This is a genomic window from Streptomyces sp. NPDC040545 (genome assembly GCF_055595065.1).
The window spans coordinates 288033-345312 of sequence record NZ_JBVIWA010000006.1 but is presented as its reverse complement, the minus strand read 5'-3'; the positions used below and the strand labels follow the sequence as shown (position 1 = coordinate 345312).

The 57280-nt window shown below is 71.8% G+C and carries 46 protein-coding genes and 5 pseudogenes; 25 read left to right on the top strand and 26 right to left on the bottom strand.

Annotated features, from left to right (window positions below; translation table 11 throughout):
* The first annotated feature begins 99 nt into the window (after positions 1–99).
* Positions 100–528 (top strand): MarR family winged helix-turn-helix transcriptional regulator, encoded by a 429-nt coding sequence (locus ACZ573_RS15705; RefSeq protein WP_471303965.1) that lies wholly within the window; start codon positions 100–102, stop codon positions 526–528.
* Between the two features lie 94 nt (positions 529–622).
* On the opposite strand, the gene thpR is transcribed toward ACZ573_RS15705, so the two are convergent.
* The 8 genes from thpR to ACZ573_RS15665 all read right to left on the bottom strand — a co-directional run bounded on the left by thpR (position 623) and on the right by ACZ573_RS15665 (position 8720).
* Positions 623–1207 (bottom strand): RNA 2',3'-cyclic phosphodiesterase, encoded by a 585-nt coding sequence (gene thpR / locus ACZ573_RS15700; protein WP_471303963.1) that lies wholly within the window; start codon positions 1205–1207, stop codon positions 623–625.
* A gap of 64 nt (positions 1208–1271) precedes the next feature.
* Complete coding sequence (locus tag ACZ573_RS15695) at positions 1272–2570, bottom strand: vWA domain-containing protein (protein ID WP_471303961.1); 1299 nt, start codon at positions 2568–2570, stop codon at positions 1272–1274.
* On the bottom strand, positions 2567–3832 hold the full coding sequence (locus tag ACZ573_RS15690; RefSeq protein ID WP_471303958.1) for an AAA family ATPase: 1266 nt from the start codon (positions 3830–3832) through the stop codon (positions 2567–2569). The genes ACZ573_RS15695 and ACZ573_RS15690 overlap by 4 nt, the downstream gene beginning before the upstream one ends.
* Before the next feature lie 109 nt (positions 3833–3941).
* The gene (locus tag ACZ573_RS15685; protein WP_471303955.1) at positions 3942–5387 is read right to left on the bottom strand and encodes a hypothetical protein; all 1446 of its coding nucleotides are present in this window, start codon (positions 5385–5387) and stop codon (positions 3942–3944) included.
* A gap of 76 nt (positions 5388–5463) precedes the next feature.
* Positions 5464–6825, bottom strand: a complete 1362-nt coding sequence (locus ACZ573_RS15680; RefSeq protein WP_471304120.1) for an MFS transporter — start codon at positions 6823–6825, stop codon at positions 5464–5466.
* 321 nt (positions 6826–7146) lie between these two features.
* A complete protein-coding gene (locus ACZ573_RS15675) occupies positions 7147–7551 on the bottom strand; it encodes an ArsR/SmtB family transcription factor (protein WP_471303952.1) in 405 nt (134 codons plus the stop codon).
* 95 nt (positions 7552–7646) lie between these two features.
* Entirely contained in the window at positions 7647–8483 is an 837-nt protein-coding gene (locus tag ACZ573_RS15670; RefSeq protein ID WP_471303950.1) for a CbtA family protein, read from the bottom strand.
* Positions 8484–8495: 12 nt separating this feature from the next.
* Positions 8496–8720 carry a CbtB domain-containing protein gene (locus ACZ573_RS15665; protein WP_471303948.1) on the bottom strand — a complete coding sequence of 75 codons (225 nt, stop codon included), beginning with the start codon at positions 8718–8720 and terminating at the stop codon, positions 8496–8498.
* 366 nt (positions 8721–9086) lie between these two features.
* Here ACZ573_RS15665 and ACZ573_RS15660 point away from each other — a divergent pair, with 366 nt between their 5' ends.
* Positions 9087–10310 (top strand): MFS transporter, encoded by a 1224-nt coding sequence (locus ACZ573_RS15660; protein WP_471303946.1) that lies wholly within the window; start codon positions 9087–9089, stop codon positions 10308–10310.
* 54 nt (positions 10311–10364) lie between these two features.
* Complete coding sequence (locus ACZ573_RS15655; RefSeq protein ID WP_471303943.1) at positions 10365–11000, top strand: alpha-ketoglutarate-dependent dioxygenase AlkB; 636 nt, start codon at positions 10365–10367, stop codon at positions 10998–11000.
* Between the two features lie 44 nt (positions 11001–11044).
* Here ACZ573_RS15655 and ACZ573_RS15650 read toward each other — a convergent pair whose 3' ends face one another.
* Both ACZ573_RS15650 and ACZ573_RS15645 read right to left on the bottom strand, forming a co-directional pair.
* Positions 11045–11341: a YkvA family protein gene (locus ACZ573_RS15650; RefSeq protein WP_373042386.1), complete on the bottom strand. Its 297-nt coding sequence runs from the start codon at positions 11339–11341 to the stop codon at positions 11045–11047.
* Positions 11342–11396: 55 nt separating this feature from the next.
* A complete protein-coding gene (locus tag ACZ573_RS15645) occupies positions 11397–11861 on the bottom strand; it encodes a MarR family winged helix-turn-helix transcriptional regulator (RefSeq protein ID WP_471303940.1) in 465 nt (154 codons plus the stop codon).
* Between the two features lie 122 nt (positions 11862–11983).
* Between ACZ573_RS15645 and ACZ573_RS15640 the strand changes: the two genes are divergently transcribed.
* From ACZ573_RS15640 to ACZ573_RS15630, 3 genes are all read left to right on the top strand, one after another.
* Positions 11984–12547, top strand: a complete 564-nt coding sequence (locus ACZ573_RS15640) for a DoxX family membrane protein (RefSeq protein WP_471303937.1) — start codon at positions 11984–11986, stop codon at positions 12545–12547.
* A 167-nt stretch (positions 12548–12714) separates the two neighbouring features.
* Positions 12715–15270 carry a discoidin domain-containing protein gene (locus ACZ573_RS15635; protein ID WP_471303934.1) on the top strand — a complete coding sequence of 852 codons (2556 nt, stop codon included), beginning with the start codon at positions 12715–12717 and terminating at the stop codon, positions 15268–15270.
* Between the two features lie 70 nt (positions 15271–15340).
* Positions 15341–17125 carry a glycoside hydrolase family 15 protein gene (locus tag ACZ573_RS15630; protein ID WP_471303931.1) on the top strand — a complete coding sequence of 595 codons (1785 nt, stop codon included), beginning with the start codon at positions 15341–15343 and terminating at the stop codon, positions 17123–17125.
* Positions 17126–17138: 13 nt separating this feature from the next.
* Here ACZ573_RS15630 and ACZ573_RS15625 read toward each other — a convergent pair whose 3' ends face one another.
* A complete protein-coding gene (locus tag ACZ573_RS15625; protein ID WP_471304117.1) occupies positions 17139–19229 on the bottom strand; it encodes a PP2C family protein-serine/threonine phosphatase in 2091 nt (696 codons plus the stop codon).
* 352 nt (positions 19230–19581) lie between these two features.
* Here ACZ573_RS15625 and ACZ573_RS15620 point away from each other — a divergent pair, with 352 nt between their 5' ends.
* Positions 19582–20319, top strand: coding sequence for a class I SAM-dependent methyltransferase (locus tag ACZ573_RS15620; protein ID WP_301373105.1), 738 nt, complete (start codon positions 19582–19584; stop codon positions 20317–20319).
* A 35-nt stretch (positions 20320–20354) separates the two neighbouring features.
* On the opposite strand, the gene ACZ573_RS15615 is transcribed toward ACZ573_RS15620, so the two are convergent.
* Positions 20355–21263 carry an alpha/beta hydrolase fold domain-containing protein gene (locus tag ACZ573_RS15615; RefSeq protein ID WP_471303927.1) on the bottom strand — a complete coding sequence of 303 codons (909 nt, stop codon included), beginning with the start codon at positions 21261–21263 and terminating at the stop codon, positions 20355–20357.
* Positions 21264–21474: 211 nt separating this feature from the next.
* Here ACZ573_RS15615 and tdh point away from each other — a divergent pair, with 211 nt between their 5' ends.
* From tdh to ACZ573_RS15595, 4 genes are all read left to right on the top strand, one after another.
* On the top strand, positions 21475–22503 hold the full coding sequence (gene tdh / locus ACZ573_RS15610) for an L-threonine 3-dehydrogenase (protein ID WP_471303924.1): 1029 nt from the start codon (positions 21475–21477) through the stop codon (positions 22501–22503).
* 120 nt (positions 22504–22623) lie between these two features.
* Positions 22624–23832: a glycine C-acetyltransferase gene (locus ACZ573_RS15605; protein ID WP_471303921.1), complete on the top strand. Its 1209-nt coding sequence runs from the start codon at positions 22624–22626 to the stop codon at positions 23830–23832.
* Between the two features lie 66 nt (positions 23833–23898).
* A complete protein-coding gene (locus ACZ573_RS15600; protein ID WP_301373109.1) occupies positions 23899–24813 on the top strand; it encodes a LysR family transcriptional regulator in 915 nt (304 codons plus the stop codon).
* Positions 24814–24950: 137 nt separating this feature from the next.
* Positions 24951–26927, top strand: a complete 1977-nt coding sequence (locus ACZ573_RS15595; RefSeq protein WP_471303919.1) for a S41 family peptidase — start codon at positions 24951–24953, stop codon at positions 26925–26927.
* A 96-nt stretch (positions 26928–27023) separates the two neighbouring features.
* Here the strand turns inward: ACZ573_RS15595 and ACZ573_RS15590 are convergent, their stop codons facing one another.
* On the bottom strand, positions 27024–27803 hold the full coding sequence (locus ACZ573_RS15590) for a DeoR/GlpR family DNA-binding transcription regulator (protein WP_471303917.1): 780 nt from the start codon (positions 27801–27803) through the stop codon (positions 27024–27026).
* A 182-nt stretch (positions 27804–27985) separates the two neighbouring features.
* On the opposite strand from ACZ573_RS15590, the gene ACZ573_RS15585 reads away from it, so the two are divergent.
* Genes ACZ573_RS15585 through ACZ573_RS15575 form a run of 3 tightly spaced genes read left to right on the top strand, consistent with a single transcriptional unit; the run spans position 27986 to position 30282 of the window.
* On the top strand, positions 27986–28888 hold the full coding sequence (locus tag ACZ573_RS15585) for an SIS domain-containing protein (RefSeq protein ID WP_471303915.1): 903 nt from the start codon (positions 27986–27988) through the stop codon (positions 28886–28888).
* Positions 28885–29721 carry a class II fructose-bisphosphate aldolase gene (locus ACZ573_RS15580; protein WP_471303913.1) on the top strand — a complete coding sequence of 279 codons (837 nt, stop codon included), beginning with the start codon at positions 28885–28887 and terminating at the stop codon, positions 29719–29721. Before ACZ573_RS15585 ends, ACZ573_RS15580 begins: the two co-directional genes overlap by 4 nt.
* Positions 29722–29742: 21 nt before the next feature.
* Positions 29743–30282, top strand: a complete 540-nt coding sequence (locus ACZ573_RS15575) for a hypothetical protein (protein ID WP_471303911.1) — start codon at positions 29743–29745, stop codon at positions 30280–30282.
* A gap of 117 nt (positions 30283–30399) precedes the next feature.
* Here the strand turns inward: ACZ573_RS15575 and ACZ573_RS15570 are convergent, their stop codons facing one another.
* On the bottom strand, positions 30400–30951 hold the full coding sequence (locus ACZ573_RS15570; RefSeq protein WP_471303908.1) for a DinB family protein: 552 nt from the start codon (positions 30949–30951) through the stop codon (positions 30400–30402).
* 127 nt (positions 30952–31078) lie between these two features.
* On the opposite strand from ACZ573_RS15570, the gene ACZ573_RS15565 reads away from it, so the two are divergent.
* Positions 31079–32269, top strand: a complete 1191-nt coding sequence (locus ACZ573_RS15565; protein WP_471303906.1) for an acyl-CoA dehydrogenase family protein — start codon at positions 31079–31081, stop codon at positions 32267–32269.
* Between the two features lie 89 nt (positions 32270–32358).
* The gene (locus tag ACZ573_RS15560) at positions 32359–32928 is read left to right on the top strand and encodes a DUF6119 family protein (RefSeq protein WP_471303903.1); all 570 of its coding nucleotides are present in this window, start codon (positions 32359–32361) and stop codon (positions 32926–32928) included.
* A gap of 82 nt (positions 32929–33010) precedes the next feature.
* On the opposite strand, the gene ACZ573_RS15555 is transcribed toward ACZ573_RS15560, so the two are convergent.
* On the bottom strand, positions 33011–33556 hold the full coding sequence (locus ACZ573_RS15555) for a CBS domain-containing protein (protein WP_471303900.1): 546 nt from the start codon (positions 33554–33556) through the stop codon (positions 33011–33013).
* A complete protein-coding gene (locus ACZ573_RS15550; RefSeq protein ID WP_471303898.1) occupies positions 33553–34491 on the bottom strand; it encodes an MBL fold metallo-hydrolase in 939 nt (312 codons plus the stop codon). Before ACZ573_RS15550 ends, ACZ573_RS15555 begins: the two co-directional genes overlap by 4 nt.
* 176 nt (positions 34492–34667) lie before the next feature.
* On the opposite strand from ACZ573_RS15550, the gene ACZ573_RS15545 reads away from it, so the two are divergent.
* The 4 genes from ACZ573_RS15545 (at position 34668) to ACZ573_RS15530 (ending at position 38375) form a co-directional block, all read left to right on the top strand.
* Positions 34668–35744 carry a zinc-dependent alcohol dehydrogenase family protein gene (locus ACZ573_RS15545; protein ID WP_471303896.1) on the top strand — a complete coding sequence of 359 codons (1077 nt, stop codon included), beginning with the start codon at positions 34668–34670 and terminating at the stop codon, positions 35742–35744.
* 205 nt (positions 35745–35949) lie between these two features.
* Positions 35950–36435 carry a pyridoxamine 5'-phosphate oxidase family protein gene (locus ACZ573_RS15540; RefSeq protein ID WP_471303893.1) on the top strand — a complete coding sequence of 162 codons (486 nt, stop codon included), beginning with the start codon at positions 35950–35952 and terminating at the stop codon, positions 36433–36435.
* 148 nt (positions 36436–36583) lie between these two features.
* Entirely contained in the window at positions 36584–37102 is a 519-nt protein-coding gene (locus tag ACZ573_RS15535) for an HAD family hydrolase (protein WP_471303891.1), read from the top strand.
* An 82-nt stretch (positions 37103–37184) separates the two neighbouring features.
* Entirely contained in the window at positions 37185–38375 is a 1191-nt protein-coding gene (locus ACZ573_RS15530) for a hypothetical protein (RefSeq protein ID WP_471303888.1), read from the top strand.
* A 61-nt stretch (positions 38376–38436) separates the two neighbouring features.
* Here ACZ573_RS15530 and ACZ573_RS15525 read toward each other — a convergent pair whose 3' ends face one another.
* Entirely contained in the window at positions 38437–40797 is a 2361-nt protein-coding gene (locus tag ACZ573_RS15525; RefSeq protein ID WP_471303886.1) for a phosphoketolase family protein, read from the bottom strand.
* A 236-nt stretch (positions 40798–41033) separates the two neighbouring features.
* Here ACZ573_RS15525 and ACZ573_RS15520 point away from each other — a divergent pair, with 236 nt between their 5' ends.
* The gene (locus ACZ573_RS15520) at positions 41034–41909 is read left to right on the top strand and encodes a universal stress protein (RefSeq protein ID WP_471303884.1); all 876 of its coding nucleotides are present in this window, start codon (positions 41034–41036) and stop codon (positions 41907–41909) included.
* A 60-nt stretch (positions 41910–41969) separates the two neighbouring features.
* Here the strand turns inward: ACZ573_RS15520 and ACZ573_RS15515 are convergent, their stop codons facing one another.
* A complete protein-coding gene (locus tag ACZ573_RS15515) occupies positions 41970–42677 on the bottom strand; it encodes a response regulator (protein WP_471303882.1) in 708 nt (235 codons plus the stop codon).
* Positions 42678–42931: 254 nt separating this feature from the next.
* Here ACZ573_RS15515 and ACZ573_RS15510 point away from each other — a divergent pair, with 254 nt between their 5' ends.
* Both ACZ573_RS15510 and ACZ573_RS15505 read left to right on the top strand, forming a co-directional pair.
* The gene (locus ACZ573_RS15510) at positions 42932–43258 is read left to right on the top strand and encodes an STAS domain-containing protein (RefSeq protein ID WP_471303880.1); all 327 of its coding nucleotides are present in this window, start codon (positions 42932–42934) and stop codon (positions 43256–43258) included.
* Positions 43259–43451: 193 nt separating this feature from the next.
* On the top strand, positions 43452–43901 hold the full coding sequence (locus ACZ573_RS15505) for a pyridoxamine 5'-phosphate oxidase family protein (protein ID WP_471303877.1): 450 nt from the start codon (positions 43452–43454) through the stop codon (positions 43899–43901).
* Between the two features lie 14 nt (positions 43902–43915).
* Here ACZ573_RS15505 and ACZ573_RS15500 read toward each other — a convergent pair whose 3' ends face one another.
* Positions 43916–45628 carry a GAF domain-containing sensor histidine kinase gene (locus ACZ573_RS15500; protein WP_471304114.1) on the bottom strand — a complete coding sequence of 571 codons (1713 nt, stop codon included), beginning with the start codon at positions 45626–45628 and terminating at the stop codon, positions 43916–43918.
* A 738-nt stretch (positions 45629–46366) separates the two neighbouring features.
* Positions 46367–46610 (bottom strand): annotated as a pseudogene (locus ACZ573_RS15495) (low molecular weight phosphatase family protein); the annotation flags it as partial.
* On the opposite strand from ACZ573_RS15495, the pseudogene ACZ573_RS15490 reads away from it, so the two are divergent.
* A pseudogene (locus tag ACZ573_RS15490) lies at positions 46587–46810 on the top strand (pyridine nucleotide-disulfide oxidoreductase); the annotation flags it as partial. The pseudogenes ACZ573_RS15495 and ACZ573_RS15490 sit on opposite strands and share 24 nt — an antisense overlap.
* A 486-nt stretch (positions 46811–47296) precedes the next feature.
* On the opposite strand, the gene ACZ573_RS15485 reads toward ACZ573_RS15490, so the two are convergent.
* From ACZ573_RS15485 to ACZ573_RS15475, 3 genes and pseudogenes are all read right to left on the bottom strand, one after another.
* A complete protein-coding gene (locus tag ACZ573_RS15485; protein ID WP_471303876.1) occupies positions 47297–47932 on the bottom strand; it encodes a TetR/AcrR family transcriptional regulator in 636 nt (211 codons plus the stop codon).
* A gap of 113 nt (positions 47933–48045) precedes the next feature.
* Positions 48046–49662 carry a right-handed parallel beta-helix repeat-containing protein gene (locus ACZ573_RS15480; protein ID WP_471303873.1) on the bottom strand — a complete coding sequence of 539 codons (1617 nt, stop codon included), beginning with the start codon at positions 49660–49662 and terminating at the stop codon, positions 48046–48048.
* 1464 nt (positions 49663–51126) lie between these two features.
* Positions 51127–51918, bottom strand: a pseudogene (locus ACZ573_RS15475) (IS5 family transposase); the annotation flags it as partial.
* An 86-nt stretch (positions 51919–52004) separates the two neighbouring features.
* Here ACZ573_RS15475 and ACZ573_RS15470 point away from each other — a divergent pair.
* On the top strand, positions 52005–52424 hold the full coding sequence (locus ACZ573_RS15470) for a nuclear transport factor 2 family protein (RefSeq protein WP_471303871.1): 420 nt from the start codon (positions 52005–52007) through the stop codon (positions 52422–52424).
* A gap of 93 nt (positions 52425–52517) precedes the next feature.
* On the opposite strand, the pseudogene ACZ573_RS15465 reads toward ACZ573_RS15470, so the two are convergent.
* The 3 genes and pseudogenes from ACZ573_RS15465 to ACZ573_RS15455 form a co-directional block, all read right to left on the bottom strand.
* Positions 52518–53045: pseudogene (locus tag ACZ573_RS15465) on the bottom strand (NF041680 family putative transposase); the annotation flags it as partial.
* Positions 53046–53189: 144 nt separating this feature from the next.
* Positions 53190–53941 (bottom strand): annotated as a pseudogene (locus tag ACZ573_RS15460) (IS5 family transposase); the annotation flags it as partial.
* An 82-nt stretch (positions 53942–54023) separates the two neighbouring features.
* Positions 54024–57176 carry a tetratricopeptide repeat protein gene (locus tag ACZ573_RS15455; protein WP_471303869.1) on the bottom strand — a complete coding sequence of 1051 codons (3153 nt, stop codon included), beginning with the start codon at positions 57174–57176 and terminating at the stop codon, positions 54024–54026.
* Positions 57177–57280 lie beyond the last annotated feature (104 nt).

Sequence of the window (57280 nt, the reverse complement as noted above, 5' to 3'; positions counted from 1 at the left end):
TCCGCGTGTCCCGGGCCGGAGGTGACATCCCCCTCCCCGGCGATTGGACGCGACGTGTACGACAGGGGGAGCGGGTCGTCGAGTCCCTCCGAGCAGACCGTGCATCTCCTGACGGCGGCGGGCGAGGCCGTGGACGCGTTGATGACCGAGCGTTTGCGCGCGGGCGGGTCGAGCCCCTTGCACCGGGCGGTTCTCACGACGCTGGCCGAATGGGGGCCGCACGCCCGGGGCGATCTCGCCGCCCGGATGGACGTGCCACTGGCAGGCGTCTCGCGGGCGATCGGTGATCTCCTGGCGCAAGGCGTGGTGCAGGACATGGTCGTCACCATCGGCGGTCGCCACGAGGTGGTGACGCTCACCCCGGCCGGTACGGCGGCACTGACCGCGATGCAGGACGACATGAACGCGGTGCAGGACGTCCTGCTGGCGTCCCTCACGAAGGGTGAGCGCACCCAGCTGCACTACCTGCTCCGGCGGGTGTGCGCGACGGCCGCCCGTCTCGGCGCGGTGCGCTCGGCTTCGTCCTAGGATGTCGTGCCGGTCGGGCAGGTGTCCGTCCGCGCGATTCGGCGCCGCATCGGTGAGGACGGCACCGCGTCCATCCGCACGGCCCGTGCCGGTGTCAGCCGTCGCCCTCGAAAGGCCAGGACTGTATGTCGCGGTAGTGGATGGGGCCGGGGCCGCGGCCGGTGTTGCTCCCGACGAGGTGGAGGCGCCGGGCCTCCCACGGGCGGCCGGTGAACGCGTCGAGGCCGGTGGCGGCCTCCACCGCGCTGGTGGTGTCGTGGCGGCGGGAGCGCGCCAGCGTCAGATGCGGGCGCAGGGGCCGCCCGTGGAAGGGGATGCCGCAGTCGGTGACCGCGGCGCGCACCTCGGTGGCGAGCAGGTGCAGCCCGTCGAGGTCTCCGTCGATCCCGGTCCACAGGACCCGCTCGTCGAAGTGCCCGCCGCCGCGCAGCGCGAGCCGCAGCGGCCGCCGGGCCGCGGCGAGCTCCGCGAGCGGCGGCCGCAGCAGTGCGACGGAGGTGACCGGGAGCTCGCCGAGGAAGGCCAGGGTGATGTGCCAGTCCTCGATGCGGTTCCAGCGCATGCGCGGGTACGCGGCGTAGGCCGGCTGCAGCCGCTGCTCCAGCTCTTCCTTCGCGTCGTCGGGCGGGGCCAGCGCTATGAACACGCGGACGGTCGCTGCCGGGGTCTTTTCGTTCACGAGGTCTTCGTATCCTGTCCGGGCACGTTCCGTCATCTTCTGCCCGGCGGGGTGCGTGTGCGGGTCAGTGGGCACCGGGGGACCCGATGGTCACCACGCGGGCCCAGGCGGGCGGGGAGTCCGGTACGTAGTCGGGGTCGTCCTCGCGCCAACGGCTCCGCCGGTTCCGGGAGAAGAGGCCCACCACCGTGCGGCAGGGCGGTCGCGCGGCCGGCCAGGCCGTCTGTCCGTCCGTCAGGACCACGATCACGTCGGGCCGGGGTCCCGCGCCGAGGGCCTTGGCGAATCCCGTGCGCAGATCCGTACCCCCGCCGCCCAGCAACGGGATGCCCTCACCGCTGCACAGCGGGTGCACGATCCGGGCCGCCGCGTCGCACGGCACCACGCTGACCATGTCGCTACGGCCGCCCACGGCACGGGCGATCGCGGCGACCTCCAGCAGCGCACTGCCCAGTTCGGCGTCGCTGACCGACCCCGAGGTGTCGATGACCACGCAGACCCGGGGAGGTCTGCGCCGCAGGCTCGGGAGTACGGCGCCGGGCACCGCGGCCGAGCGCCGGGAGGGCCGGGCGTAGCTGTAGTCCTCGCCCGCGCCCGCACCGGAGGCCGCCGACCGGACCGCCGCACCCAGCAACTCCCGCCAGGGCTGCGGAGGGTGGAACGCCTCGTCCGCCCATCGCCGCCACCCCGCCGGCGTGTTTCCGGGACGGCCGGTGATCCCCTGCGCCACCCGGAACCGCACCGCGTCCTGCTCCTGCGCGCTGAGGCCGTGCGCGCCGTCCGGCCCCAGGTCCCATACGCGTTCCAGGCCGTCGGCGCCGCTGCCGCAGTCCAGCCAGACCAGCTCCTGCGTGCGCGGTCCGAGCCTGAACTGCCGCAGGTAGTCCTCCATGAGCTCGCCCGGGGGCAGCCCCAAGTACTCCGGCGTCAGCGCCCCTTCGGGACGCACCAGTCCCTCGCCGTACACGTCGTCGTTGATCTCGCAGTCCGCGGCGATGTTCATCCGCAGCCGTTCGCCCGGCCCGGTCAGTCCGCGTTCCCGGGCGACCCGGTCACCGCGCCCGTGGTGGTCGCGCAGCAGGTGGGACACCTCATGGACCCAGACCCCGGCGAGCTCCTCCACCGGTGTCCGGTCCACGAACCCGGGCGAGACGTAGCACCGCCAGTGCCGGTCGACGGCCATCGTCGGCACCTGCCGGGATTCCACCGTGTGCAGGGCGAACAGCGCCGTCGCCAGGTAGGGCCGCACCCGGGCGGCGTGCAGCCGGGCCGCGAAGAGCTTGTCGACGTCCAGTGCCCCGGCCCGCTCCGCCCCCGCCGGGTGCGCCCCCGCCCGCTCCGTCCCCGTAGCCGGTGCGCTCATCGGCCGGCCCCCACGGGGTTCCCGGTCCGGGCCGCCGCCCGCTCCTGCGACCGGTCCGCCCGCCGGGACAGGGCCACCACTCCGGCGAGCCGCTCGATCGACTCCGGTACGTCCCAGTCCTCCTGGCGCAGCGTGGCGAGGGTCGTCGCGGGGACGACCACCAGGTCGGGGGCTCCGGTCTCCAGCGCCCGGACCAGGAGGGCCCATGCCGCGTCCCAGCGGGACCTGTCCGGGCGCCTGCGGACCGCTTCCACCACGCCGTCGAGCGTGGCCTGGCGACGGTCCCCCCGCTCGGGCAGGTCGGCGCCCGCCGGGTCGGCGAGCAGCGCCTCGGGGTCCGGGAGGTCCATCCGGTCCAGGGCGGCCAGCAGCTCCAGCCCGGGACCGTCCCCCACCGTGCCCCTGACCAGCATGGAGAGGACTTCCCTGGAGGAGTCGGCCGCGTGCGCGAAGGCCAGCAGACGTACCGTCATGTCCCAGCTGCGGGGCGACGGCCACGCACCGCCCCGGCGTGTCTCGGTGCTGGGCAGCCGGTGCACGAGCGCGGGGCGGGCGGTGAGCAGCCCGCACACCGCCCGGCGGGCGTGGTCCACGGCCGCGGGCAGTCTCCCGGCGTCCAGGCGCGGCAGTGCCGCCCGGGGCCAGGTCCCGCCGAGCCCGCGGACCACGACGTCGTGGTCGTGGGTCCACTGGAGATGGACGAACCGGTTGGCCAGGGGCGGGCTCAGCTCCCAGCCGTCGGCGGCCGAGCCCCGCGGGTTGGCGGCGGCCACGATCCGTACGCCGGGCGGCAGTTGGAGCGAGCCGATCCGGCGTTCGAGCACGAGGCGGAGCAGGGCGGCCTGGACGGCAGGCGGAGCCGTGGACAGCTCGTCCAGGAACAGCAGCCCGCGCCCGGCCCGTACGAGGCGCACGGCCCAGTCCGGCGGGGCCATCGGGACACCCTGCTCGGCTGGATCGTCCCCGACGATGGGCAGGCCGGAGAAGTCGGACGGCTCGTGCACGCTGGCGATCACCGTGGTCAGGGGCAGGTCCAGGGTCTCGGCGAGCTGTGTCAGGGCCGCGGTCTTGCCGATGCCGGGCTCACCCCACAGGAGCACCGGCAGGTCGGCGGCCACGGCCAGGGTCAGGGCCGCCAGCTGGTCGTCGGGGCGCGGCTCGGTGGCGGTGTCGCGCAACAGGGCCAGCAGCCGCTCGGCGACGTCGAGTTGGTCGAGCGGGGAGGGGGGACCGGTGACTGTGAACGGGGTGTGCGAGGGCATGAGTGATCACCTGTGGGTTCGTGAGGAAGAGGAATGGCCGGTCCGGGGGACCGGGGCACCGGGGGAGCGAGGGAAAGGGGGGTGAGGAGGAGGGCGGTGGGCCCCGGCGTCAGCGGGCGTGTGCCTGGCGCGGGCGGAGCCGGTGCTTCCGTGGACGGGATGCTCCCGGGCGGGTCCGGCCGGGGGCGGGTCCGGCCAGGCCCGCCCGGAACAGGCCGTAGGTGAGCCGCCGTAGCGCGGCCGCTTCCAGTTCGTCCCGCAGGGCCCCGGCGCGCAGCAGGGCGTCGGGGCCGAGCAGCCCTTCCACCACGGCCAGCGCCCCGGCGATGTCGCCGTGGACCAGGCGTTCACGGACCCCGGTGAGGCAGTCCGGCCGACGGTGCGCGGCGTCGATGGCCCGCAGGCAGGGCAGCGGCGTGCCGGTCAGCGCGGCCAGCAGTTCCTCGCGGCGGATCTCGGCCGGGTCGTGGTCCAGTGCGGCCAGCACCCCGTCGACGAGGCCGATACGGTGCCGGGCGCCCCGGCACTCGACGAGGCGGGGCCGCCCCGCACGGTCGGCGTCCGCGGTCCCGGCCGGTCCGGCCGGTCCGGCCGACGTACGGTCCGGTGCCAGGGCCGCGGCGACCAGCGGGTGCAGCCGTCCGGCGTCGATGGATCCGCAGCGGATCAGGTCCAGGTCGGGCAGGGTCCAGACCGCCGCGTCGGGCAGGACCGGCAGCGCGGAGGCGCTGCCGTCGGCGGGCGCCGCCCCGATCCGCGCGACGGGCGGTCCCGGGCCGTCCGCGGCCAGGTCCAGCACCAGCCGGTGCCGGGCCCCCAGCCGTACGGCGACGCTGCCGGTGGTCCGGCCCTCGGCGCCGAGCAGGATCCCGGCCTCGGCCGCCCACCTGCCGACGGCGCACCGGTGCCCGTGCGGGAGCGCCGCCAGGAGCTCGGCGTCCGGTGGGGGAAGGCCCTCGGCGGGCGGCCGGTCGGCCCCGGACCGGCCCCGCAGCTCGTCGGTCCTGCGGGCGTCCCACAGGTGGCGGTGCAGGTCGAGGCGGAACCGGCGGTCCGGACGGAGCCCGCGGCGCGGGTCTCCCCAAGGGCCGTGCCCGGAGCGGGATCCGTCCCACAGGGCGAGGCTGATCCGCTGACCGCCGTCCGCCCACGCCGGCGGAGTCCTGGCCACGAGGTGTACGGGGCGCTCGGGGTCTGCGGGGTGCGCGGCGTGCGGTTCGCCGTGTGCGGCCGTGTCGTACCGGGCCAGGGAAACGGTCAGCCCGGGGCGCAGCAGTCCGTCGGGAGCGATGCGCGGCATGTGCCAGCGCAACAGGTCGGGTGCCAGGTGGCGAAGGTCGGCCCGGATCCGGGCCGCGAGGTCGTGGCCGCGCGAGCGTGCCAGGAAACGGAGATCGAGATCGACGTCGATGCCCGCGGCGGCGCAGGCCCCGGCCCAGTCCCCGGCGGAGCGGCGGGCGGTCGCAGTCTCGATCATGGACGCCGGCACGGCGTACTCACGTACGCGGAGCCAGAGGGAGAGGCGGGAATCCCCGTGCACGTTCTCGGTGGGCATCAGCGCTCACCTTGCGTGGACGGGACCCCCGATCTGTGAAGGGAGTGAGAGGTCATCGCGGTGATCATAGCGCCGCTCAGTACGATCGGCCAGGTGTTTTCCCGGGCCAGCGGTGGTGGTGCCGGTCGATGACGTAGTGGTGTCCGTGCCGCCAACCGCCCGTGGCCGGGCGGGCGTCGGCGAGGTGCGGGTGACCGGGCGGGAGGTCCGGGTGCACGTGGTCCAGCCGGTACGGGTCCCGGGCCGGCCAGATCGCCGCCGCGGCCGTGGCGGCGCCCAGCGCCACGGCGCCCAGGACCAGGACGGTCAGCGGCAGCCCCGCCCCCGCGGCGAGCCACCCGGCCAGCGGGTAGGTGAGCAGCCAGCAGCCGTGCGAGAGGGAGAAGCGGGCGGCGAACGCGGCGGGCAGGTCCGCGTCGGCGGTGGAGCGGAGGATCACCCGGCCCCCCGGAGTCAGGACGGCGGAACAGGCGGCGCCGATCGCGGCCCAGACGGCCAGGAGTGCGGGCCACGACCACGCGCGCGGGCCGGTCGCGCCGATCGCGGCCCCGGCCGCCAGGGCCACCGGGAGGGTGAAGGCGGCACGGAGCATCACCGCGCGGTCGGTGGAGCGATGCAGGAGGCGGGGCAGGAGCAGCGCGGTCAGCATGGACCCGGCGCCGCACGCACCGAGGGCGAGCGGGACGGCGCCGGCCGGGCGGCCGAGATGGCCGCGCACCAGGGAGACGGTGTCCACGAGGACGACGGCCCCGGCGGCGGCGACCGCGAGGTCGAGTGCGAGCAGGGCCCGCAGCCGGGGCGTGGCCCGGAAGAGGTGCGTGCCGAAGGCGGCCCGGGTCCGGACACCGCCGGTCCGCTCGACCGGGGCGGGTCCGGGCAGCGCCGTGGCGACGATGAGCGCGGCGGAGGCGAGGAAGCCGACGGCCGTGCCGGCGAACAGCCAGTCGTAGGAGACCAGGCTCAGCAGTGCCGTGGCCAGGACCGGACTGAACAGGCTCTCCAGGTCGTAGGCGAGCCGGGTCATCGACAGGGCCCGGGTGTAGTCGCGTTCGGCGGGCAGCATCGCGGGGACGGTGGCCTGGAAGGTGGGGGTGAAGGCCGCCGACGCCGCTTGGAGCAGGAAGATCAGGACGTGGATCTGCCAGATCTCGGTGACGAACGGAAGGGCCACGGCCGCACCGGCGCGGGTCAGGTCCATGGACGTCATCAGGACCCGGCGGGGAATCCGGTCGGCGATCGCGCCGATCACCGGGGCGATGGTGACGTAGGCGATCATCTTGATCGCGAGGGCGGTGCCGAGGACCGCCGAGGCGTGCCCGCCCGCGAGTTCGTAGGCGAGCAGGCTCAGTGCGACGGTGGCCAGGCCGGTCCCGACCAGGGCGATGACCTGGGCGGTGAACAGGCGGCGATAGCCGGGGTTGCGCAGTACGGACAGCACGGTCCCCGTCCCGGTCGGCGGATCGATGACAGCACGTCGGATTCGGTCGGATCCAGCGTAGTCAACATGTGCGCACCTGTGCACCTGTTGTGCGCCGTTCGGGGCGGCCCGGGCCCCGCCCGGCCCGATCCGGAAGACGGCGTACTTGACGCGGGCCGGGGCGCCGGTCACCTCGACGGTCGCCATGCCGGCGAGCCGGGGCGCGTACGCGGAGGGGACTATGGCCACGGCGAGGCCCGGTCCCCTGTTCGCAGGGCTGCTACGGGCGTTACCCGCCGGCCGTCCGCCGGGCCGCCCGGCCGGCTCGGGGATGCGTGGTGGTCAGTCGTGCGGCGGGAGTGAACCGAGCTGGTGGTCGGCGACGTTCAGGGCCTCGTCCACCAGCCGCCGCAGATGCCCGTGACCCAGGGCGTAGACGACCCGGCGGCCGTCCTTGCGGGTGGTGACCAGTCCGGCAAGCCGGAGCTTGGCGAGGTGCTGGCTGACGGAGGGGCGGGCGGCCCCGCACGCCTCGGTGAGGGTGGTGACATCGGCCTCGCCCCGGCCGAGGCGTTCCATGAGCGCCAGGCGGGTGCGGTCGGCGAGCAGGGCGAGTACGGACGCGGCGGCGTCCAGCCGGTCGCCCCGCTCAGGCCCACCTGGCGTGTCCGGCGCACCTGGCGCCTCCGGTGGGCCCGGCGCGATCTGCGCACCGGGTGCACCTTCCGGATGTCCGCCTGCGCTCATGCGCACATCGTAGGGCGCCGCTGCGCGCAAGTGCCCGGGCCCCGCCACCCCCACAAGGGGTCGGCGGGGCCCGGGCACAGGCGGCGCGGTCGGTATCAGCCGAGCGCGGGCGCCTCCTGCTGAGCCGGAGCCGTCACTTCCGCGCCGTCGGCGCGCGCGGCCAGGAGCCGCTGGGCGAGGACGCCGAAGACGACGGCGAACACGGCCCACAGGACGAGCTGGACGGCCAGCGAGGCGACCCGGAACTCCCACAGCAGGGCCGCGGGGAAACCGGGCTGGACGGCGTCGCTGTTGTCCGGCAGGAACACGAACGCCAGGGCGGCGGCGACGATGAAGCCGGCGCCGGCGGTCAGCGTCGCGTTCCAGTTGCCCAGGCGCGGTGCCAGTCGCCGTCCGAGGATGATCGCGCCTATGCCCAGCAGCACGCTGAGCAGGATCATCAGGAAGAACAGCGTGGTGCGCTGACCGATCGTGTCCGGGTTGCCGACCGCCGGCGGGGTGGCCGGGTACTTCAGGAACGGCACCAGGTAGACCGTGGCGAAGGCACCCGCCGCGGTGAGTGCCGCCGTGGCCCGCGGGCTGAACCCGCCGACGCGGCCGAGGGCGAACGAGAACGCGAGCGAAGCGATGCCGCCCAGCGCGACCCCGTACACCAGGACACCGGTGGCCAGGCCGAAGGTCGACTGAACCGGTCGGCTGACCAGCTCTTCCTCCTCCTCGGCGGCCTCGCCCGACGCGGCGTCACCGCCGTGCCCCGCGTGCGCGCTCGGGGCGCTCACGGCGTCCTGGGCGGCCTGGGCCTCTTCCACGGCGATGGAACCCCGTACTGGCGGCTCACCGACCACGTAGGCGACCGCGAAGGCGAACAGCCCCGCGATCAGGCCCGCGAGCATGCCGCGGACCAGCAGCCCTCTGACAGTGGAGGCGTACATGTGCGTGGCCTCTCAGTGGCAGGGGAAGCCGAGCAGATGACGACCGTCGTGCACCCACTCGTGCACGCCTTCACCGGCGAACACGGCCGTGGCGCCCTGTTCGGCGCCGACGAAGTACAGGGCGACGAGCATCAGGAGACCGACGAAGAGCGCCCAGGGCAGCACCGCGCGCACCGGCAGCGGAGCCGACAGGGCGGCGGGGGTGGATACGGCAGCGGAAGCGAGAGCCTCGGCCATGATGGAACCTCCTTGGGGAACAACGCGTCCCATACGGTGGTGCAGGACGACGGTCCTCGGGTCTGACTCGCCGAGACGCCATCGTGGAGATGCCGCCGCAGCACACAGTGGCGCGACCATGCCGGATTCACACCGGGCTTCCGTCTCGCCGTCGTCGCTATGTGGAAATGTCGCCGTGACGGTACCGTGCGCAGCGCCTGCGGCCAAGACCGTGAGTCCCTGATCACACGCCTACGCTGCGGTAATGCGCGTCCGGTGCGGCCCGCGGGATCCGAAGTGTCCATCAACTGGACCTGCAGACTGCTAGAATGACCGCGTTGGCCTTCGGTGTGCGTGCCCCCGTGCATGTGTCCGGAGGCTTTTTTCATGCCTTCACACCGGTCCACGACCAGCCCTGCCCTGCCTCCGTCCACCGCCACCACCGGCTACCGCGCCCTGCTCCGCACCAAGGAGTTCAGCGGCCTGTACATCAGCTTCACCCTCACCGTCGCCGCGAGCACTTTGTCCGGCTTCGCGCTCGGCACCCTGGTCAACCACCGGACCGGTTCCCCGTTCCTGACGGCCGTGAGCATGTACGGCGCCACGTTCGCGACGGTGCTCGGCGCGCTGACGCTGATGTCCGTCGCGGACGGGAAGCGGCCCCGCCGGACCCTCCTCCTGCTCCAACTCGTCTCGCTGGCGGGCGTCGCGGCCCAGGCGGTCCCGGGGCTGCCGCTCGCGGCCCGGTTCGCCCTGCTGCTGACGCTGGGCTTCTTCCAGTCCCTTGGCACCGGCACACGGCTCGGACTGCTCGCCGAGGTCGTGCCCAGTTCCGCCTATGCGCCCGCCCGTTCGCTGATGAACATCACCTCGGGCTGCACGGCGATCGCCGGCTACGCCGTCGGCGCCGTACTGCTGCGCCACCTGAGCCCGTACGGGGTCTTCGCCGTCGCCGCCGCCCTGACCGCGCTGGGGTCGGCCGTGGTGGCCGCCACCGTCCGGGAACACTCGATCCGGCTCACCCGCCGGCCCGGGCTGCGCCGGACCTGGACGGCGAACGCCGAGCTGTTCGCCCACCCCGGCCGCCGGACGCTGCTGCTGAACCTGTGGGTGCCCAACGGCCTGATCGTCGGCTGCGAGGCCCTCTTCCTGTCCTACGACCCCGGCCGGGCGGGCACGTTCCTCGCCGCCGCCTCGGCGGGCATGCTCCTGGGGGACCTGACCGTCGGCCGGCTGCTCACCGCCGACCGGCGACGCCGCCTCGCCTTCGCCCTGCGGCTGCTGCTCGCCGCACCCTTCCTGCTGTTCGCCGTCCACCCGCCCGTCCCGGTCGCCGCCTTGGCGGTGCTCCTCGCCGGTGTCGGGTTCGCGGCCACCCTGCCCCTCCAGGAGCAGCTCCTCGAACAGACCCCCGAGGCCGTCCGCGGCCAGGTCCAGGGAGTCGAGTCGGCCGGCCGGATGACCTGGCAGGGCATCGGCGCCGCCATCGCCGGAGGCCTGGCCCAGTACCTCCCCCCGGGCACCGCGATCGCCGCCGTCGCCGGGGCTTCCCTGGCCGTCACCCTGCTGTGCCGGCCGTCGCGCCGTACGGGACCGGAAGGGACGGACTGAGGGCCGCGGCGAGTTATTCGAGCATATGTTCGGTTGCCGGGTTAGGGTGGATTCATGCACGCAGTCCAAGGCCTTCAGGGTTCCCTCTTCGACCAGGGCGACGAGATCCGGCTCGGGCCCCTCGGCGGCATGCGCAGGACCGACCTCGGGGCGGGGGCCTGGGTCGATCACCTGCCCGGCTGGCTGAGCGGCGCCGACGCGCTCTTCGAGCGGCTGGCCGCCGACGTGCCGTGGCACGCCGAGCGGCGGCAGATGTACGAGCGGGAGGTGGACGTGCCCCGGCTGCTCGCCTTCTACGCCGCGGACGAGCCCCTGCCCCACGCCTCGCTCACGGAAGCCCGTGAGGTGCTGACCGCCCACTACGCCGCCGAGCTCGGTGAGCCCTTCACCACCGCGGGGCTGTGCCTGTACCGCGACGGCCGTGACAGCGTCGCCTGGCACGGCGACCGGACCGGCCGCTCCCGGACCGAGGACACCATGGTGGCCATCGTCTCCGTCGGCGACCCGCGCGATCTCGCCTTCCGCCCCCGCGACGGCGGCACCACCCTGCTGCGGCTGCCCCTGGGGCACGGCGACCTCGTGGTCATGGGCGGCTCCTGCCAGCGGACCATGGAGCACGCCGTACCCAAGTCGGCGCGGGCCGTCGGCCCGCGCATCAGCATCCAGTTCCGGCCCCACGGCGTCCGCTGACCGGGCGTGGACCACGTCTGACCCGCACGTCCGACCCGGACGGCTCAGGCGGCGGCGCCGGGCTCCTTCGGGGAGCGGACGGCCCCGGCCGCCGCGTGCAGCGAGCGCAGCGCCAGCAGCAGGATCCCGATGTCGTCCAGGTACACCGGGTCCGGAATCAGGTCCACGGGCGAGACGGTGTAGATCACCGCGGCCCAGAACAGGGCCTTGTCGTGCAGCGGGATCCCCGCGTCGACCAGCAGCCGCCGGGCCGCGAAGACCCGTACGAGCAGCACGGCCGCGGCGATCGCGAGCCCCACTGCGACCACCGTGCCCAGGGCGAGCCAGACCTTTCCGTCCATGGCGGCCCTATACCCCGATACCGGGCCGCGATACCTCTCGGGCGGCCGGATCCGTTCAGGCGCCCTCGCCGCGCAGCCTGCGGCCGACCTCGCCCAGCCCGTCGGCGAGCGCGTCGAGCTGGGCGGGGGTGAGGACGTCGACGAGGACCTCCCGGACCGTCGCCACGTGCCCGGGGGCGGCCGCCTCCAGCTTGGCGCTGCCGGCGTCCGTGAGGACGGCGAAGACGCCGCGCACGTCGGAGGGGCAGCTGCGGCGGCGGACCAGACCGGCCTTCTCCATCTGGGTGACTTGGTAGGTCAGCCCGCTCTTGGAGTTGATCAGCCCGTTGGCGAGCTCGGTCATCCGCAGCTCGCGCCCCGGCGCCGCGGCGAGCCGTACGAGGATCTCGTACTGGGGGTGCGAGAGTCCGGCCTCGTCCTTGAGCTGTTGGTCGAGACGGCGGTTCACCAGGGCCGATGCGGCGAGGAATCCGCTCCAGGCGCGCATCTCGCGGTCGTCCAGCCATCTCGGTTCACCCATGGCCCCAGACTACACGGGTTGTTCGGATTTGAATCAATGGTTAGGGTCGAGGCCTAGCGGTTCGAATTTGAACAACTCTCTCCTGCCTCCCCACGGGCCGCCCGACCGGAAGGACCCCCCCGATGACCAGCCCCTCCGTCACCGCGACGAAGCCGCAGGCCGCCGCACCGGCCGCACGCCCCGCCTCCTCCGCCGTCTCCACCCCGGGCCACGACACCGGCCTGCTCCTGCTGCGCCTGGTCCTCGGCCTGACCGTGGCGGCGCACGGCTCGCAGAAGCTCTTCGGCTGGTTCGGCGGCGGCGGCATCAGCGGCACCGGCCAGTTCTTCACCGCCAGCGGCTACCCCGCGGGCGATGCCATGGCGGTCCTCGCCGGCCTCACCGAGACCCTCGGCGGGCTCGGCCTCGCCCTCGGGCTGCTCACCCCGCTCGCCGGGGCCGCCATCGTCGGCACCTTGATCAACGCGATCGCGGTCCACGGCACCGGCGCCTTCTTCGCCCCGAAGGGCATCGAGTACGAGCTGCTCCTGACCGCGGGCGCCGCGGCCCTCGCCCTCACCGGCCCCGGACGGTACGCCGCCGACCGCTTCCTGCCCGTCCTGCGGAGCCACCGCCTCGCGCACGGCGCCCTCGCCGTCACCCTCGGCGTGGTCCTCGCCGCCGTCCTGCTCCTCGTACGCGACTAGAACGACTGCAGGCCGGTGGGCGCCGGGTGGGCCGCTGCGGCCCGCCCGGCGTCGGCGTATTCCGACCGGCCATACGGATTTGCGCCAACTCTGTTTGACTTCAGGTGAGTTATTGCTGTGCTCACCTATCTTCTACGGGGCACATCAGTTCGCCCCAGGAGGTCAGATTGCAGTCCAGGCGCTTCCTCGCCTTTCACCGCGCGATACGCCGTTCCCACCTGCTCATCGCTCTCGGCCTCGGCTCCCTGCTGATCGGTCTGACCCCGTGGTTCGTGGTCACGAGCACCGCAGCGGCCGGCCGCGCACCGGCACCCCGTCCCGCGCCCGCGCCCTTCGACCAGCAGACGGCGAAACAGTCGCCGCACCACGGCATCGCCCCCGCGAACGCGATGGAGCCGATGGCTCCGATCCTCGACCGGACCGGATGGACCGCCGCGGCGAGCGACGAGGAGACCAGCGGCGAGAACGGCCGCGCGGCCAACGTCCTCGACGGGAACACCGCCACCATCTGGCACAGCAAGTACGTGCCCACCCCGACCCCGCTGCCGCACGTCATCACCGTCGACATGCACCGCACGACGGTCGTCTCGGCCCTCGTCTACCGTCCCCGCACCGACGGGCCCAACGGGCGCGTCGGTGAGTACAGCATCAGCCTCAGCGCTGACGGACTGAACTGGGCGACCCCGGTCGCCACCGGCACGCTCGCGGACGACGTCAGCCCCAAGACCCTCGGATTCGCCCCCCAGGGCGCCCGGTTCGTCCGGCTCACCGCGCTCAGCGAGGCGGGCGGGCGCGGAGCCTGGTCCTCCGCCGCCGAGATCGACCTGCTGGGCGACCCCGGCACCCCGGCGGCCACCGTCGACCTGTCCCGCACCGGATGGACGGCCACGGCGAGCGACGAGGAGACCGGCGGCGAGAACGGCCGCGCGGCCAACGTCCTCGACGGGAACACCGCCACCATCTGGCACAGCAAGTACGTGCCCACCCCCACCCCGCTGCCGCACAGCATCACCATCGACATGCACCGCACCGAGGTCGTCTCCGCCCTCGTCTACAGTCCCCGCTCCACCGGGCCCAACGGGCGCGTGGGCGCGTACTCCATCGCCACCAGCACCGACGGCGTCACCTTCGGCACACCGGTGGCCTCCGGCGCCTGGCGGGACGACGACACCGTCAAGACCGCCACCTTCACCCGCGCCGCATCGGCCCGCTTCGTCCGCCTGACCGCGACCAGCGAGGCCGGCGGCCGCGGACAGTGGAGCTCCGCCGGTGAGATCCGCCTGAGCGGTCCGTCCAGCCCGGCCGTCCACGGCTCCTGGAGCCGGATCACCGGCTTCCCGCTGGTGCCGGTGGCCACCGCCGCCCTGCCCGGCGACAAGCTGCTGGCCTGGTCCGCGTACGCCGTCGACCGCTTCGGCGGCAGCAACGGCTATACGCAGACAGCGATCCTGGACCTGAAGACGGGCAAGGTCACCCAGCGCCGCATCGACAACACCGGACACGACATGTTCTGTCCCGGCATAGCCATGCTCGCCGACGGCCGGGTGCTGGTCACCGGCGGCAGCAACGCGGAGAAGGCGAGCATCTACGACCCGGCCACCGACAACTGGTCCGCCACCACGAGCATGAACATCGCCCGCGGCTACCAGGCCATGACCCTCATCTCCACCGGCGAGGCCTTCGTCCTCGGCGGATCCTGGAGCGGGTCCACGGGCACCGACAAGGCCGGAGAGGTCTGGTCCCCGGACACCCGCACCTGGCGCAGCCTGCCCGGCGTCCCGGCCGCCCCGGCGCTGACGGCCGACCCGGCCGGACCCTACCGCGCCGACAACCACATGTGGCTGCACGCCACTTCGGGCGGCAAGGTGCTGCAACTGGGCCCGAGCAAGCAGATGAACTGGATCTCCACCAGCGGGCAGGGCAGCATCACCTCCGCCGGCACCCGGGCCGACAGCCAGGACGCCATGACCGGCAACGCCGTCGCCTACGACATCGGCAAACTGCTCACCCTGGGCGGCTCGCCCGCCTACCAGGACACCCCGGCCACCCAGCGCGCCTACACCGTGGGCATCTCGGGCAGCCAGGTCCAGGCCGCCCGCACGGGTGACATGCAGCATGCCCGCGCCTTCAGCAACAGCGTGGTCCTGCCCGACGGCAAGGTGGCCGTCTTCGGCGGCCAGGGCTACCCGGTGCCCTTCAGCGACGCCACCTCCGTCCTGACCCCCGAACTGTGGGACCCGGCGACCGGCGCCTTCACCCCGCTCGCCACCATGGCCGTTCCGCGCAACTACCACAGCGTGGCCAACCTGCTGCCCGACGGACGGATCTTCTCCGGCGGCGGCGGTCTGTGCGGCGACTGTGCGACCAACCACGCCGACGGGGCGATCTTCACCCCGCCGTACCTGCTCAACGCGGACGGAACCCCGAAGCCGCGTCCCGCCATCACCGCGGGCGTGCCTCCCAGGGCGGCCCCGGGCGCCTCGCTCACGGTGAGCACCCAGGGCTCGGTGGCGTCCTTCGTCCTGATGCGGGCCGCCGCCGCGACCCACTCCACCGACAACGACCAGCGCCGGGTTCCCGTGGCGTCCACCGCGGCGGGAGGCGGCAGGTACACGGTGTCGATACCCGCCGACACCGGTGTGGTCCTGCCGGGGACCTACATGCTCTTCGCCCTCGACGCCCACGGCGTACCGAGCATCGGTCAGTTCGTCACGATCTCCTGACCGCGACCCCATGAGCGAAGTCCGGGGCCTGAGCTGATTGGCCCCGGACATTCAGGGGAATAGCGCAAAAATGACACAACCCATCGAAGACTACGCACTCATCGGCGACCTGATGACCAGCGCACTGGTCGGCCGTGACGGGTCCATCGACTGGCTGTGCCTGCCGCGCTTCGACTCGGCCGCCTGCTTCGCCAAACTCCTCGGCGAGGAGGAGAACGGCCACTGGCGCATCGCGCCCCTCGACGCCGCCGTCGGCGAGCCCTGCACCCGCCGCGCCTACGTCGACGGCTCGCTCATCCTGGAATCGTACTGGGAGACCGAAACCGGGACCGTCAAGGTCACCGACTTCATGCCCCAGCGCGAGGTCGCCCCCGACGTCATCCGCATCGTCGAGGGCATCAGCGGCACGGTCAGGATGCGCAGCACGCTGCGCCTGCGCTTCGACTACGGCCACGTCGTGCCCTGGGTGCGCCGCAGCGACGGCGACCGGGTCGCCATCGCCGGGCCCGACTCCGCCTGGTTCCGCAGCGAACCCCCGGTCCGCACCTGGGGCGAGGCGAACAGCACCTGCTCCCAGTTCCCGGTCACCGCCGGCCGGCGCGTCGCCTTCGTCCTGACCTGGCACCCCTCCCACCGGCCGCGCCCCGAGCCCTGCGACCCCTACGACGCGCTGGAGCAGAGCCTCGCCGACTGGCGGGAATGGACCGCGCAATGCCGCTACGAGGGCCCCTACCAGGAGGCGGTCACCCGCTCCCTGATCACCCTCAAGGCGCTCACCTACGCCCCGACCGGCGGCATCGCCGCCGCGGCCACCACCTCCCTCCCCGAAGAGCTCGGCGGCGTCCGCAACTGGGACTACCGCTACTGCTGGCTCCGGGACTCCACCCTCACCCTCGGCTCGCTCCTGTCCACCGGCTTCCTCGACGAGGCCCGCGCCTGGCGCGAGTGGCTGCTGCGCGCGGTCGCGGGCGACCCCGCCGACCTCCAGATCATGTACGGGATCGCCGGCGAGCGGCGGCTCCCCGAGAGCGAACTGCCCTGGCTGCGCGGCTACGCCTCCTCCGCCCCGGTCCGCGTCGGGAACGCCGCCGTCGACCAGCTCCAGCTGGACGTGTACGGGGAGGTCATCGACTCCCTCTACCTGGCCCGGTCCGCCGGCCTGCCCTCCGAACGCCACGCCTGGCGGATCCAGCTCGCGCTGCTCGACTTCCTCGAACGCAACTGGCACCGGCCCGACGAGGGCCTGTGGGAGGTCCGCGGCCCCCGCCGCCACTTCGTGCACTCCAAGGTGATGGCATGGGTCGCGGCCGACCGGGCCGTACGCACCCTGGAGAGCGACCCCTCCCTGGACGGCGACCTGGAACGCTGGCGCACGATGCGCGACGAGGTGCACCGCGACGTGTGCGCCCATGGCTACGACCCCGAGCGGGGCACCTTCACCCAGTACTACGGCTCCGCCGAACTGGACGCGGCGACCCTGCTCATCCCCAGGGTCGGATTCCTGCCGCCCGACGACCCGCGGGTCGTCGGCACGGTCGACGCCGTGCGCGCCGAACTCGGCAGCAGCGGACTGCTCCGCCGCTACAGCACCGCGGGCTCCACCGTCGACGGCCTGCCCGGGGAAGAAGGAGCCTTCCTGGCCTGCTCGTTCTGGCTGACCGACGCCCTGCACATGACGGGCCGGCGGGAGGAAGCCCGCGCCCTGTTCGAGCGGCTGCTGTCCGTCCGCAACGACGTGGGCCTGCTCGCCGAGGAGTACGACCTCCTCGCCGGACGCCAACTCGGCAACTTCCCACAGGCGTTCAGCCACGTCGGCCTGGTGAACACCGCGCTCATCCTGGCGAGCCCGGCCTGACCCGCAGGGCGCCCTACGGGTCCCCGCCGGTACGCAGGGCCAGCAGCAGGGCGATGTCGTCCGGCCGGTCCGCGGAGTTGCCCGCCTCGCTGATCAGCCGGTCGGCGGTCTCGGTCAGCGGGGACGGCCGGGCCGCCTCCAGGGCCCTGCGCAGCCGCTCCACCCCGACGTCGATGTCGAGGCCCGGCTTCTCCACCAGCCCGTCCGTGTACAGGGCGAGGACCGAGCCCGTCGTCAGCCGCAGCTCCGTGAGCGGGTACGAGGCCTCCGGGTCGATGCCCAGCACCACTCCGCCCGCCAGGTCCAGCACCTCGGTCCGGCCGTCCGGGTGGCGCAGCAGCGGCTGCGGGTGCCCGGCCCGGGCCGCGGTCACGGAGCCCGACGCCGGGTCGAGCAGCATGTAGCAGCAGCTCGCGAACTGGCCCGGATCCAGGTCGATGAGCAGCTGGTTGGTCCCGCTCACCACCTGCTCCGGGGTGCTGCCGCTGAGCGCGAACGCCCGTACCGCACTGCGTAGTTGGCCCATGGTCGCCGCGGCCGCCACACCGTGGCCCTGGACGTCCCCGATGACCAGGGCCAGCAGGCCGGCGCCCGTCTCGACGACGTCGTACCAGTCGCCGCCGACGTCCATGCCCAGGGTGCCGGGGAGGTAGCGGCCGACGGTGTCCACGTGCTCGCGCACCGGCAGCCGGTGCGGCAGCAGTGCCGACTGCAGACCGCGGGCGAGCTCCACCTCGCTGTCGTAGCGCCGGGCCCGCGCGAGCGCCTGCGCGATCAGACCGGCCAGTGCCGTGAGCACCGTACGCTCCTCCGCGCTGAAGCCGCGGGGCGAGTCGAAGCCGAGGATGCACGAGCCCACCGGCCGGCCGGAGGCGATCAGCGGCAGGAAGGCGCGGGCGCCGACATCGGCGTCCAGCGGAATGCCCGGATAGGCGGCGGCCAGGTGCTGCATCGACTCGAAGAACAGCGGCCGGCCCGAGGTCAGCGTCTCCACACCCGGCAGCCGCACATCGAGGGACACCCCGTCGAACCGGTTGAGGAAGCCCCGTGGGAAACCGGTCTCCCAGGCCAGGTGCAGATGCCGCTCGTCCAGCAGGTAGATCGCCAGCTGGCGGCCGCCGAAGGCCGGCAGCAGCTCCTCGGTGACCACCGCCGACACCTGCCGGGCCGTGACCGCCTCCGTCAGCGCGATGGCGAGGGCCACCGGCCGGTACAGCGCCGAGGCCTCGTCGGCGGACGCGTCGAGGTCCGCGTACGCGTCCACGTCGGCGACCGGGTCCGGCCGGGCCCGTGACTGGGGCGCGTAGGCCGGTTTCGCAGAGGTACCCAGCGTCAGGGTCACGCCGTCGGCCGCCGGGTACAGGTCCACCGACAGCCACTGCCCGGGCGCGCGCCGGCCGCGCCGGGCGGGGAAGTGCACCGGCTCGCCGGACATGAAGCCGGCCCGGAAGTGGTCCTCGTAGGCGTGATGCCCGAGCCATGGCAGCGCCTCCCACAGCAGCCTTCCCTGCAGACGGGGCCCGTTGAGGCCGAGCAGCTCCTCCGCCGCGGTGTTCACGTAGCCGATCCGGCCCTCCCGGTCCAGGGAGAGCACCGCCTGCGCGAGCCGGTCCACGGCCCTGCGGGCGCCCTCGGCCCCGGCCTCGGGCGGTGGCGAGGGCACGCCCACCGGGTCGCCTTCCCACAGCACGCGCGCCCCGGCCGCCGCGAGCGCGGTGAGGTCGGCGGCCAGCTGCTCCGCGGCCCGTCGCAGCCGTTCGCGGTCCGCGGTCCCGACCGGGATACCCGGGGTCGCCTCGCGCAGCACCACCAGCACGCCGAACCGTTCCGTCCCGGCGGTCACCGGCTGGTACAGCGAGCCGAAGGGGAACGGCAGCCCGGCCATCAGCTGCGGGAAGCGGCTCATCGCCGACTCCGCGTCGGGCAGGTGCACGGCCTGCCCGGTGCGGTAGGCCTCGGCGACCGGGTACGGGCGGTTCACCTGCATCCGCCACCAGGGCCGGAACAACTGCAGCGGCAGCCCGGTGAACACGGCCATCAGGAGCAGCCCGGTGGTGGGGGAGCGCAGGTAGACACCGGCCGCGTACCCACCGACGGCCTCCATCGCGTTCACGGCGGCCCGTGCGAGCACCTGGGCCGTCGCATCAGGGGCATCCGTGGGGTCAGGGGCGGCGCCGACGCTGTCCGCTCTCGCCATCACACAGCCAGGATGCGCCTTCGGCGGCGCCCGCTGCATCCTGGCTGGTCGCGGCCGTGCCCCTGCCGATAGGCCGGACCGCTTCCCTCGTCCGGGGGACGCCCGGGTGTGCGGGCCACCCCCCGGACGGCGCCGCGGGGCACGATACGCAGGCGTCCCACCCCCGGCACCGCCCGGGTGTGCGGGCCACCCCCCGGACGGCGCCGCGGGGCACGATACGCAGGCGTCCCACCCCCGGCAGGCCCCCGGAAGGCAGAGCATGCGGTTCCAGTACGACACCATCGGCGAGCGCTACGCGGAGTCCACGAGCACGGCCGCCTTCTCCGCGGCCGACACCTACACCCTGCACGGAGCCCTCGACGCCCTCGGCGGGGTACGCGGGCTCGACGCCCTCGACCTGGCCTGCGGATACGGATACAACACCCGGCTGCTGGCCCGTGGCGGGGCCCGGCGGACGGTGGGCGTCGACGTCTCGGAGGAGATGATCCGGCTGGCCCGCGCCCACGAGGCGACCAAGGACCGGACGGACGTCGAGTACCACGTCGCCGACGCCGCCGGCCTGCCGCACCTGGGACCCTTCGACCTCGCGACCGCCGCGTACGTCTTCAGCTACGCGCCCGACCGCAGATCCCTGCACGCGATGTTCCGCTCCGTCCGCGCCAATCTGCGGGCCGGCGGGCGGCTGCTGGCCATCGTCCCCAACGCAGGGGCGTTCCCGCGCGTGGACTGGTCGCCGTACGGGGTGCGCATCCTCGACCGGGTCCCGGACGGCGACGCGCCGCTGCTCAAGGCGCATTTCCTGACCGAGCCGCCGGTGCCCTTCGAATTCCGCGAATGGGCCCACGCCGACCTCGCGGAGGCCGCCGTCGAGGCGGGTTTCGTCACCGTCGGCTGGCAGCCGAACCGGACCCCGCCCGCCGACGCCGTGCGCGACGAGGCGTACTGGACGGCCTACCGCGCCTGGCCGATCAGCTCGCTGATGACCTGCACGGCGTAGGCGGCCGTCAGCGATCCGCGGTCACCGCCGTGCCCTCACAGTTCCGCCGTCGACCTGATCAGCTCGACGATCCGCTCGCGCGCCGCGCGCCCCTCCGGCACGGGCAGCAGCGGGTACCCGTGCGGCAGCCCCGCCGCCTCGTGGCACTCCACCTCGGCCCCGTCCGCGCGGGCCCGGCGCAGCAGCTCCCGGCTGTCCGTGATCAGCACGTCCCGGGTCCCGGTGAACACCGTCATCGGCGCCAGCCCGGCGAAGCCGCCGTGCAGCGGGCTCACCCGGGGGTCCTCGGCGTCCAGGGTCCCGGCGTACAGCCGCCCGGCCTCCAGCAGCCCCGGGCGGGCCAGCATCGGATCCGCCGCCTCGATGGCCGCCTGGTCCGGATGGCTCATGGTCACGTCCAGCCAGGGCGAGATCAGCACGATCCGGGACGGCTGGTCCCCGGTGCGGTCGCGCAGCCGCTGGGCCGCCGCAAGGGCCAGCCCGGCCCCGGCGGAGTCCCCGATCAGCACCGTCCCGCCGGAGCCGCCGCTCGCGATCAGACCGCTCAGCAGGTCGGCGGCGACCGGGACGGTCCGGTCGGCGGTACCCCGCGGAGCGAGGATGTACGCCGGTACGACCACCCGCGCCCGCGCCTGCGTGACCAGGGTCCGGACCAGCGCCCAGTGCGGGCGGACCAGCTCGTCGATGTAGCCGCCGCCGTGCACGTACAGCACATGGGCCGCCGGCTCTGCCCCCAGCGGGGAGACGTCGTACACCGGCCAGGCCCCGACGAAGGTCCGCGAGATGTCGGCGACCCGCCCCAGCGACCGCGGCGGCAGATGCGAAGCGGGCCGGCGGGCGGACTCGGCCACCCGGCTCCGGACGGCCTCCGCGCTCGCGTACCGTCTTCGCCGTCCCGCCGCGATCAGCGCCACCGACAGCGCCCTGCTGCGCAGACTCGGCACGCCCCTCACCTCCCCTTTTTCCCGCGCCGTCCCCAGCGCGAGCCCCTTCCCCGTCACGGGAGGAGCATAGGCGTGAAGCTGCGCTGTCGACCCGTTTAAGAAAGTCTCGATGGACTGATCACCGCGCCGATCGGCAGATTGGTGCACGTCACCGCCGCCGTTCGGGCCCCTCCGCCCGCGGCGTACCCTTCCGCATGCCTGGAGCCACCCCATGAAGGCACTCGTCAAGCACAAGGCAGAACCCGGCCTGTGGCTCATGGACGTCCCCGAGCCCGAATACGGCCCCGGCGACGTGCTGATCAAGGTGCTGCGCACCGGCATCTGCGGAACCGACCTGCACATCCGTGCCTGGGACGGCTGGGCGCAGGGCGCGGTCAAGACCCCCCTCGTCCTCGGCCACGAGTTCGTCGGCGAGGTCGCGGCGCTCGGCGCGGACGTCCAGGACATCGAGGTCGGCGCGCTGGTCAGCGGCGAGGGCCACCTGGTGTGCGGCAAGTGCCGCAACTGCCTGGCCGGCCGCCGCCACCTGTGCCGCAGCACGATCGGGCTCGGGGTCGGCCGCGACGGCGCCTTCGCCGAGTACGTGGTCCTGCCCGCCCAGAACGTGTGGGTGCACCGCACCGCCGTCGACCTCGACGTCGCCGCGATCTTCGACCCCTTCGGCAACGCCGTGCACACGGCACTGTCCTTCCCGCTGGTCGGCGAGGACGTACTGATCACCGGCGCCGGCCCGATCGGCATCATGGCGGCGGCCGTGGCCAGGCACGCCGGCGCGCGCAACGTGGTCATCACCGACGTCAGCCCCGAGCGCCTGGAGATCGCCCGCAAGGCGGGCGCCACCCTCGCCGTCAACGTCGCCGAGTCCTCCATCGCCGAGGCGCAGACCAAGCTCGGCCTGCGCGAGGGCTTCGACATCGGCCTGGAGATGTCCGGCCGCGCCGAGGCCATGCGCGACATGATCGACAACATGACGCACGGCGGCCGGATCGCCATGCTGGGCCTGCCCGCGCAGGAGTTCCCGGTGAACTGGGCGAAGGTGGTCACCTCGATGATCACGATCAAGGGCATCTACGGCCGTGAGATGTTCGAGACCTGGTACGCCATGACCGTGCTGCTGGAGGGCGGGCTCGACCTGAGCCCGGTCATCACCGGCCGCTACTCGCACCGCGACTTCGAGGCCGCCTTCGACGAGGCGTCGACCGCCCGCAGCGGCAAGATCATCCTGGACTGGACGGCGTAACCACCCGCCCGTCCACCCACCGAACCACCTCCCTCCGGGCCGGGCCCCGCACACCCTCCCCCCTCCGCGGGGCCCGGCCCCCTCCCTCGTCGCCCTCCGCCGCACAAGGAGAACCGCACCATGTTCGAGACCGTCCGCGAGGACCTGCGCTCCACCCTCGACGAGATCCGCGCCGCCGGCCTGCACAAGCCCGAGCGCGTCATCGGCACCCCGCAGAACGCGGCCGTCGCCGTCACCTCGGGCGGTGCCGCCGGCGAGGTGCTCAACTTCTGCGCCAACAACTACCTGGGGCTGGCCGACCACCCCGAGGTCGTCGCCGCCGCGAAGGAAGCGCTGGACCGCTGGGGCTACGGAATGGCCTCCGTCCGCTTCATCTGCGGCACCCAGGAGGTGCACAAGGAGCTGGAGGGGCGGCTCTCGGCCTTCCTCGGCCAGGAGGACACGATCCTCTACTCCTCCTGCTTCGACGCCAACGGCGGCGTCTTCGAGACGCTGCTCGGCGCCGAGGACGCGGTCATCTCGGACGCCCTCAACCACGCCTCGATCATCGACGGCATCCGCCTCTCCAAGGCCCGCCGCTTCCGCTATGCCAACCGCGACCTGGCCGAGCTCGAAGCCCGCCTGAAGGAAGCCACCGAGGGCGGCGCCCGCCGCAAGCTGATCGTCACCGACGGCGTCTTCTCCATGGACGGCTACGTCGCCCCGCTCGCGGAGATCTGCGACCTGGCCGACCGCTACGACGCCATGGTGATGGTCGACGACTCGCACGCGGTGGGCTTCGTCGGCCCCGGCGGACGCGGCACCCCTGAGCTGCACGGCGTCATGGACCGCGTCGACATCATCACCGGCACCCTCGGCAAGGCCCTCGGCGGCGCTTCCGGCGGCTACGTCGCGGCCCGCGCCGAGATCGTGGAGCTGCTGCGCCAGCGCTCGCGCCCGTACCTCTTCTCCAACTCCCTCGCCCCGGTCATCGCGGCAGCCTCCCTCAAGGTCCTCGACCTGCTGGAGTCGGCCGGTGACCTGCGTGAACAGCTCGCCGCCAACACCGCGCTCTTCCGTACGAAGATGACCGAGGCCGGCTTCGAGGTGCTGCCCGGCGACCACGCCATCGCCCCCGTCATGATCGGTGACGCCGCCGAGGCGGCCAGGATGGCGGAGCTGCTCCTGGAGCGCGGCGTGTACGTGATCGGCTTCTCCTACCCGGTGGTGCCGATGGGCGCGGCGCGCATCCGCGTCCAGCTCTCCGCGGCCCACTCGACGGCCGACGTCGAGCGCGCGGTGGCCGCCTTCATCGACGCCCGCGCGGCCCTCGGCACCGCTGGGGTCTGAGGGGCACGAGGGGTCTGAGGGGTCTGAGGGGTCTGAGGGGGCTGTGCACCCTGAGACAATGGTGGGGTGATCGACCCCCGCCGGCTGCGCATCCTGCGGGCCGTGGCGGACCACCGTACGGTGACCGCCGCGGCCGCAGCCCTGTACCTCACCCCCTCCGCCGTCTCCCAGCAGCTCGCCGCGCTGGAGCAGGAGACGGGCCACGCGCTGCTCACCCGCAGCGGTCGGGGCGTACGGCTCACGGCGGCCGGTGAGATCCTGCTCGGCCACGCACACGAGGTGCTCGCGCAGCTGGAGCGGGCGGAGGCGGAACTCGCGGCGTACGCGGGCGGTTCGGCGGGCGAGGTCACCGTCGCCGCCTTCGCCACGGGCATCGCGGAGGTACTGGCCCCGGCCATCGCCCGGCTCGCGCTGGAACGGCCGGGCATCCGGCTGCGGGTCCGTGACGCGGAGGGTGACCAGAGCCTGCCGCTCCTGCTGGACGGCGAGGCGGACCTCGCGCTGGCCGTCGAGTACCGGGGCGGCCCGGGCGCCGACGACGCGCGGCTGTCCGTCCTCCCGCTGTACGCGGAACCCTTCGACGCGGTCCTGCCCTCGGGGCATCCGCTGGCCGACCTGCCCGCGGTGTCGCTGGCCGACCTCGCGGACTCGGACTGGGTGGGCCAGTACCCGGGCAACCCGTGCCACGACGTGACGCTGCTCGCCTGCGAACTGGCCGGCTTCCAGCCCCGGCTCGTGCACTCCTCGGACGACTTCCGCGCCGTGACGGCGCTCGTGGGCGCGGGGGCCGGAGTGGCCCTCGTCCCGCGCTCGGCCCTGCGCGGCATGGACCTCAAGGAGGTCCAGGTCCGCCCGGTCACCGGGCCGGCCGCCACCCGCCGGGTCTTCGCCGCCACCCGCCGCGGGGCCGAGACCCACCCGCTGATCGCCCCCGTCCTGGCCGCCCTGGTCCGCGAGTCGGAGCGGCTCCCGGCCCACTGAAAGAGCCGGCGGCAGGATGAATGGTTTCGCCACGCGCCTGTACGGGTGAAGTCCGGCGCGCGCTCTATGAGGGCGGCCCCCGCGGTCGAAGACTGTGCCCCGAGCCGTAGGAGCCCCACCCCGACCACGGAGGCATCATGGGCCGCGCCACCGCCGACACCCCGGACACCGCCGACACCCCGGACACCCCGGGCACCGCCGACACCCCGGACACCCCCGACACCGCTCCCGACTACCTCAAGCACACGGCAGAAGTGGTCCGCGAGCACCTGGCAGCCGCCACCCAGCTCGCCACCTTTCTGAAGGGTGCGGGCACCCTCACCCTGGAGCAGCGCAAGCTCCTCGTCGACCAGGCGCTGGTGCTGCTGGAGCAGAACTACGTACACCTGCCGCTGAAGATCGCGATGCACGCGGTCAACCCCGTACAGCGGCTGCGCCTGATCCGCCGCCAGCTGGAACAGCAGACGCAGGCCACCATGCCGCCCGAGTGGATCTTCCACGCCGAGATGTTGAAGGTGTTCAACTCGGTGCGCGACCTGCACACCAACTACCAGCTGCCCGAGCCGTTCGCGAAGAAGATCGCCTTCCTGCCGTTCCTGGTCGAGGAGACCACCGACGGACCGGAGCCGCGCTTCCTGGTCACCCTCGTCATGCGGGGCTTCTCCGCGCCCGGTTTCGAGCCGGGGGCCGAGGTCACCCACTGGAGCGGCGTCCCCATCGAGCAGGCCGTCGAGCTCAACGCCGGCCGGTTCGCCGGCGGCAACGTGGCGGCGCGCCGCAGCCGGGGCATCGAGTCGCTGACGGTGCGTTCGCTCTCCGCCCACCTGCCCCCGTTCGAGGAGTGGGTGACCGTCAGCTACGTCAGTACCGACGGAACCGCGCACGAACTGCGGGTGCTCTGGCAGATCGTGGACCTCTTCGGGGAGCAGGCGGGCCCCGGCGGTGAAGAGTCGCTGGCCCTGGGGGTGGACTACGAGTCCGAGGAGATCAGCCGGGCCAAGGTCATGCTCTACGTCCCCCACGTCATCGAGCAGCAGCAGGCGGTGGCCGCGGGGGAGTCTCCCCGGTCCGCGGCGGGTGAGGTCGCGAGCACGATGCCGGAGGTGTTCACGGCCCGCTCCGTCGAGACCCCCTCGGGGACCTTCGGCCACATCCGCATCCACACCTTCATGGTCGAAAGATCCGGCCCCTTCGTCGCGGAGTTCGTCCGGCTCATCGGCACCCTTCCGCAGAACGGCCTGATCGTCGACGTGCGGGACAACGGCGGCGGGTCAGTCCTGGCGTCGGAGCGCACCCTCCAGACGTTGACCCCACGTCATATCACTCCGGAATCCTTCCAGTTCATCAACACCCCGCTCAACCTGCTGATCTGCCGCAGCAGTGGCGACCTGGACCCGTGGGTGCCGTCGATGGAGCAGGCGGTCGAGACCGGGGCCACGTTCTCCGCCGCCCTGCCCCTCACCCCGGAGGAGCTGGCCAACCAGATCGGCCAGCAGTACTTCGGCCCGGTCGTCCTCATCACCAACGCCCGGTGCTACTCCGCCACCGACATGTTCGCCGCCGGCTTCCAGGACCACCGGATCGGGATCGTGCTCGGCACCGACGACAACACCGGGGCCGGCGGCGCCAACGTCTGGGAACAGGCCGACTTCCTGCGGGACTTCCCGCTCACCGCCTCGCCCTACCGGCCGCTCCCCAACGGGGCGGGCATGCGCGTGTCGATCCGCCGGTCCCTACGGGTCGGCGACCGGTCCGGGACGCCCCTGGAGGACCTGGGCGTCGTACCGGACGTGCGCCACCGGATGACCCGCCGGGACCTGCTGGAGAGCAACGCCGACCTTCTGGCGAAAGCCGGTGAACTGCTCGCGGCCCAGCCCGTGCGGGAGCTGAACATCGCCAACGTCGCGCGCGCCGACGGATCGCTCCGCCTCGAACTGACGACCACCAACATCGACCGCGTCGACGTCTACCTCGACCGCCGTCCCGGCGCCTCCGTGGACGTCCCCGACGGCCAGGCCGAGGTCACGGTGACGGGTGCCACGGCCGCCCGGTCGATGCGGGTCGAGGGCTACGCCGTGGGCGAGCTCGTCGCCAGCCGCACCATGTCGCTGTAGGCGCAGAGGCGGCCGGGGCAGGCAGGGCGGGTGGGGCGGCTGGTGGCCGGACCGGCCCGGTCACCCGCCCCGCCCGCCCCGCCGCACTGCCGTCGCTCACACCGTGACCACGTCGACCCCCGCCGCGGTGAAGGCCCGGGCCACCGCCGGGGCCAGTCCCGTGTCCGTCACCAGGACGTCCACCGACGAGGTCGCGCAGATACGGGCGAAGGCGCGAACGCCCAGTTTGCTGGAGTCGGCCGCGACGACCACCCGGCGGGCGCGTTCGCACAGCAGGCGGTTGACCGAGGCCTCGTCCTCGTGCCGGGTCGCCGCGCCGTCCTGCGGGTCGAAGCCGTCCACGCCGAGCACCGCGGTGTCCACCGCGAGCTGCCCGAGGACCTGCTCGGCGAGCGGGCCCGTCAGTTCGTACGACTGGGGGCGGGCCACCCCGCCGGTCAGTACGATCTTGAACTGCGGCCGGATCACCAGCTCGCCCGCGATGTTGAGGGCGTTGGTCACCACCGTGAGCGCGGGCGAGCCCTGGGCGAGGTCCGGACGCCCGGCGAGGGCCCGCGCGACCTCCGTGGTCGTGGTGCCGCCCGTCAGGCCGATCACCTCGCCCGGAGCGATCAGGGCCGCCACCGCCTCGCTGATCCGGTGCTTCTCGGCGGCGCGGCGCGAGGTCCGGTAGCGCAGCGGCAGTTCGTACGAGACCCCGTGCAGCACCGCCCCGCCGCGCGTACGGACCAGCAGCTGCTGCTCGGCGAGCTGGTCGAGGTCGCGGCGGATGGTCGCGGCGGACACTCCGAGGGCCTCGGCCGCCGGTTCCACCTCCAGCTCGCCCCGTTCCACCAGCAGGTCCAGCAGTGCCTGCCAGCGCTCCTTGCGGGTCATCGGCCGCCCCCTCCCGTGCTCGTCCCGTGCTCGCCCCGCGGCCGCAGTCGGCCTACCCGGCGACACTAACTCAGCAGATCACCCCGTGGTTGCTTGAAGTTGCGCGAAAGCGCGAGCTACCTTGCAGGAAAACGCAAAACGCCCCACGCATTCAGACCCGCCTGCCGCACGAGGGAGCCTGTATGAGTCACGTCGCGTACGAGTTGGGCACGCAGCCCGCATGCTGGGAGCGGGCCGCCGAACTGGCCCCGGCCCGGCGGGCGGTGCTCCCGCAGCCGGGGGAGCGTACCGCGATCGTCGGGTGCGGGACCTCGTACTACATGGCGCAGGCGGCCGCCGTGCTGCGCGAGGAGTCAGGACAGGGCGAGACCGACGCCTTCCCCGCCTCCGAGTTCCCGCGCCACCGCCGCTACGACCGGGTCGTCGCCCTGACCCGGTCCGGCACCACCACCGAGGTACTGGACCTGCTGGCCGGGCTTCGGGACGCGGGCGTGCCCACGACCGCGGTCGTCGGCGATCCGGCCACCCCGGTGATGACCGCCGCGGACGAACTGGTCGTCCTCGACTTCGCCGACGAACAGTCCGTCGTGCAGACCCGGTTCGCGACCACCGCCCTCACCCTGCTGCGCGCCCACGTCGGGCGGCACACCCCCTCCGCGGCCGCCGACGCCCGCACCGCCCTCGTCGAGCCGCTGCCCGCCGACATCGCCGGCCGGGGCCAGTTCACCTTCCTCGGCCGCGGCTGGAGCGTCGGACTCGCCCACGAGGCGGCGCTGAAGATGCGCGAGGCTTCGCTGTCCTGGGCCGAGTCCTACCCGGCGATGGAGTACCGGCACGGGCCGATCAGCGTCTCCGGACCCGGCACCGTGACCTGGTCGCTCGACGAGGCCCCCGACGGGCTCGCCGAACAGGTACGCGCAACCGGCTCCCAGTGGGTGCCCGGCCGGCTCGACCCGCTTGCCGAACTGGTCCGCGTACACCGCCTCGCCCTCGCGGTCGCCGCCCACCGGCAGCTGGATCCGGACGCGCCGCGCAACCTCACGCGCTCGGTGATCCTCACCGCGGGCGAGGAGGCGGTCCGATGAGCCTGGTCCGGGCCGGCGACCTGGTTCTGGAGGCGGCCGCGGCCGGCCGGGCCGTCGCCGCCTTCAACATCATCACCCTGGAGCACGCCGAAGCCGTCGTGGCCGGGGCCGAGGCGGCCGGCCTGCCCGTCATCCTCCAACTGAGCGAGAACGCCGTGAAGTTCCGCGGCGGGCAGCTGCTGCCCATCTCGCGGGCCGCCGGCGCGTGCGCGGAGGCCGCCGGGGTCCCCGTCGGCCTGCACCTCGACCACGTCAAGAGCCCCGAGCTGCTCCGGCAGGCATGCGACGCCGGATACAGCTCGGTGATGTACGACGCCGCGCAACTCCCGTACGCCGAGAACCTGGAGGCCACCCGGTCCGCGGCCGAATGGGCGCACGCCAACGGGCTGTGGATCGAGGCCGAGCTGGGCGAGGTCGGCGGCAAGAACGGCGCCGCGCCGCTCGACCCGCACGCGCCCGGCGCCCGTACCGACCCCGACGAGGCCCGGCGGTTCGCCGCCGACTCCGGGGTCGACGCCCTCGCCGTCGCCATCGGCAGCAGTCACGCGATGACCAGCCGGACCGCGGCCCTGGACCATGTGCTGCTGGCCCGGCTGGCCAAGACCGTGGACGTACCGCTCGTCCTGCACGGCTCCTCGGGGCTGCCGGACACCGAGCTCGCGGCAGCCGTCGCGGGCGGCATCCGCAAGGTCAACATCGGCACCGCCCTCAACGTGGCGATGACCGAGGCCATCCGTGCCCACCTGACCCCGGCGGACCCCCGGCCGTACCTGACGGCCGCCCGTACGGCGATGACGGTGACGGCGACGGCTATGATCGGCGCCCTGAACTGACGGGCGACGGGGGCGGCGATCATGGACATACAGCGGGGACGTACGGATCGCCGCCGGTTCCTGCTGATCGCCGGCCTCCCGCTGCTGACGGTGGGCGCGGGCATGGCCTACCTCCTGTGGCCGGAGCCGCCGCGCCGGCCCGAGGTCCGTACCGACCTGGAGCCGCTGAACCGGCGCCTCGGGCCGTTCCTGGGCGAGCTGACCGACGCGCACTGGCTGGGCTACGACATCGAGGGCGCGGCCGACGACCGGAGCATCCCGGGCCCCGACTCCCGGATCCGCGTGGTCGGTGTCGCCCACCTCCCGGCCGGCGGCGCGGCCGCGATCACCGGCAAGCCCGACCACGCCTTCGCCGCCACCGGCGCGCCGTCCGACCTGCCCGCCGCACTGAAGCAGCACCTGCCCGCCGACGCGGCCTGGCAGCACAGCCCCGGGTTCGACGCGTACGCGAACGCGCAAGGCGCCGCCGGCCAGGCCTCGGACGGGATCCCCTCGGGCCGGTACCTCTTCGACACGGCCCGGGACCTCGTCCACTTCGACGTCCTGTACCTCTTCACCTGACATCGGGCGGGGAGCGGGCGGCGGACGACTCCCTATCCGCCCATTGTGCGGCAGGCGGCCGAACTGCACCGGCGTTTCAGATGAATTGGGGTCCGGCCGGCGTGCGGCCGGGCGCTCTCAGATGCCTATGGCCCCGTCGATCCGCTCGCGCAGGAGGTCGGCGTGCCCGTTGTGCCGCGCGTATTCCTCGACCATGTGGATCAGCACCCAGCGCAGCGACACCTTCCCGCGCCACGCGTCGACGGCCTCGATGTCCAGATCGGGTGCTGCGGCCACGAAGCTTTCGGCGAAGGCCACTTCGGCGCGCCACGCCGCCCAGGCCGCTTCGGCCGCCGCCGGATCGGACAGGGCTCCGTCGAAGTCCCCGTCGGGGTCCTGTGCCGAGGAGAAGCGGGGCGGCGCGTCCTGCCCCGCCAGGACCTGCCGGAACCAGCGGCGCTCCACATCGGCCAGGTGCCGGACCAGGCCGAGGAGGGAGAGCGTGGACGGCTCCACCGAGCGGCGCGCCAACTCTGCTCCGAGGCCTGCGCACTTGAGTTCCAGGGTGGCGCGGTGGTCCGCCAGGAAGGCGACCAGCATCCGCCGCTCGTCACCGGTCGCGGGGCCGCTGAAGCGGCCGTCCCGCTCGGGCTCGACGAAGAATTCCGCTCTGCTGCGTGGGCTCGTCATGCTCGCGATTATCGACGCCCCTCCCGAACGGCCGCACCCGGGTCCTTCCGAATTCTTGTAACAGGTTCTACTCTGACCGCCGCCACCCACGCAGCGACCGGCTGGACCGCGAGACCCCGGAGGGGCCGTGCACCTCGAATACACGCCTGAGCAACAGCAGTTGCGCACCGAGCTGCGCGCCTACTTCGCCGAGCTCGTGCCGCAGGACGTCTACGCCCGCTACGAGGACCCGGCCGCCCAGAAGCGCTTCTACCGGGACACCATCCGCCGGCTCGGCGCCGACGGCTGGCTCGGGGTCGGCTGGCCCAAGGAGTACGGCGGCCGCGGGATGACCCCGATGGATCAGTTCATCTTCTTCGACGAGGCCGCGCAGGCCGTCGTACCGCTGCCCCTGATGGCGCTCAACACGGTCGGGCCGACCATCATGCAGTTCGGCACCGACGAGCAGAAGGCGTACTTCCTGCCGAAGATCCTCGCCGGGGAGATCGACTTCGCCATCGGCTACAGCGAGCCCGACGCCGGCACCGACCTCGCCGCGCTCAAGTGCAAGGCCGTGCGCGAGGGCGACGAGGAGACCGGCACCTACGTCGTCGACGGACAGAAGATCTGGACCACCAACGGAGACACCGCCGACTGGGTCTGGCTCGCCGTACGCACCGACCCGGACGCCCCCGCCCACAAGGGCATCACCATGCTCCTGGTCCCGACCACGGACCCCGGGTACTCCTGCACCCTCATCAACACCCTCGCCTCGCACGACACCACCGCCAGCTACTACGAGAACATCCGCGTCCCGGCGAGCCGCCGCGTCGGCCAGGAGAACAAGGGCTGGCGCCTGATCACCAACCAGCTCAACCACGAACGCGTCACCCTCGCCGCACACGGCACGATGGCCATCCGGGCTCTCCACGACGTCCAGCGCTGGGCCGCCGCGACGAAACTCGCCGACGGCCGCCGGGTCATCGACCTCTCCTGGGTCCGCGGCCGCCTCGCCCGCACCCACGCCCGGCTCGACGCGATGAAGCTGCTCAACTGGCAGATGGTGGGCGCGGTCGAGGCCGGCACCCTCACCCCGCAGGACGCCTCCGCGGTCAAGGTGTACGGCTCGGAGGCCCGCCGGGACGCGTACGCCTGGCTGATGGAGGTCGTCGGCGCGGCAGGCTCCCTCAAGGACGGCTCGGCGGGCGCGGTCCTGCACGGCGAGCTCGAACGCGGCTACCGCAGCGCCGTGATCTTCACCTTCGGCGGCGGCAACAACGAGATCCAGCGCGAGATCATCTCCTGGATCGGCCTCGGTATGCCACGCGTCCGCCGCTAGGGCCTGTGTGACTCACAACGATAGTTGGCACATAACAGCCGTTGTTGTCACCGGATGCTTCGGCGGTCCGCGGGTCGGCGCGTTACGGCGTGCGTACGGCGCTCGGGCGCGCGGCAACGGTCACCAGCCGGGTCGAGGCCCCGCGGACCGTCACGCTGCCCAGCTGGACGAGGGGATCGCTCAACTCAGACGGTCAAGATTCCCACGATGAAGACTGGTTCAACCACCGGGCAGCAGAGCAGGACGGGTACCTCCTCTTCGACAAGAAGAATGTCCGCACCAGCAAATTCAAGGGCGGGGGGTTGGAGATCTGCGACGTCCTGGGCCCTGACAGTCAGCTGATCTGCGTCAAGAAGGCCACCTCGAGTACCGCCCCCCTCAACCACCTCTTCGCCCAAGGGGTGGTCGCCGTGGAGACCTTGCGGAGTGATGCGGAGGTGCGAGCCAAGTTCCTCAAGCAGGTAGCCGCCCACAGCCCAAACCACCGCCTCATCCAAGACTTCGGTACGCTCCGCGTGGTCTTCGGCATCCTGCTGAAGGACGGCGAGGATATTGCCGTCGACTCTCTCTTCGCCTTCGCTCAAGTCTCGCTGCTACAAGCGGTGCGGAGGCTGCGCGCCATGAACGCGGACGTCGAGATCATCGCCATCCGGCGCTGACCGCAGGGCTTGCTCGTCGCTGCGCTCCTCGTCGGTACGGGCTCTGCGTGGCATCGTCCCGGCACGGCTCCGCGGTCGGACTTCACGCCTCGGCCGGTGCATCCAGTCGGCAGTGGACATCGACGATGCCCTCGACGGAGCGGGTGAGGCGTTCGGCCAGGGGGATCAGGTTGCCGTCGCGGACCTGGCCGGTCAGCGTGGCGATCCCCTGGGCCACGGTGACCTTGACCGCTTCGTGGGAGACGGGGAAGAGGCGTTCGACGACGGTTCGGCGGATCTTGGTGGCGAGTTCTTCGTCTGTGCGGAGGAAGACCTTGAGGAGGTCGGCGCGGCTGACGATGCCCTTGAGGGTGCCGTCGGCGTCGACGACCGGGAGGCGCTTGATGTGCCGGTCGGCCATGAGGCGGGCGGCCTGAGGCAGGGTGGCGTCGGGGCGGATCGTGACGGCCGGGGTGGTCATCATATTCTCGGCGCGGATGGAGCCCGCCTTGGCGGTGTCGCCGAGGCGGCGCATCTGCTCGATCAGGCCCGGGCGGTGCTCGTGGAACTCCTCCTTGGGCAGGAGATCGGCCTCGGAGACCACGCCGACGACGTGGCCCTCGCCCTCGATGACGGGTAGGGCGGTCACCTCTCGGGGCGCAGCTCGGGCGAGTGCGCCCGGACGGCGTCGCGGTAGACGTCCAGGGCGGCCAGGGCCATGGGGCTGTCGACGTACACGGGCACGTGGCGGGGCAGGGAGCCGTCGCTGCGCAGGGTGGCCAGCTCGTGCAGGACGACCTCGGTGCGGTCGATCGCGAAGGCGGGGATGACCACGGTCCCGCCGCGGGACAGCGTCCGCGTGATCACCGAGGCGAATTCGCGCTGTGCGCTTTCGTGGTCGTGGCGGCGGTTGCCGTACGTCGACTCCATCAGCAGGACGTCGGCGCCGGAGAACGGCTCGGGCGGCAGGAGGAGAGGGTGGCCGGGGCGGCCGAGGTCGCCGCTGACGGCGAGGGTGTGGCTGTCCTCCAGGGTCAGGTGCGACCAGGCGGAGCCGAGGATGTGACCGCCGTGGTGCAGCATCAACTTCGTGCCGGCCATGATCTCGACCTCGCTACCCACCGGTACCGGGTCGAAGTACTTGATCGTCTGGTCGACGTCGTCATCGTCGTAGAGCGGCTTGGCGGGGCGGTGCTTGGACCAGCCGTGCTGGTTGGCGTGCTCGGCGGCTTCCATCTGGAGGCGGGCGCTGTCGCGGAGCACGATTTCGGCGAGCCGGGCGGTGTGGGCGCTGGTGAGGATGGGGCCGCGGAACCCGTGTCGGACCAGTCGCGGCAGGTAGCCGCAGTGGTCCAGATGTGCGTGGGTCACGACGACGGCGTGGATGTCTGAGGCGTCGCAGGGCAGCTTGCCCCAGTTGCGACGGCGCAGGTCCGCGACACCCTGGAAGAGTCCGCAGTCGACGAGGATCCGGGCGTGGTCGCTCTCGACCAGGAACTTGCTGCCGGTCACCGTCCGCACCCCGCCGAGGAACCTCAGCAGGGCCGGGCGGGCGGAAGCAGGAGACGGGGCTGGCTGGGACATGGCAGCAGCCCTCCTTCCGGAACGGGTGCCGGTCTCCACCGTCGCACCGGAGCGCCCTGTCCGCTGGGGACCTACCGGCCCCGGATGGGGGCCGACCGGCCCAAGCGGGACGGAGGGATGCGGGCACAGCCTGATGGTGACCCCTCCCGCACAGCACACAGAGAGAAGGCCGCGCCATGAAGGCTCTCGTCTTCCACGGGCCCGGACAGACCTCCTGGCAGGACGTCCCGGACCCCTCCGTCAAGGACGCGGCCGACGCGATCGTCCGGGTCGACGCCGTCACCATCTGCGGCACCGACCTGCACATCATCAAGGGCGACGTCCCCGAAGTGACACCCGGCCGCATCCTGGGCCACGAGGCCGTCGGGACCATCGTCGAGACCGGCGGTGACGTCCGCAGCGTCCGCCCCGGCGACCGCGTCCTGATCTCCTGCATCTCCGCGTGCGGCCGCTGCCGCTTCTGCCGCGAAGGACACTACGGCCAGTGCCGAGGAGGCGGCGGCTGGGTCCTGGGCCACACCATCGACGGCACCCAGGCCGAATACGTACGCGTCCCCTTCGCCGACCTCTCCGTCCACCCCCTTCCCAGCGCTCTGGCAAGCCACGAGGCGGTCCTGCTCGCGGACATCTTCCCCACCTCGTACGAGGTGGGCGTCCTCAACGGCGCCGTGCGCCCCGGCGACACGGTCGTCGTGGTCGGTGCCGGACCCATCGGGCTGGCCGCCATCGCCACGGCACAGCTCTACAGCCCGTTCCGTATCGTCGCCGTCGACCTCGCGGCCTCCCGCCTCGCAGCCGCACGGGATCTGGGGGCCGATGCGACCGTCAGCGCGCAGGAGGAGCCAGAGCAGCTGGTGGAGGACCTCACGGACGGGCTCGGCGCGGATGTCGTCATCGAGGCCGTCGGTGTGCCCGAGTCGTTCGAGATGTGCACCCGCATGGTCCGTCCGGGCGGACGCGTCGCCAACATCGGCGTCCACGGCAAGCCCGCCGTCCTCCATCTCGAAGACCTGTGGATCAAGGACGTCACCATCACCACCGGTCTCGTCGACACCTCATCCACGCCCATGCTGCTGCGCATGATGGCCGCCGGCCGCCTCCCTGGCACCGCGATGGTCACCCACCGTTTCGAGCTGGACGAGATGGAAGAGGCGTACGACGTCTTCTCGCGCGCCGGCGAAACCGGCGCCCTCAAGGTCGTGCTCGGCGGACCGCAGCACGACACGGTCGCCGTACCGCCCCAGGAGCAGTGAGTGCCGTGAAGAGCACACCGAGCACCCACCCGCAGCAGTCCGGCGAGACGACCGGACGCACCGACCTGGGCCGCCGCCTGGCGGCCCGCCGCGAAGCCCTCGGCCTGAGCCGCACGAACTGGGCCGGCGGTGCGGGGCCGACGGCACGTACATCGCCTACCTCGAGGAGCACGCCGCCAGTCCTGCCATCGGCACCCTCGTCCGGGTGGCCGACGCCCTCGGCCTCACCGTCGACGACCTGACCGGAGCCAGCGCCCACCGCGTCGCCGGCCGAGCCACCGCCCGGCGCGACAGTACGCTCGTACCGCTGGACGAGACCGAATGCCAGCGGCTGCTGAACACGCACGGCGTCGGTCGCATCGCCATCTTCACCCCCGACGGCCCGGCCGTCCTCCCCGTCAACTACCTCGTCACAGGACCCGACATCGCCTTCCGCACCTCCGCGGAAGCCGTCACGGCAAGAGCGGCGGGTACCGAGGTCGCCTTCGAGATCGACAACATCGACGACGTGACCGCCACAGGTTGGAGCGTGCTGGCCGTGGGCGAACTCGCAGCCGTTACGGACCAGCACGAAATCCAGCACCTCAACACCACGGCCCGCTCACAACCTTGGGCCGGTGGCCCGCGCAGCCACTGGATGAAGCTCACCCCCGTCCGGATCACCGGCCGCCGAGTGGTGCACGACTCATGAGCGACCTGCGCGCGGTCGTCTTCGACACCGACGGGGTGCTCCTCGCACGGCGGACCGCCACGCGGCCGCCTGGAAGGAGACCTTCGACGGCTGCCTGCCCGAGTGGCAGCCGTCGTACGCCGGGGTACGACCGCGTCCGTTCGACGCCGTGCGCGAGTACCGGGACCTGGTCCACGGCAGGTCCCGCCTCGACGGCGTGCGCGCCTTCCTCGGCGCCCGTCACATCGGCCTCCCGCCAGGAACGCCCGGGGATCCGCCCGGGTGCGCCACCGTCTACGCGGTCGCCGCCCGCAAGGAGGAGGTCTTCTCCGCGATGCTGCGGACCGACGGCGTCCGCACCTTCGACGACGTACGGCCCGCGCTCCAGCGACTACGGGAGATGGAGGTGCGATGCGCAGCCGTCTCGGCTTCGCGGCACGCCCGCTCCCTCTCGGAGTCCGCAGAGCTCATCGGCTACTTCGACGCCCTCGTGGATGGCCAGGACGCGGCCGCACTCGCCCTTCCGGGCAAACCCGACCCTGCCCTCTTCCTCGAAGCTGCCGGCCGTCTCGGCGCGCCCCCGCTCACACCGCCGTGGTGGAGGACGCACTCGCCGGCGTCGAAGCGGGACACCAAGGCCGTTTCCGGTTGGTGGTGGGACTCAACCGCGAAGCCGACCCGCACATGAGGGACGCCCTGCGCGCACACGGCGCCCACCTCGTGCTCCCCGACCTCGGCGGGCTGCCCGCCGCACTCGAAGGCGACCGCCCGTGACCACGGCCTGGTGCTGGGAGTACCCCCACTACGACCCCAAGGCCGAGCGGCTGGTCGAGTCCCTGTGTGCCCTGGGCAACGGCCGCTTCGCCACCCGCGGTTCAGCGCCCGAGAGCATCGCCGACGATATCCACTACCCGGGCACCTACCTGGCAGGCTGCTACAACCGGCTCGCCTCCACCATCGGCGGACGAACGGTCTCCAACGAGGACATGGTCCGGCTGCCGGACTGGACCGCCCTGGGGTACCGCTGCCTGCCCGCGGGTGCACCGCCCGGCGACTGGCTCACACCCGACCACCCGACCCTGCGCCACAGCCACGTGTCGCTGGACCTCCGTGCTGGGACGCTTACCCGCCGCATGCTCTTCCACGACGCCGAAGGTCGCCGCTTGGGCGTCACCCACACCCGCCTCGTCCACATGGGCGACCCGAACCTGGCTGCGCAGAACACAGCCACCACCGCTACACAAACACTCATCCTGCCGATCAAGCGGGCTGCCCCGGTCGTCGTCGTGAAGACCGCCGCCCTGTGCACCTCGCTCGACCGCCCCTCGGCCGACCCGCTGCGGCGGAGCATCGACTGCGCCACACACGCCCCCGACTTCCCCTCCCTGCTGGCCTCCCACCGCGCATCCTGGCAACGCCTCTGGAGCGAAGGAGAGTTGAAGGTTCCCGGCGAGACCGGCAAGGTTCTGCGGCTGCACGCCTTTCACGTGCTGCAGACCCTCTCGCCGCACACCGCGGAGCTCGACGCCGGCGTGCTCGCGGCCGTAGCCCTGAACTTGGCAGCGACCGTCACGGTCGCGGTGGGGGTGCAGCTGTCGCCGGGCATCCACCGGGCGGTGCCGATCGGCGGAGTGTTCGCCGCCGGGGTCATGGGCCTCGGCTTCGCCCTGTGCCTGATCGGGCCGGCGATGGCCGTATCGGCGGCGGGACGACGGCGGGCCCAGGTGGTCGGCGCGACCATCGCGATCGGAGCCGTGGGATTCGCCGTCAACTTCATCGCTCTGGCATGGGCCCCGGCAGCCCTGCTGAGGTTCCTGAGCCCGTTCCACTATTACGCCCCGGGCGACGCCTTGGCCAAAGGCGCCGTGCTCTGGCCCCAGCTCGGGATCCTTGTCGGAGCGGGAGTGCTGGGCATCCTGCTGGCTCACCTCCTGCTCCAACGCCGAGACCTCGCGCCGTGAGCGCAGCTGCGGTCGAGAGGCCGGAGCAGCGGCCGACCCCGTGCCCGAGTCCGCGGTGGCCTCAATACGGCCAGGACCAGTCCGCGACCTCCGGGAGGTCGGTGCCGTGCTCGCGGATCCAGTCGTGGTGGCGGATGCGCTGGTCGGCCATGGCCTGACGCAGCCCCTCGGCCCGGCCGGCCAGGCCCGGGACGCGATCGATGACGTCCATCACGAGCCGGTACCGGTCCATGTCGTTGCGCACGACCATGTCGAAGGGGGTGGTCGTCGTGCCGGACTCCTTGTACCCGCGCACATGCAGATTCGGGTGGCCGGTGCGGCGGTAGGCCAGCCGGTGGATGAGCCACGGATAGCCGTGGTAAGCGAAGATCACCGGCTTGTCGGTGGTGAAGAGCGCGTCGTACTCGGCGTCCGTCATGCCGTGGGGGTGTTCCTCGTGGGGCATGAGCCGGGCGATGTCGACGACGTTGACGACCCGGACGGCCAGCGAGGGGAGGTGCTCGCGGAGCAGAGCCGCTGCGGCCAGCACCTCCATGGTGGGCACGTCACCGGCGCAGGCGAGTACGACGTCCGGTTCGCGGGAGCCGTGGTCGGTTCCCGCCCACTCCCAGACGCCGGCACCGCGCGTCACGTGGGTGCGGGCCTCGTCGATCGGCATCCAGTCGAAGCAGGGCTGCTTGCCGGCGACGATCACGTTGACCTGATCGCGGCTGCTCAGGGCGTGATCGGCCACGGCGAGGAGGGTGTTGGCATCCGGCGGCAGGTAGACCCGTACGACCTCGGGGCTCTTGGTGAGGACGTGGTCGACGAATCCGGGGTCCTGGTGGGAGAAGCCGTTGTTGTCCTGGCGCCAGACGTGCGAGGTGAGCAGGTAGTTGAGAGATGCGATCGGGCCCCGCCAGGACAACTCGCGCGATGCCTTCAGCCACTTGATGTGCTGGCCGACCATGGAGTCGACGATGTGCGCGAAGGCCTCGTACGTGGAGAAGAGTCCGTGGCGGCCGGTGAGGAGATAGCCCTCCAGCCAGCCCTGGCAGACGTGTTCGGACAGGATCTCCATGACCCGGCCGTCGCGGGACAGGTTGCGGTCCGTCGCCTCCGTCATGCCTTGCCAGGCTTTGCCGGTGGCGTCGTACAGGTCGTCCAGCCGGTTGGAGGCGGTCTCGTCCGGTCCGACGACCCTGAAGTCCCGCCGCTCGGCGGTGTCGCGCATGATCCGGGTCAGGAAGCGCCCGAGGACGCGGGTCGGTTCGTGGAGACGGCGGCCTCGCTTGTCGACAGGGACGGCGTAGGTGTCGAGAGCGGGCAGCGGGAGGGGCCGCAGCAGCCGGCCACCGTTCGCGTACGGAACGGCGCCCAGGCGGTGATCGCCCTGCGGGAGACAGGCGAGGACCTGCTCGGTGGGGTGCCCGTCGGCGTCGAAGAGCTCCTGCGGCCGGTACGAGCGCAGCCAGTCCTCCAGCTGCTTCAGGTGCGCCGGGTTCTCGCGTACCCCGGCCAGTGGGACCTGGTGAGCCCGCCACGTGCCCTCTACCGGGTCGCCGTCGACGGTCGCGGGGCCGGTCCAGCCCTTGGGGGTGCGCAGCACGATCATCGGCCAGCGTGCGCGCTCGCGCTGCGTGCCGGTACCCGCTGTCCGGGCTTCCTGCTGAATGAGCGCGATGCGGTCCACGGCGTGGTCCACGGCGCGGGCCATGGCGTGATGGACCTGGGCGGGGTCGCTGCCGGTCACGTACAGCGGATCGTGCCCGTATCCGCGCAGCAGCGCATCGAGCTCGTCCTCGGGGATCCGGGACAGCACCGTCGGATTGGCGATCTTGTAGCCGTTGAGGTGCAGGATCGGCAGGACCGCGCCGTCGTGGACCGGGTCGAGGAACTTGTTCGAGTGCCAGGACGCGGCCAGCGGCCCCGTCTCGGCCTCGCCGTCCCCGATGACGCAGGCGACCAGCAGGCCGGGGTGGTCGAAGGCGGCTCCGTAGGCGTGGGCGAGGGCGTAACCGAGCTCGCCGCCCTCGTGGATGGAGCCGGGCGTCTCGGGGGCCACGTGGCTCGGCACGCCACCGGGAAAGGAGAACTGCCGGAACAGTTTGGCCATGCCGGCCGCGTCCCGCGTGATGTCCGGGTAGGTCTCGGTGTACGTGCCTTCCAGCCAGGAGTTGGCAAGGACGGCAGGGCCGCCGTGGCCCGGACCCCAGACGCACAGGGCGTCCAGCGACCGGCCCTTGATCACGCGGTTGAGGTGGGTGTGGACGAGGTTCAGGCCGGGAGAGGTGCCCCAGTGGCCGAGCAGTCGCGGCTTGATGTGCTCGGGCCTCAGCGGCTCGGTGAGCAGGGGGTTGTCCATGAGGTAGATCTGGCCGACTGCCAAGTAGTTGGCGGCGCGCCAGTGCGCGTCGAGCTCCGAAATGGGGTACGAGGTCATGCCCGCTCCTGAGTACGACGGTCCGGGACGTTCGTCGACTGAGCCGACGCCTTCACACTGCCCTCCCCGCGTCGGCGCCGCGAGGGGAGGACCGGCCCTGCGGGAGGGACCGTTGGCCCCTGTGTGCCACCGTGCCCGACCGGGAGGGTGGGGGCAGCGGTGCCGGTCACCCCCGGCCGGCGCCGCTCCCCTGACGACCGACCGCGATGCCTGGCATCGGCACGGAGGACAGACTCGTGAAGCGCACCCTGGTTGCCGGAGTGGACGGATCCCCGCAGAGTCGGGACGCGGCGGACTGGGCCGCACAAGAGGCCGTACGGCGCGACCTGCCCCTGCACGTGGTCCACGCCTGGCCGTGGCAGCCGCACCCCGGCCCGGTCGCCCAGGACCGCGGCACCGAAGCCCGTCGCGCCGACGACGTCCTGAAGGAGGTCGAGGGCGAGCTCACCCACCGGTACCCGGGGCTGGACCTCACCGCGGAAGTGCTGTCCGACGCGCCCGTGCCGGCTCTGCTGCACGCCGCCAAGGACGCGGAGTTGCTGGTCATCGGTTCTCGCGGGCAGGGAGCCCTGGTCGGGTTCCTGCTGGGCTCCTACGGTCGGCAGGTGATCGCCGCCGCCGAGTGCCCCGTCGTCTCCGTACGCTCCGCGCACGGCAGGCCGGCGGCCGTGCCGGAGGAGGGCGAGGTCGTCGTCGGACAGCAGGGCGGCGTGGAGGAGTCCGCCGGGGTACTGCGCGTCGCCTTCGAGGCGGCCGCGGCACGCAAGGCGCCGCTCCGTGCGGTCCGCGCCTGGAGCCTGCCCCCGGTCTACGGGTACAGCCCCGGGTCGATGTGGATCGCCGACCAGTTCGGTGGCCTGGAGCCGTACGAGAAGGCCGCGCTGGAGCAGGCGCTGGAGCCGTGGCGGCTGAAGTACCCGGAGATCGAAGTCGTCGCGCATGTGGAGCAGGGCAGCGGCGGCCAGGTGTTGCTCACCGCCGCGTCGGACGCGCAGCTGCTCGTCGTGGGCCGCCGGATCCGCGAATCGGCGGTGGGGTCCCACATCGGATCCGTGGGCCATGCCGTCCTGCACCACTCGCTCTGCCCTGTCGCGGTGGTCCCGCACGCCTGACCCGGCCCGGATCAGGCGGGAGGGCCGGGCACGCGACGGTACGGTGTGCTCGGCCGCCGGCTATTCCGTGGTCGGGACGGGGTGCTGGCTCGGCGGGATCAGCGTATGGCTGGCGATCACGGCGGCTTGGACGCGTCGCTCCACACCCAGCTTGGTGAACAGGCGCGAGATGATGTTCTTGACGGTCTTCTCTGCGAGGTACATCCGTTTGCCGATCTCCCGGTTGGTGAGACCCTCGCTGACCAGGACGAGGATCTCCTTCTCCCGGTCGGTGAAGCCGGGCAGACCCGGGACCTGTTCCTCCTTGGGCACATCACCGCGCATGCGGGCCATCAGCCGGGTCGTGGCTCCGGGATCGAGCATGGAGTCGCCGGCCGCTACTGTGCGGACGGCGGTGACCAGGTCGGTTCCGGTGATCTGCTTCAGCACGTAACCGGAGGCGCCCGCCATCACGGCGTCCAGCAGGGCTTCCTCGTCGTCGAACGAGGTGAGCATCAGGCAGGCCAACTCGGGCATCCGCGAGCGCAGCTCACGGCACACGCTCACGCCGTCGCCGTCCTGGAGCCGTACGTCGAGGACCGCCACCTGAGGGCGCAGCGCGGGGATGCGGATCAGGGCCTGTGCCGCCGTGCCCGCCTCACCGACCACGTTCAGGTCGGGCTCCGCGTCCAGCAGGTCGTGCACCCCTCGACGTACGACTTCGTGGTCGTCGAGGAGGAAGACCGTGATCGGCGTCCTGGTGGGGGAGGGGGCACCGCTGTCGGTCATGACGCAACTCCTTCGCCTGGTTCGTCCTGGGAGGACGAACTCCGGCATCCTGCCCGTCGAAGGGGCCGGACGGCCAGGGCCGACCGGCCCTCATCCGGCCCCTTTTCCGCCCGATGGGGCATGAGGAGAAGAGGACCTTCGGCCCTGCGCGGGGGGCATGTGGACCTTCCCCGGGCCGGTCTGCGGGCGGTGAGCTGGTGTCGCACGGGGAAAGGCGCGGCTCGACGGTGAGTCGCACGCAGAGCGGAGATTCCATGACGACCACCTTGATCGATCTGAGGGCGGCGGTGAGGAACGACGGCGAGGTGCGCGTCACCCTGGCAGGAGAACTGGACTTCCACACGGCCGGGCAGGTGGAACCCCGCCTCACCGCCCTCGCCTCATCCGGTCACCGCAGCCTCGTCCTCGACCTGTCCGGGATCTCCTTCTGCGACAGCGCCGGCATCGACCTCTTCCTGCGGGTGCACCACCGCTGCCAGTCGGCCGGAACCCGGCTCCGGCTGATTGACGTGCCGCCCCTGCTGGCCAAGTCGATGCGGACGCTCGGCGCCCACCGGGTGCTGCGGCTCGCGGCGGCCTGACCATGGCGTCGTCCGGAACCGGGGCCCGGTTCGGGACCGGGGCCCGGTTCGGGACCGTTGGACCCTGGTTCTCGTGGTGAACGAGACAGATGCCGACGAGCCGGAAGCCGCAAGGACCGATCGCTACCGGATGAAGGTGCGCAGCATGGACGAGGGCGGCGGCATACGGCGCACCGACGGGCAGGATGGCGAAATGACGGCTACCCGACGCATGCGCGAGCTCGACAGGGCCGAGGCGCTCAGGCTGGTGGCCACGGTGTCCCTCGGTCGCATCGTCTTCACGCAGCACGCGCTCCCCGCCGTCCGCCCGGTCAACCATCTCGTCGAGGGCGAGGACATCATCGTGCGGATCCACGACGACGGGGCACTCGCCTCCCTCGTGGGGCCGGCCGGTGTCCCCGGTGTGGTCGTGGCCTACGAAGCGGACGCCATCGATCCCGTCACCCACCTCGGCTGGAGCGTCGTCGTCACCGGCTATGCGTGCCCGGTGGCCGACGCCGAGGAGGCGGCCCGGTTCGCTTCCGTGCTGCGTCCCTGGGTGGGACGCCCCATGACCCGGGCCCTGCGGATCCGCCCCGACCTCGTGACCGGATTCCGGCTGGAGGCGGAGCGGACGCTGCCGGAGCCGGCTGCCCGGCATTGATCGCGTCGGTGCCGTCAGCTCCCGGTGGGGAGCGGCGCCCGCCAGACGAGCCGGCTGCCCCCCTCGTCGGGGGCGTCCATGGTGAAGGACCCGCCCAGCCTCCGCGCCCGGTCGTCGAGGTTGCGCAGACCGCTCCTGCGGCCCCGGGCCGGGATGCCCCTGCCGTTGTCGGAGACCGTCAGGACGACCTCGCCCGGGTCCGCCTTGAGGGCCACTGCGACCCGGGTCGCGCCCGCGTGGCGCGCGGCGTTGCTCAGGAGCTCGCCCAGCGCCGCCATGACGTGATCGGCGACCTCGCAGGGGACGTCCGTGTCGAGCAGCCCCTCCATGCTCAGCCGCGGCGGATGGCCGAGGGTGGTGGCCGCCTCGCCGACGGCCCGGGCGGCGCGGGCCCGCAAACCTGGTCCGCTCTCACGGTCCTTGGTGCGCAGACCGAAGATCGTCGAACGGATGATCTTGATGGTTTCGTCCAGGTCGTCGACCGCACGGCTGACGCGTTCGGCGGCCCCTTCGTGCTCGATGAGGCGTGCGGCGCTCTGGAGGGTCATTCCGGTGGCGAAGAGCCGCTGGATGGCCAGGTCGTGCAGGTCCCGTGCGATCCGGTCGCGTTCCTCCAGCAGTGCTATCTGCTCCGCGTCCCGGCGACGCTCCGCCAGCTCCAAGGCGATCGCCGCCTGACCCGCGAAGGCGACGAGCGGCTCGAGCTCGTTCTCGCCGAAGACGCGCTCGCCGACCGGGCGTGCGAGCAGCAGTACGCCCCTGCTCTCCCCGCCGGCAGTGCCCAACGGGACCGCGACGGCGGGACCCAGCCCGCCCTGTATCTGAGAATCGGCCGGGTAGCGGTCGTCGTCCGAGGCGTGCACGACCGTGACGGGTTGCCCGGTCCGGTGCGCGGTCCCCGAGAGGGTTTCCGTGAGGGGGAGGACGAGTCCTTGCCTGGCCTTGCTGTCCGCACCGGCCGCGAACTCCACGAACAACCCCTCGACACCGGGAACCGGCATGGAGATGTCCGCGATCCGAGCCCCCGTGATCTCCCGGGCCCGCAGGGCGATGAGCTCCAGCACCGCCGGACGGGAACTGCCCGACAGCAGGCTCTCGGTGATCTCCGCGTTGGCCTTCAGCCACCGCTGCTGACGCTGTGACCCCTCGTAGAGACGGGCGTTGTCGATCGCCACACCCGCCGCCACCGAGAGGGTGGAGATCACCGTCTCGTCCTCGGTGTCGAAATCGACTCCGCTCCGCTTGTCGGTCAGATAGAGATTCCCGAACACCTGGTCCCGCACCCGGATCGGTACGCCGAGGAAGGTGCGCATGGGCGGGTGGTGCGGCGGAAACCCGTACGACGAGGAGTGGGCACCGAGATCGGTGAGGCGCAGGGGCTTCGGGTGGTGGATGACCTCTCCGAGCAGGCCGTGACCGGCCGGCAGGGGACCGATTTCGGCGATGGCCTCCTCGTCGAGCCCCACGGTCAGGAACTGCGACAGAGTGCGGCCGTCGGGGCCGATGACCCCGAGCGCCCCGTAGTCGGCGTCCACGAGCAGGGCCGCCGCCTCCACGATGCGGCGCAGCACCTGGGCCAGATCCAGCTCGCGGCCCACCGAGACGACGGCCTCCAGGAGGCTGTGCACCCGGTCCCGGGTGCCGCGCACGGCGTCGATGCGTACTTGGAGCTCGTCGAGCAGCTCGTCCAGCCGCAAACGGGGCACTTGCGTCAACGGATCCCCCACACTCACGTGATTCCCCTTCACTGCCCGCCCCGTTCGGAGCCAGCGTATCGACGGCGCGGCCTTGCGGGGCGGGGAGCGGCGGGCCCGGGGTTGCCGCTGCAGGGCCGGATGCGCGAGTGGGAACGCCGACAGGTCGAGCGGGTCACGACACGCCGAGGCAAGATCGATCTGCAGGCGGCGACCGCCGTGACGCCAGCACTCCGCCAGGCGCAGGGCTTCGAGCCGGCTCGCCGGCTCCTGCCCGGGCGGTCCAGGTGCGGGCGTACCCGATCCGTACCGGCCCGCTCGGTGCGGGGCACGGGCACGATCGCGAGTGCGGGGCCCTGCTTCCGCGCGGCGCCGGGGAGCCGGTCGGCGTGGACGGGGATCTCCGGTTCCTCACGGGATGCAGGGACGAGGACGCAGCGCGGGGTGTGTTACCTCGCGGCGGTCTTCCCGCCACGGTGACGGAAGGCGCTGCCGGCGGACGTGGCAGAGTTCGGGCAGTCGTGAGGTTCTACCGCCTGTGCCGCCTGATCCGGCGTCAAACCCATGCGGGCAAGACTCTCGGACGCGCCTCGCACAACGTGCGGGTTTCAAGAGGGCTCTTGCGAACGACCTGCGGAAGCGAGATCACTCCGCGGGCTTTCGCAGAACTCTCACGGAGGGTCCTTCGTGAGAACGCCGAGGGCGCGCGCGCCGGTGGCCGCTCGGGGAGGCCGGGAACGCCCGCGGGCTCCCCGAGCGTGCGCACTTCGCTCAGACCATGGGCTCCGGGGTGATCTCAGTGATCAGGTCCTCGACGAGCCTCTTGATCTCGTCGCGGATCGGGCGGACGGCCTCCACGCCCTGGCCCGCCGGGTCTTCGGGTTTCCAGTCGGGGCAGCGCTTGCCCGGGAAGACGGGGCAGGTGGCCGCATCCCATGGTGATGCACACGTCCGAGGCCCTGACCGCGTCGATCGTGTGGACCTTCGGCGTTCGGGCGGACATGTCGATGCCGACCTAGCCCGTACGGGCCAGCTGACCTGGGTCACCCCGCCCGCCCCGCTACCTCGCCGACGACCTCGACGGCCGGGCGGCTCCTGTTCGACGCGGCCACCGTCCGCCGCCGAGCCCTCGACGAAGGCCGCAGCGACACCGGCGGCGTCGCGTCCCTCGGCGACATCGTCGCCGTACCCTCGGTCCGCGCCGCCCGCGACGCCGCCCGGCAGATCGCCGAACTCCTGCGCTGACGAACCGAGATGACAAGGGGTGTGCCGTGGCGGTCGACGACGAGGTGGTGCTTGCTGCCGGGGCGGGCGCGGTCGACCGGCGAAGGTCCGGTGTGAGCCTCCTTTGAGGGCTCTGATGTGCGAGGTGTCGATCGCCGCGTCATCCATGTCCAGCCACCCTGCCGCCCGCAGTTCCGCCAGGAGGACCTCGTACAGACGGGGCCACACCCCTGCTCGGTCCAGTCCCGAAGGCGCCGTCAGGCCGTCACACCACTGCAACCGACCCGCTCGACGGGAACATCACGCCAGCTCACTCTCTTGCACAGCACGTAAACGATGGCCCTCGACGCCGCATGATCGTCCACCGGCCGACGTCCCGGAGGGCATCAGGCACGAGATCAGCAGACACGCCCCCGTTCCTGCCGACGCCACACCCAACTGCCAAGCCCCTCAACGAATCTCATTCTGAAACCATGGTCACTGCAGTAGTTTCAGGGCCGCGGTCGCCAGTCGTTGAGCGGTCAGGTGCTGGTCGTCGGCCGGCAGGATGAGATGGCTGATGGTCATGCGGACGATGACGTCCGAGGCCAGCTCCACCGACTCTGTTCGCTGTTGTGGGTAGCGCGTGGCCAGCCAGCCCTGGACGAGGATTTGGCCGGCATCGAAGATGGGATCCGCTCGGGCGGTGAGGTAGGGCAGGAGGCTGTCGGAGCCCTTTCGGGCAGCCGTGGTGACGGCCCTTATGAGGGGCTGATTGTCGGCCTCCTGAAGTACGTGCAGGATGGCCATCCGCAGGCAGTCATGGGAGTCGGGCACGCCGGGATAGAGGGCATCGGCCACCCCCGTCAGAAACTGTCGGGTTTCGAGGACCACCAGCGCACGGCCCAGGCCGGCACGGTTGCCGAACTCCTTGTACACGGAAGGGCGCGACACTTCGGCCCGGGCCGCGACGGCCGACAGGCTGACCTGGTCCCAGCCGGCTTCGCACGTGAGGTCGCGAGCGGCGTCCAACACGCGCTCCCTCATCTGTTTGCGCCAGGCAACGCGCGGGGGGTCCGGTACCGGCCCACCGGTGAGTGTCGCCGCTTCGATCCGGTGCATTGCCGCCGCCATCCCTTGATCTTCGCAGGAAATCCCGGTTTTCAGACCGGGCGGGCGCACGGGGGTGCCGACCCCGGGGGAAGGGTCGGCACCACGTCTTGGCCACCCGGAGTGATCCGGTGGGATCAGGAACGCTTGCGCCGTGCTATGAAGAGGAGGCCGCCGCCGAGGGCGAGGACCACCGCCGCGATGCCGAGCGGGAGCACCGGGCTGGAGCCGCCCGTCTCTGCGAGCGGACCGCTTGCGCTGTGCGGCTTCAGCCCGGAGCCGCCATCGGTGCCGTCGCCGGCTTGCACGCCCGGTGAGCCGGCGGGGTCACTTCCGGCGGACTGGCCGCTCCCGGCGGTGGCGTCACCTTGCCGGCCGGGGGAGGTGACGTCGGAGGCATTTCCCGCGACACCACTGCTCTTGGCGCCGAAGCCGTAGGCGCCCCGGTCGGGCGCCCCGCCAGGCCGGCGGGCTCCGGTGAAGTCGGTGGTGACGGCGGCGAACGGCGCACCCGAGCCAGCGGCGGGGGAGCCCTCGCTCAGCCGGAAGTCCGCGTCCGCTCCGGTGCCCGCCCTGACGAACTTCGGATCGGCGATGACATCGTTCGGGCCCTTGACCTCGGGGGCCTTACCGCCGAAGTAGATGTTGTAGTCGTAGGTCACATCCACATTCCGGGACTTGCTGTTCGTCGCTTGCCCCGGCCGGCCGTACGCGATGTTGTTGAGCAGCCGCACGTCGGTACTGTCATGCGCGAAGATGTTGGCATAGCTATCCATGCGGGTGCTGCGCCCGTTCGCGTAGGCCGTGTTGTGGACGATGTCGACGTGCTGGCTCCTGTAGGAGTGGATGCCGGAGCCGCCGTTGTCGTACGCGAGGTTGTTGGCGACCAGCACGCGTCCGCTGTAGGCGGGGTGATCGGCGTCGCCCTTGAGGGTGTCGATGATGATGCCGTTGCCGTCCGAGTAGCAGCCGCACTTCTCCCATTTGATCTTGGTCTCGTTGTCGTGGACGCGATTGCCGGTGATGCGGATCTTGTACGTCCCGGCGTCGCCGCCACCCACGTCGCGCGGGGTGAGGACGGAGATGCCGCTGGTTGCGTACACCGCGTACCAGGAGGTCCCGAACACGTGGTTGCCGGAGATGGTCACGTGGTCGGAGTCGATGGCCGATATGCCGCCGCCGGCGCAACCGTGCACCTCGTTGCCGGTCACCTCGACGTGGTGCGACAGCGCACCCGTGGACCGGTCCTTTTCCACGGAGACGCAGTTGGTGTTGTAGGTGGGGTCGCCCTTCTTCGATTCCCGTTCGGCTCCGGCCAGGGTGAGGGCCGCGTTGTTGCCCTTGATCTCGAGGTTTTTGATGGAGATGTAGGAGGCGCCGTGGACGCTGATGCCGTTCCACGCCTTCACCGGGTGGATCACCGGATGGTGGCCGGGATGAGCGGTGAAGGTGACGGGGGCGCCGGGGAGGCCGGAGCGCTTGATGGTCAGCACGTTCGACCCCTCCGAACGCTCGGAGTAGGTGCCGTTCATGATCGAGACGGTGTCGCCCGGCCCGACGCTGTCCGCGGCCTTCTGGAGGGTCCGGAAGGGAGCTCCGGTGGACGTGCCCGAGTTGCTGTCGTTGCCGCTGGGGCTGACGAAGTACGTGCGGGCCGCGGCGTGTGCCGTACCGGCTCCCACGGTGGCGAGGCCGAGCGGGGCGGATGAGGCGAGCAGTGCTGTGGTCAGGGCGAGCGTGCGCGTGCGTTTCACTGTTGCCTGGTCTCCCAGTTTGTCCTGGCGAAGCGATGGGTGCCCTCCGTCGGTCGTAGCCGAAGCGCGAGGGGCGCGCGCAAAGGACGCATGTGGTCCGAATCGCGGCGCCGGGACGAGGAGCCCGGGCTGTGAACCCCGGGACGTTCCGCTCCCAAGTCCGCTGTGAGGGGGGTGAGTTGCGTGAGTGACAGTTCCAGACCCGAAAAATGAAAACAACCCCGGACTGGCTGTAAACGTTCTGACAGCACGTCATGCAGCTGTCCTCCGTATGGATGACGCTGTGGAGAGCGCAGGCCGCCCGGCAGGCGCCCGTTCTCGCCGTACCGCTGGAGCAGGTTCCCGAGGAGACGTCGTCGGCCCATCAGTTCCCTCACCTCGTGGAGCGACTGTGGACGCAACTCCTCCCAGGCCAGGGCCGCGAGGCTTTGAGGTGTCTTGCGTGTGCCCGGGCGACGGACCAGGCCGCGGTCATCCCGTCGACTGTCCTTGCGGACCGGCGTCCGTTCGCTCCCGGCGGCTCCACCCCGGCTGGCTACCACCACAGCGACCCGCAACGGCTACGAGTGGCCTACCTGCTCAATTACTGGGCTTCGGCGCTTGATCCGGCTGTCGGTGCGCATGCCCGTCTATTGGCGGTTCAATGTGCGCTGCGCGCTTCCCGTGCAGGTGGCGTCCGGCTTCCCGTAGGTCTCCTGCGCGGCATGGGTGTGTACGGCAGCAGGAGCCCCTGGAGGGAGCTCGAGTTCGAGGGCTGGCTGCAATGGTGCGGACATCGTCCGACGAACGACCGCAGATCAAGGGTGGAAGCGCCCGTACTCGACGGGGTGGCACTCGTGCAGATCCCGGCCCGCATCGACCCTGCCCGCGCTGCTGACTGGGCCTTGCGCACGACGGCGGGCGCAAGGCGGTTGGGGGCATCCCCCTTGGAAGAGCTCCTCCTTCTCGTACTCGCGGCTCATGTACCGCCCGGGGCGAGGACGGGTGCAGCCGAGGTCGAGCAACTGGCCCGATGCTGCGCGCTTCCCGCAGTGTCGTTCCCGCATGCGCTGCGCTCACTTCACGGGAAGGGAGCGGCCACGTCGTGGTCGATCACCTTGGACATGGAGGACGTGAACTGGTCGCCACCGACCCGGCCGGCAGTGCCGTAGCGCGGCTCGGAGTACCGGGGCCGCTCGCCCGGTCGCAAGCCATCGCGAGTGCGTCCGCGTATCGGCTCATACGCGTCAGGAGCTCGAGGCGCGCACCTCTTCGGCTCGCGGGTGTCATCAGCTGGTTGTGGCGTACGTAGGCGACGGGAGCGACCAGGTCCCTTGTTCCCGGTACGGCTTCGGGGTTGAGGTAGTTGTTGAGCTCCAGCCACTCCGTCTCGAAGCACGCGACGGCCTCGCACACGGTCTCCGTCTTGCCTTGGGCCCCGCCGCCGTTGACCATCACACCTGTTCGGGTACCGGCTTTGTGACTGAAGGCCCTCAGGCGGCCGAAGCAGCGTTCGACCACGTTGCGGGCCTTGTAGAGCTCGCGGTCGAAGGCCGGCGGTCTGCCGCCCGCCTGCCCGCGCCGCAGGCGGTTGGCCTTCTGGTCCGCCCGCTCCGGGATCACCGTGCGGATGCCCCGCCTGCGCAGGACCTGGCGGATCGCGCGGGACGAGTACGGCTTGTCCGCGATGACCGCGTCGGGCTTGCAGCGGGGCCGTCCGGAGCCGGCCCGGGGCACCCTCAGCTCCGCCAGGACGGCGTCCAAGACGGTCGAGTCGTTGACATTGCCGGGCGAGACGACGACGGCCAGGGGCAGGCCTCGGCCATCGCAGGCGAGGTGGACCTTGGTGGTCAGCCCGCCGCGGGACCGGCCGAGCGCTTCGCCAGCCGCCTCGCGTGCCGGATCTTCCACTTCGTCCCCCCGCCGCCGCCCCTTTTTGCGGGCGCCGGTGGCGTGCTGATGAGCCCGGCTGATCGTGGAGTCGACCGACACCGTCCACTCCACAGCTGCGACACAGTCGTCCCGGACCTGGACCTGCTCACGCAGGCGAGCCCAGGTGCCGTCCGTCTCCCAGCGGGCGAACCGCTCATAGGCCGTTTGCCACGGCCCGTGGCGTTCCGGCAGGTCGCGCCATGGGGCACCGGTCCGCAACCGCCACAGCACCCCGTTGATCACCTGCCGGTGATCCCGCCACGGCCGCCCACGACCGTCAACCCCCGGCAGCAGAGGTGCTATCCGCTCCCACGCCGTATCCGTCAGCTCACCACGACCCACCACAAGATCAATTATCAGCTACAGCCCGCCGCCGCTGAAGACCGCCCGGCCGCGAGGGACCGCCGGCCGTGACCGGGCATCATGTCGCCATGATCCAGAACGACAGGCATGCGCCCGAGGCGCTTCCGCAGCATCCGGACGTCACCGAGGCGATCGTCCGGGAGCGACGCCTCCACGACCCCTCCGTTCGCCTCTCCGGCCCCATCGCCGAAGCCCTCTTCGACCCCGCTTTCATCGAGGTCGGCGCCTCCGGGCGGCGGTGGACGCATACGGAGATGGTCGCTGCCCTGTCCACGCTCCACGGCGGCGCCGAGAGCAGCACCCCCATCACCGCAGAGCGCTTCGAGGGCACGGTCCTCGCCCCCGGGATCGTCCACCTCACCTACGAGACCCGCATCGAGGACCGGCATGCCCGCCGTTCGTCGATCTGGCGCCGTGACGCCGCCGGGGAGTTCCGGCTCTACTACCACCAGGCCACGCCGGTGCCGGACGGGACGGCACGGCCGTAGGGTCCGTCCTGGGGCCTGTCTGCCCCTTCCCGTCGGGTCCGGCTCGCCCGGCCTGACCCGACGCGGATTGTCAGACAGGCCCTAGCTTGATCTTTAACCTGTGCGGCGTGGTCGAGGGGTCGTCGACTTCTTGTTCCGGGACGTGACGGTGCCCGTCTTGCGGGGCGTGTGGACGTCGTGGCGTGGGGTGGGCCGGGTGTTCTTTCGGCCGGGTGGTCGTGGGGGGCCGGGGCGGGTGGGTTTCGGTGCCCGAGCCGGGCAGGCGGCTGTCGGGCGGATGTGCCGAAAATCGCGGCGGACCCGGGCGGGCGTCAGTCTGTCCGCGGGAACGGGCCTTTCCCAGGGACGGCGCCGGTCGGCCGCCAGCGGCCGGGCCAGTCGCAGTTGGGTGTAGGCGGCGAGGATCAGCCAGGTCCAGCGGTCGGCCGCCTCGGGGGTGCGGATCTTCGGGCAGGTCCAGCCGAGGGTCTGTTTGAACAGGCGGAAGGTGTGCTCGATGTCGAAGCGCCGCAGGTATGCCTGCCAGAGCCGGTTGGTGTCGGCGGCGTCCGCGTCGGTGCCGGACCACCACAGCCAGACCGGCTTCGGGGTGGCTCCGCTGGGCAGGTGCTCGATGTCCAGGCCGTGTGTGACGAAGAACCATGGTTGGCACCAAAGAAGCTCCGTTGGCATCGAGGCCGGGGATCGGTTCTGCCCGAGGGCGGGCTTTCTCGAGGGACACGGAGTTACGGGCGGGACCGCGTCGGCTAGGACTTGTCCGGGCGATCACGTTCGTAGCCAGATGACGAGGGCTGCCGCTGTCGCGGTGCCGAGGAAGACGTAGCCGCGCTTGTCGTAGCGAGTGGCGACCGCCCGGTGCTGCTTCAAGCGGTTGATCGCTCGTTCGACGGTGTTGCGCTTCTTGTACCGCTCTTCGTCGAAGCCCGGTGGCCGTCCGCCGCGTGAGCCTTTGCGCAGGCGGGCGGCCCGGCTGTCGGTCTTCTCCGGGATCGTGTGCCGGATGCCCCGGCGCCGGAGGTACTCGCGGCACGGCCCGTTGCTGTAGGCCTTGTCCGCCGCGACGCTGTCCGGCTTCTTGCGAGGCCGGCCCGGACCCGGCGTCGGGACACGGATCTTCTCCAGTACCGGCTTGAACTGCGTGCAGTCCGCCCGCTGACCTGGTGTGACGACCAGCGACAGAGGGCGGCAGCATCCGTCCGCGCTCAGGTGGAGCTTGCTGGTGAACCCGCCCCGCGAGCGGCCCAGGCCCTCACCTCCCGCACCACCTCCACCAGGCGGCTGTGCAGGCTCTGCCACGCGGTTTCGCCCTGATGTTCTGTCGGCGCGGCCCCCTTTGAGGCGGGTGCCGGTGGCGGGTCGGTGCGGGCACCAGCGGCGTGCTGATGAGCCCGCACGATCGTGGAGTCGACCGAGACCTCCCCGTCGATCTCACCCGCCGCGTCGGCTGCGGCCTGGACCTGCTGGAGCAGACGCTCCCACGTCCCGTCGGCCGACCACAGCCGGTGGCGTTCGTGCACTCGTACCCGCCGGTCGGCCATGGCCATGCACTCCCTCGGCCGCCCGCCTGTCTCACCGTCCACCGGCCCGTACCTCATTCCGTCATTGCGAGAGAAACTGCACGAGCTTCTGGATCGCGTGTGTCTCGGGGTGGTCGGAGCCCAGAACACGCTCACAATCTGCGGCGAGACCTGCTGCCAGCGGGGCGGCGTCAGCCAATCGGCCTTCGGCCGCGACAGAATAGGCGTGGAAGAAACGGCTCTTGAGCGTCGCAGGGTGGTCCGGGCCGAGTACTCGGGCACTGTCAGCGGCGAGATCGGCCGCCAGGCGACCGGCCTCGCCGTACTCACCCGCGCCCGCAAGACAGGCGGTGTGAAGGCGCCGGCCCTTGAGTGTGTCGGGGTGGTCGGCGCCGAGGATTCGGCTTTGGTCCGCAGCCAGGCCGGCCGCCAGACGAGCGGCCTCGAGGTGTTCACCGGCATCGTTGAGACACTCCACCTGCAAGAAGCGACTACTGAGCACACTGGGGTGATCGGCGCCGAGGATCCGGCTCTGATCCACAACCAGACCGGCGAACAGTCGGGCAGCTTCGGCATGGTCCCCTGCGACACCCACGCAGGCAGCCTGCAGGTTCCGGCTTGTCAGCGTATCGGGGTGGTCCGGGCCGAGTGCTCGGGCACTGTCAGCGGCGAGATCGGCCGCCAGGCGACCGGCCTCGCCGTACTCACCCGCGCCCGCAAGACAGGTGGTGTGAAGGCGCCGGCCCTTGAGTGTGTCGGGGTGGTCGGCGCCGAGGATTCGGCTTTGGTCCGCAGCCAGGCCGGCCGCCAGACGAGCGGCCTCAAGGTGTTCACCGGCATCGTCGAGGCAATCCGCATGCGTAAAGCGACTACTGAGCACACTGGGGTGATCGGCGCCGAGGATCCGGCTCTGATCCACAACCAGACCGGCGAACAGTCGGGCAGCTTCGGCGTGGTCCCCTGCGACACCCACGCAGGCAGCCTGCAGGTTCCGGCTTGTCAGCGTATCGGGGTGGTCCGGGCCGAGTGCTCGGGCACTGTCAGCGGCGAGATCGGCCGCCAGGCGACCGGCCTCGCCGTACTCACCCGCGCTCGCAAGACAGGTGGTGTGAAGGCGCCGGCCCTTCAGTGTGTCGGGGTGGTCGGCGCCGAGAATCCGGGCACTGTCAGCAGCAAGCTCAGCGCCCAGACGGATGGCCTCGGCGTGCTCACCGGCATCGTTGAGACACTCCACCTGCAAGAAGCGACTACTGAGCACACTGGGATGATCGGCGCCGAGGATCCGGCCTTGATCCACAACCAGACCGGCGAAGAGGCGAGCGGCTTTGCTGTACTCACCATTCATACCCACGCAGGCAGCCTGGACGGCCCGGCTCAGAAGCGTAACGGAGTGGTCAGGGCCCATGATGCGGGCACTGTCAGCGGCAAGACCAGCCACCAGATGACCGGCTTCCACATATTCCCCGCCGCTCGCCAGACAACCGGCATGCAGCTGCCGGCTTTTCAACGTCTCGGGGTGGTCAGGTCCCAGAATCCGGGCTTGGTCGGCAGCGAGGCCGCCCGTCAGGCGGGCGGCCTCGACATGCTCACCGGCATCGTTGACGTAACCTGCGTGCAGGAACCGACGCTGGAGCGTCGAGGGGTGGTCCGGGCCGAGAACCCGATCTTGATCCACAACGAGCTCGGCGAGCAGGCGGGCAGCTTCAGCGTGCTCAGCGTTCAGGTCGACGCAGAAAGCCTGAACGGTCCGACATGCGAACGTATCCGGGTGGTCAGGGCCAAGGATTCGGGCACTGTCGGCGACGAGCTCGGCGGCCAGACGGACCGCTTCGCCATGCTCACCGGTTTTGGCGAGACACCGGATACGAAGCTGCCTGCTCGTAAGGGTGTCGGGATGGTCCGGACCCAGAATCCGGGCACTGTCGGGGACAAGGTCCCTGGCCAGGCGAGCGGCCTCGGCATGTTCACCGGCGTCGTTGAGACAGTCTGCGTGCCAGAAGCGGCTCTTCAGCACATCCGGGTGGTCGGGACCCAGAATGCGAGCCTGATCTGTGGCGACGCCGACTGCCAGACGGGCCGCCTCGGCATGATCACCAGTGATATTGAGGGAGGTGACTTGGAGGTTCCGGCTTGTGAGGGTGTCTGGGTGGTCGGGGCCCAGGATCCGGGCATGGTCGGCGACGATCCTGGCTGCCATACGAGCAGCCTCAACATGATCACCAACGGCATTCAGGCATATGACCTGAAAGCTCTGGCTTTTCAAGGTCCGAGGGTGGTCCGGCCCCAGAACCCCCGAATGGGCGGCGGCGATGCCGGCTGCCATACGAGCAGCCTCGGCATGATCACCAGCAGCAGCCAGACACGCGGCTTCAACATTCCTGCTCAGCAGCGTATCCGGGTGCTCAGGGCCCAGAATGCGGGTGCAGGCGGCTACAACGCCGGATGCCAGACGTGCAGCCTCGGCAAATCTACCGGCAAAACCGTGGCATGCGACTTCAATGTGCCGGCTGCTTAGGGTTCGAGGGTGCTCGGGACCCAGAACTCGCACGCAGTCACCGGCGACGCTGACCGCCAGACGGACAGCTTCCACAGTTTCGCCGGCTTTGCCCAGCCACCACGCGTGGGTGATACGGCTGCTAAGGGCGTCAGGATGCTCGGGGCCCAGAACTCGGACGCAGTCGGCGGCGACGCGGGCTGCCAGACGGGCGGCTTCGGCTTGTTTACCAGCCTCCCCCAAACAGCTGGCTTGAAGGGTCCGGCTGGTGAGGGTGCAAGGGTGTTCGGGGCCCAGGATCCGGGCATGGTCCGCAGCGACCTCGGTCGCCAGACGAGCGGCTTCGGCGAGTCCACCCGCCTCGCCCAACCACCGGGCGTGGGTCTGGCGGCTTGCGAGGGTGTCGGAGTGCTCCGGCCCCAGGATCCGGTCGTGATCAGCAGCAGCGCCGGCCGCCAGGCGTGCGGCTTCGGCGTATTTACCTGTGGCACCCAGGCACTCTGCCTGGAGCATGCGGCTGATGAGGGTGCGGGGGTGCTCGGGGCCCAGGACCCGGGCATGGTCGGCAACAACGTTGGCAGCCAGACGCGAAGCCTCGCCCAGCTCACCCGCCTGGCCGAGCCACAGGGCATGGGTGTGGCGGCTCGCGAGGGTGTCGGGATGTTCCGGACCGAGGACGCGAGCCTGTTCCGCAGCCGCCTTCGCCGCCAGGTGGGCGGCCTCGGCGTATTTGCCCGTCACGCCCAGGCAGTCTGCTTGGAGCCTGAGGCTCGTGAGGGTGCGGCGGTGCTCCGGCCCCAGGATCCGGGCATGGTCCGCAGTCACCCTGGCTGCCAGGCGGGCGG

Coding starts and splice junctions, on each gene's coding strand:
- ACZ573_RS15695 (WP_471303961.1), bottom strand. CDS start 2,570: ATGAGCGCACCGGCTACGGGGACGGAGCGGGCGGGGGCGCACCCGGCG.
- ACZ573_RS15690 (WP_471303958.1), bottom strand. CDS start 3,832: ATGCCCTCGCACACCCCGTTCACAGTCACCGGTCCCCCCTCCCCGCTC.
- ACZ573_RS15685 (WP_471303955.1), bottom strand. CDS start 5,387: ATGCCCACCGAGAACGTGCACGGGGATTCCCGCCTCTCCCTCTGGCTC.
- ACZ573_RS15675 (WP_471303952.1), bottom strand. CDS start 7,551: ATGAGCGCAGGCGGACATCCGGAAGGTGCACCCGGTGCGCAGATCGCG.
- ACZ573_RS15670 (WP_471303950.1), bottom strand. CDS start 8,483: ATGTACGCCTCCACTGTCAGAGGGCTGCTGGTCCGCGGCATGCTCGCG.
- ACZ573_RS15665 (WP_471303948.1), bottom strand. CDS start 8,720: ATGGCCGAGGCTCTCGCTTCCGCTGCCGTATCCACCCCCGCCGCCCTG.
- ACZ573_RS15660 (WP_471303946.1), top strand. CDS start 9,087: ATGCCTTCACACCGGTCCACGACCAGCCCTGCCCTGCCTCCGTCCACC.
- ACZ573_RS15655 (WP_471303943.1), top strand. CDS start 10,365: ATGCACGCAGTCCAAGGCCTTCAGGGTTCCCTCTTCGACCAGGGCGAC.
- ACZ573_RS15650 (WP_373042386.1), bottom strand. CDS start 11,341: ATGGACGGAAAGGTCTGGCTCGCCCTGGGCACGGTGGTCGCAGTGGGG.
- ACZ573_RS15645 (WP_471303940.1), bottom strand. CDS start 11,861: ATGGGTGAACCGAGATGGCTGGACGACCGCGAGATGCGCGCCTGGAGC.
- ACZ573_RS15640 (WP_471303937.1), top strand. CDS start 11,984: ATGACCAGCCCCTCCGTCACCGCGACGAAGCCGCAGGCCGCCGCACCG.
- ACZ573_RS15630 (WP_471303931.1), top strand. CDS start 15,341: ATGACACAACCCATCGAAGACTACGCACTCATCGGCGACCTGATGACC.
- ACZ573_RS15625 (WP_471304117.1), bottom strand. CDS start 19,229: ATGGAGGCCGTCGGTGGGTACGCGGCCGGTGTCTACCTGCGCTCCCCC.
- ACZ573_RS15620 (WP_301373105.1), top strand. CDS start 19,582: ATGCGGTTCCAGTACGACACCATCGGCGAGCGCTACGCGGAGTCCACG.
- tdh (WP_471303924.1), top strand. CDS start 21,475: ATGAAGGCACTCGTCAAGCACAAGGCAGAACCCGGCCTGTGGCTCATG.
- ACZ573_RS15605 (WP_471303921.1), top strand. CDS start 22,624: ATGTTCGAGACCGTCCGCGAGGACCTGCGCTCCACCCTCGACGAGATC.
- ACZ573_RS15595 (WP_471303919.1), top strand. CDS start 24,951: ATGGGCCGCGCCACCGCCGACACCCCGGACACCGCCGACACCCCGGAC.
- ACZ573_RS15590 (WP_471303917.1), bottom strand. CDS start 27,803: ATGACCCGCAAGGAGCGCTGGCAGGCACTGCTGGACCTGCTGGTGGAA.
- ACZ573_RS15585 (WP_471303915.1), top strand. CDS start 27,986: ATGAGTCACGTCGCGTACGAGTTGGGCACGCAGCCCGCATGCTGGGAG.
- ACZ573_RS15580 (WP_471303913.1), top strand. CDS start 28,885: ATGAGCCTGGTCCGGGCCGGCGACCTGGTTCTGGAGGCGGCCGCGGCC.
- ACZ573_RS15575 (WP_471303911.1), top strand. CDS start 29,743: ATGGACATACAGCGGGGACGTACGGATCGCCGCCGGTTCCTGCTGATC.
- ACZ573_RS15570 (WP_471303908.1), bottom strand. CDS start 30,951: ATGACGAGCCCACGCAGCAGAGCGGAATTCTTCGTCGAGCCCGAGCGG.
- ACZ573_RS15550 (WP_471303898.1), bottom strand. CDS start 34,491: ATGTCCCAGCCAGCCCCGTCTCCTGCTTCCGCCCGCCCGGCCCTGCTG.
- ACZ573_RS15545 (WP_471303896.1), top strand. CDS start 34,668: ATGAAGGCTCTCGTCTTCCACGGGCCCGGACAGACCTCCTGGCAGGAC.
- ACZ573_RS15525 (WP_471303886.1), bottom strand. CDS start 40,797: ATGACCTCGTACCCCATTTCGGAGCTCGACGCGCACTGGCGCGCCGCC.
- ACZ573_RS15515 (WP_471303882.1), bottom strand. CDS start 42,677: ATGACCGACAGCGGTGCCCCCTCCCCCACCAGGACGCCGATCACGGTC.
- ACZ573_RS15510 (WP_471303880.1), top strand. CDS start 42,932: ATGACGACCACCTTGATCGATCTGAGGGCGGCGGTGAGGAACGACGGC.
- ACZ573_RS15505 (WP_471303877.1), top strand. CDS start 43,452: ATGACGGCTACCCGACGCATGCGCGAGCTCGACAGGGCCGAGGCGCTC.
- ACZ573_RS15485 (WP_471303876.1), bottom strand. CDS start 47,932: ATGGCGGCGGCAATGCACCGGATCGAAGCGGCGACACTCACCGGTGGG.
- ACZ573_RS15470 (WP_471303871.1), top strand. CDS start 52,005: ATGATCCAGAACGACAGGCATGCGCCCGAGGCGCTTCCGCAGCATCCG.